Source organism: Streptomyces sp. 184 (genome assembly GCF_045781775.1).
In the GTDB taxonomy this organism is placed as follows: Bacteria; Actinomycetota; Actinomycetes; order Streptomycetales; family Streptomycetaceae; genus Streptomyces.
Genome location: NZ_CP123230.1, coordinates 7052453 through 7110123, shown reverse-complemented (window position 1 = coordinate 7110123; position 57671 = coordinate 7052453). Strand labels below are relative to the sequence as shown.

49 protein-coding genes and 1 tRNA gene (2 of these 50 running past the window's edge) are annotated in these 57671 nt (G+C 73.4%); 23 read left to right on the top strand and 27 right to left on the bottom strand.

Annotated elements, in window-relative coordinates:
- A protein-coding gene (locus QBL21_RS30165) for an MOSC domain-containing protein (RefSeq protein ID WP_407565393.1) crosses the window boundary here: on the top strand, window positions 1-77 show its end. Its footprint begins 670 nt before the window's first position; only the last 77 of its 747 coding nucleotides appear in the window; the start codon falls outside the window, past its left edge; the stop codon is at window positions 75-77.
- 28 nt (window positions 78-105) lie between these two features.
- On the opposite strand, the gene QBL21_RS30160 is transcribed toward QBL21_RS30165, so the two are convergent.
- From QBL21_RS30160 to QBL21_RS30140, 5 genes are all read right to left on the bottom strand, one after another.
- Window positions 106-1281 (bottom strand): hypothetical protein, encoded by a 1176-nt coding sequence (locus QBL21_RS30160; protein ID WP_407565392.1) that lies wholly within the window; start codon window positions 1279-1281, stop codon window positions 106-108.
- A gap of 116 nt (window positions 1282-1397) precedes the next feature.
- On the bottom strand, window positions 1398-2249 hold the full coding sequence (locus QBL21_RS30155; RefSeq protein WP_407565391.1) for an EamA family transporter: 852 nt from the start codon (window positions 2247-2249) through the stop codon (window positions 1398-1400).
- A complete protein-coding gene (locus tag QBL21_RS30150; protein ID WP_407565390.1) occupies window positions 2246-2740 on the bottom strand; it encodes a YbaK/EbsC family protein in 495 nt (164 codons plus the stop codon). Before QBL21_RS30150 ends, QBL21_RS30155 begins: the two co-directional genes overlap by 4 nt.
- 141 nt (window positions 2741-2881) lie before the next feature.
- Window positions 2882-4624, bottom strand: a complete 1743-nt coding sequence (locus QBL21_RS30145; protein ID WP_407565389.1) for a penicillin-binding transpeptidase domain-containing protein — start codon at window positions 4622-4624, stop codon at window positions 2882-2884.
- 96 nt (window positions 4625-4720) lie between these two features.
- Window positions 4721-6469, bottom strand: coding sequence for a dolichyl-phosphate-mannose--protein mannosyltransferase (locus QBL21_RS30140; protein ID WP_407565388.1), 1749 nt, complete (start codon window positions 6467-6469; stop codon window positions 4721-4723).
- 107 nt (window positions 6470-6576) lie between these two features.
- On the opposite strand from QBL21_RS30140, the gene rsmI reads away from it, so the two are divergent.
- The 7 genes from rsmI to QBL21_RS30105 all read left to right on the top strand — a co-directional run bounded on the left by rsmI (window position 6577) and on the right by QBL21_RS30105 (window position 14676).
- Window positions 6577-7431 (top strand): 16S rRNA (cytidine(1402)-2'-O)-methyltransferase, encoded by an 855-nt coding sequence (gene rsmI, locus QBL21_RS30135; protein WP_407565387.1) that lies wholly within the window; start codon window positions 6577-6579, stop codon window positions 7429-7431.
- A 121-nt stretch (window positions 7432-7552) separates the two neighbouring features.
- On the top strand, window positions 7553-7816 hold the full coding sequence (locus QBL21_RS30130) for a hypothetical protein (RefSeq protein WP_027773623.1): 264 nt from the start codon (window positions 7553-7555) through the stop codon (window positions 7814-7816).
- 112 nt (window positions 7817-7928) lie between these two features.
- Window positions 7929-8855, top strand: coding sequence for a TatD family hydrolase (locus QBL21_RS30125; RefSeq protein ID WP_407565386.1), 927 nt, complete (start codon window positions 7929-7931; stop codon window positions 8853-8855).
- A complete protein-coding gene (gene rsmA, locus QBL21_RS30120) occupies window positions 8852-9745 on the top strand; it encodes a 16S rRNA (adenine(1518)-N(6)/adenine(1519)-N(6))-dimethyltransferase RsmA (RefSeq protein WP_407565385.1) in 894 nt (297 codons plus the stop codon). Before QBL21_RS30125 ends, rsmA begins: the two co-directional genes overlap by 4 nt.
- Window positions 9742-10692, top strand: coding sequence for a 4-(cytidine 5'-diphospho)-2-C-methyl-D-erythritol kinase (locus QBL21_RS30115; RefSeq protein WP_407565384.1), 951 nt, complete (start codon window positions 9742-9744; stop codon window positions 10690-10692). Before rsmA ends, QBL21_RS30115 begins: the two co-directional genes overlap by 4 nt.
- 218 nt (window positions 10693-10910) lie before the next feature.
- On the top strand, window positions 10911-12782 hold the full coding sequence (locus QBL21_RS30110) for an ABC-F family ATP-binding cassette domain-containing protein (protein WP_407565383.1): 1872 nt from the start codon (window positions 10911-10913) through the stop codon (window positions 12780-12782).
- A 163-nt stretch (window positions 12783-12945) separates the two neighbouring features.
- Window positions 12946-14676 carry a PQQ-binding-like beta-propeller repeat protein gene (locus tag QBL21_RS30105; RefSeq protein WP_407565382.1) on the top strand — a complete coding sequence of 577 codons (1731 nt, stop codon included), beginning with the start codon at window positions 12946-12948 and terminating at the stop codon, window positions 14674-14676.
- Between the two features lie 40 nt (window positions 14677-14716).
- Here the strand turns inward: QBL21_RS30105 and QBL21_RS30100 are convergent, their stop codons facing one another.
- Entirely contained in the window at window positions 14717-15064 is a 348-nt protein-coding gene (locus QBL21_RS30100) for an ATP-binding protein (RefSeq protein WP_407565381.1), read from the bottom strand.
- Between the two features lie 139 nt (window positions 15065-15203).
- Here QBL21_RS30100 and QBL21_RS30095 point away from each other — a divergent pair, with 139 nt between their 5' ends.
- Window positions 15204-16091 (top strand): helix-turn-helix domain-containing protein, encoded by an 888-nt coding sequence (locus QBL21_RS30095; protein ID WP_407566611.1) that lies wholly within the window; start codon window positions 15204-15206, stop codon window positions 16089-16091.
- Complete coding sequence (locus tag QBL21_RS30090; protein WP_407565380.1) at window positions 16078-16287, top strand: DUF397 domain-containing protein; 210 nt, start codon at window positions 16078-16080, stop codon at window positions 16285-16287. The genes QBL21_RS30095 and QBL21_RS30090 overlap by 14 nt, the downstream gene beginning before the upstream one ends.
- 56 nt (window positions 16288-16343) lie before the next feature.
- Here QBL21_RS30090 and galK read toward each other — a convergent pair whose 3' ends face one another.
- The 3 genes from galK to galT all read right to left on the bottom strand — a co-directional run bounded on the left by galK (window position 16344) and on the right by galT (window position 19722).
- A complete protein-coding gene (galK, locus tag QBL21_RS30085) occupies window positions 16344-17576 on the bottom strand; it encodes a galactokinase (protein ID WP_407565379.1) in 1233 nt (410 codons plus the stop codon).
- Window positions 17573-18562 carry a UDP-glucose 4-epimerase GalE gene (galE, locus tag QBL21_RS30080; RefSeq protein WP_407566610.1) on the bottom strand — a complete coding sequence of 330 codons (990 nt, stop codon included), beginning with the start codon at window positions 18560-18562 and terminating at the stop codon, window positions 17573-17575. Before galE ends, galK begins: the two co-directional genes overlap by 4 nt.
- 71 nt (window positions 18563-18633) lie before the next feature.
- Window positions 18634-19722 (bottom strand): galactose-1-phosphate uridylyltransferase, encoded by a 1089-nt coding sequence (galT, locus tag QBL21_RS30075; protein WP_407565378.1) that lies wholly within the window; start codon window positions 19720-19722, stop codon window positions 18634-18636.
- A 263-nt stretch (window positions 19723-19985) separates the two neighbouring features.
- On the opposite strand from galT, the gene QBL21_RS30070 reads away from it, so the two are divergent.
- Both QBL21_RS30070 and QBL21_RS30065 read left to right on the top strand, forming a co-directional pair.
- Window positions 19986-21656, top strand: coding sequence for a sodium:solute symporter family protein (locus tag QBL21_RS30070; RefSeq protein ID WP_407565377.1), 1671 nt, complete (start codon window positions 19986-19988; stop codon window positions 21654-21656).
- Between the two features lie 9 nt (window positions 21657-21665).
- Window positions 21666-22106 carry a hypothetical protein gene (locus QBL21_RS30065; protein WP_407565376.1) on the top strand — a complete coding sequence of 147 codons (441 nt, stop codon included), beginning with the start codon at window positions 21666-21668 and terminating at the stop codon, window positions 22104-22106.
- 61 nt (window positions 22107-22167) lie between these two features.
- On the opposite strand, the gene QBL21_RS30060 is transcribed toward QBL21_RS30065, so the two are convergent.
- Window positions 22168-22863, bottom strand: coding sequence for a response regulator transcription factor (locus QBL21_RS30060; RefSeq protein WP_407565375.1), 696 nt, complete (start codon window positions 22861-22863; stop codon window positions 22168-22170).
- A 365-nt stretch (window positions 22864-23228) separates the two neighbouring features.
- On the opposite strand from QBL21_RS30060, the gene QBL21_RS30055 reads away from it, so the two are divergent.
- Window positions 23229-23996, top strand: a complete 768-nt coding sequence (locus QBL21_RS30055) for a LuxR C-terminal-related transcriptional regulator (protein ID WP_407565374.1) — start codon at window positions 23229-23231, stop codon at window positions 23994-23996.
- Between the two features lie 346 nt (window positions 23997-24342).
- Here the strand turns inward: QBL21_RS30055 and QBL21_RS30050 are convergent, their stop codons facing one another.
- Complete coding sequence (locus QBL21_RS30050; protein ID WP_018838420.1) at window positions 24343-24837, bottom strand: MarR family winged helix-turn-helix transcriptional regulator; 495 nt, start codon at window positions 24835-24837, stop codon at window positions 24343-24345.
- A 71-nt stretch (window positions 24838-24908) separates the two neighbouring features.
- Here QBL21_RS30050 and QBL21_RS30045 point away from each other — a divergent pair, with 71 nt between their 5' ends.
- Window positions 24909-25706, top strand: a complete 798-nt coding sequence (locus QBL21_RS30045) for a trans-aconitate 2-methyltransferase (RefSeq protein WP_407565373.1) — start codon at window positions 24909-24911, stop codon at window positions 25704-25706.
- Window positions 25703-26062, top strand: coding sequence for a VOC family protein (locus tag QBL21_RS30040; RefSeq protein ID WP_407565372.1), 360 nt, complete (start codon window positions 25703-25705; stop codon window positions 26060-26062). The genes QBL21_RS30045 and QBL21_RS30040 overlap by 4 nt, the downstream gene beginning before the upstream one ends.
- A gap of 167 nt (window positions 26063-26229) precedes the next feature.
- On the opposite strand, the gene QBL21_RS30035 is transcribed toward QBL21_RS30040, so the two are convergent.
- Together QBL21_RS30035 and QBL21_RS30030 are read right to left on the bottom strand one after the other, a co-directional pair.
- The gene (locus QBL21_RS30035; protein WP_407565371.1) at window positions 26230-26913 is read right to left on the bottom strand and encodes a TetR family transcriptional regulator; all 684 of its coding nucleotides are present in this window, start codon (window positions 26911-26913) and stop codon (window positions 26230-26232) included.
- 7 nt (window positions 26914-26920) lie between these two features.
- The gene (locus QBL21_RS30030) at window positions 26921-27964 is read right to left on the bottom strand and encodes an acyl-CoA desaturase (protein ID WP_407565370.1); all 1044 of its coding nucleotides are present in this window, start codon (window positions 27962-27964) and stop codon (window positions 26921-26923) included.
- Window positions 27965-28290: 326 nt separating this feature from the next.
- Here QBL21_RS30030 and ppc point away from each other — a divergent pair, with 326 nt between their 5' ends.
- The gene (gene ppc, locus QBL21_RS30025; protein WP_407565369.1) at window positions 28291-31083 is read left to right on the top strand and encodes a phosphoenolpyruvate carboxylase; all 2793 of its coding nucleotides are present in this window, start codon (window positions 28291-28293) and stop codon (window positions 31081-31083) included.
- Window positions 31084-31465: 382 nt separating this feature from the next.
- On the opposite strand, the gene pth is transcribed toward ppc, so the two are convergent.
- The 6 genes from pth to QBL21_RS29995 form a co-directional block, all read right to left on the bottom strand.
- Window positions 31466-32056, bottom strand: a complete 591-nt coding sequence (gene pth / locus QBL21_RS30020; RefSeq protein WP_407565368.1) for an aminoacyl-tRNA hydrolase — start codon at window positions 32054-32056, stop codon at window positions 31466-31468.
- A 78-nt stretch (window positions 32057-32134) separates the two neighbouring features.
- Window positions 32135-32749 carry a 50S ribosomal protein L25/general stress protein Ctc gene (locus tag QBL21_RS30015; RefSeq protein ID WP_407565367.1) on the bottom strand — a complete coding sequence of 205 codons (615 nt, stop codon included), beginning with the start codon at window positions 32747-32749 and terminating at the stop codon, window positions 32135-32137.
- A gap of 204 nt (window positions 32750-32953) precedes the next feature.
- The gene (locus tag QBL21_RS30010) at window positions 32954-33931 is read right to left on the bottom strand and encodes a ribose-phosphate diphosphokinase (protein ID WP_407565366.1); all 978 of its coding nucleotides are present in this window, start codon (window positions 33929-33931) and stop codon (window positions 32954-32956) included.
- Window positions 33932-34028: 97 nt separating this feature from the next.
- Window positions 34029-35507, bottom strand: coding sequence for a bifunctional UDP-N-acetylglucosamine diphosphorylase/glucosamine-1-phosphate N-acetyltransferase GlmU (gene glmU / locus QBL21_RS30005; RefSeq protein WP_407565365.1), 1479 nt, complete (start codon window positions 35505-35507; stop codon window positions 34029-34031).
- A 114-nt stretch (window positions 35508-35621) separates the two neighbouring features.
- A tRNA-Gln gene (locus QBL21_RS30000) sits at window positions 35622-35693 on the bottom strand.
- Window positions 35694-35700: 7 nt separating this feature from the next.
- Window positions 35701-36612, bottom strand: a complete 912-nt coding sequence (locus QBL21_RS29995) for a hypothetical protein (protein ID WP_407565364.1) — start codon at window positions 36610-36612, stop codon at window positions 35701-35703.
- A 157-nt stretch (window positions 36613-36769) separates the two neighbouring features.
- Here QBL21_RS29995 and QBL21_RS29990 point away from each other — a divergent pair, with 157 nt between their 5' ends.
- Window positions 36770-38410 (top strand): sensor histidine kinase, encoded by a 1641-nt coding sequence (locus tag QBL21_RS29990; RefSeq protein WP_407565363.1) that lies wholly within the window; start codon window positions 36770-36772, stop codon window positions 38408-38410.
- A 107-nt stretch (window positions 38411-38517) separates the two neighbouring features.
- Here the strand turns inward: QBL21_RS29990 and QBL21_RS29985 are convergent, their stop codons facing one another.
- Both QBL21_RS29985 and QBL21_RS29980 read right to left on the bottom strand, forming a co-directional pair.
- Window positions 38518-39048 carry an SUKH-3 domain-containing protein gene (locus QBL21_RS29985; protein WP_407565362.1) on the bottom strand — a complete coding sequence of 177 codons (531 nt, stop codon included), beginning with the start codon at window positions 39046-39048 and terminating at the stop codon, window positions 38518-38520.
- Between the two features lie 3 nt (window positions 39049-39051).
- Window positions 39052-39555, bottom strand: coding sequence for a YwqJ-related putative deaminase (locus QBL21_RS29980; RefSeq protein ID WP_407566609.1), 504 nt, complete (start codon window positions 39553-39555; stop codon window positions 39052-39054).
- A 365-nt stretch (window positions 39556-39920) separates the two neighbouring features.
- Between QBL21_RS29980 and QBL21_RS29975 the strand changes: the two genes are divergently transcribed.
- The 3 genes from QBL21_RS29975 (at window position 39921) to QBL21_RS29965 (ending at window position 44926) form a co-directional block, all read left to right on the top strand.
- Window positions 39921-40904 (top strand): SMI1/KNR4 family protein, encoded by a 984-nt coding sequence (locus QBL21_RS29975; protein WP_407565361.1) that lies wholly within the window; start codon window positions 39921-39923, stop codon window positions 40902-40904.
- Window positions 40905-40912: 8 nt separating this feature from the next.
- Complete coding sequence (locus QBL21_RS29970) at window positions 40913-43813, top strand: SUKH-4 family immunity protein (protein ID WP_407565360.1); 2901 nt, start codon at window positions 40913-40915, stop codon at window positions 43811-43813.
- A gap of 174 nt (window positions 43814-43987) precedes the next feature.
- On the top strand, window positions 43988-44926 hold the full coding sequence (locus QBL21_RS29965) for a hypothetical protein (protein ID WP_407565359.1): 939 nt from the start codon (window positions 43988-43990) through the stop codon (window positions 44924-44926).
- On the opposite strand, the gene QBL21_RS29960 is transcribed toward QBL21_RS29965, so the two are convergent.
- Window positions 44923-45876 (bottom strand): putative RNA methyltransferase, encoded by a 954-nt coding sequence (locus QBL21_RS29960; RefSeq protein WP_407565358.1) that lies wholly within the window; start codon window positions 45874-45876, stop codon window positions 44923-44925. The two genes, QBL21_RS29965 and QBL21_RS29960, sit on opposite strands and share 4 nt — an antisense overlap.
- Window positions 45877-46147: 271 nt before the next feature.
- Window positions 46148-47179, bottom strand: coding sequence for an AraC family transcriptional regulator (locus tag QBL21_RS29955; RefSeq protein ID WP_407565357.1), 1032 nt, complete (start codon window positions 47177-47179; stop codon window positions 46148-46150).
- A gap of 285 nt (window positions 47180-47464) precedes the next feature.
- On the opposite strand from QBL21_RS29955, the gene QBL21_RS29950 reads away from it, so the two are divergent.
- On the top strand, window positions 47465-48118 hold the full coding sequence (locus QBL21_RS29950) for a hypothetical protein (protein WP_407565356.1): 654 nt from the start codon (window positions 47465-47467) through the stop codon (window positions 48116-48118).
- 110 nt (window positions 48119-48228) lie between these two features.
- On the opposite strand, the gene QBL21_RS29945 is transcribed toward QBL21_RS29950, so the two are convergent.
- The gene (locus QBL21_RS29945; protein ID WP_407565355.1) at window positions 48229-50814 is read right to left on the bottom strand and encodes an ABC transporter permease; all 2586 of its coding nucleotides are present in this window, start codon (window positions 50812-50814) and stop codon (window positions 48229-48231) included.
- 1 nt (window position 50815) lies between these two features.
- Window positions 50816-51613: an ABC transporter ATP-binding protein gene (locus tag QBL21_RS29940; RefSeq protein WP_407565354.1), complete on the bottom strand. Its 798-nt coding sequence runs from the start codon at window positions 51611-51613 to the stop codon at window positions 50816-50818.
- Window positions 51614-52180: 567 nt separating this feature from the next.
- On the opposite strand from QBL21_RS29940, the gene mfd reads away from it, so the two are divergent.
- The gene (gene mfd / locus QBL21_RS29935) at window positions 52181-55768 is read left to right on the top strand and encodes a transcription-repair coupling factor (RefSeq protein WP_407565353.1); all 3588 of its coding nucleotides are present in this window, start codon (window positions 52181-52183) and stop codon (window positions 55766-55768) included.
- Between the two features lie 8 nt (window positions 55769-55776).
- On the opposite strand, the gene QBL21_RS29930 is transcribed toward mfd, so the two are convergent.
- Both QBL21_RS29930 and QBL21_RS29925 read right to left on the bottom strand, forming a co-directional pair.
- Entirely contained in the window at window positions 55777-56061 is a 285-nt protein-coding gene (locus tag QBL21_RS29930; RefSeq protein ID WP_407565352.1) for a putative quinol monooxygenase, read from the bottom strand.
- Between the two features lie 86 nt (window positions 56062-56147).
- A complete protein-coding gene (locus QBL21_RS29925) occupies window positions 56148-56711 on the bottom strand; it encodes a TetR/AcrR family transcriptional regulator (RefSeq protein WP_407565351.1) in 564 nt (187 codons plus the stop codon).
- A gap of 103 nt (window positions 56712-56814) precedes the next feature.
- Between QBL21_RS29925 and QBL21_RS29920 the strand changes: the two genes are divergently transcribed.
- On the top strand, window positions 56815-57671 hold the 5' portion of the coding sequence (locus QBL21_RS29920; RefSeq protein WP_407565350.1) for an SCO6745 family protein. The gene runs 34 nt beyond the window's last position; the window shows 857 of its 891 coding nt (coding positions 1-857); its start codon is at window positions 56815-56817; the stop codon falls past the right edge of the window.

Sequence of the window (57671 nt, the reverse complement as noted above, 5' to 3'; positions counted from 1 at the left end):
GGATGTGCATCGGCATCGGCGCCGACGTCCTGGTCCCCGGCACCGTACGTCTCGGCGACACCGTTCGCCCGGTCTGACCGGCCGCCCGGCCGCCCGGCCGCCCGGTCAGCCCGCGGGCGGCGGCCCGGCCGGGGGCGGCGGTGCGGCCCCGGCCGGCGGCTGCGGCACCGCGTCGTACCTCGGCTGCCCCGCGGGCTGCCCCCCGGGCGCTCCCGCCGGCTGCGGCGGCAGGTAACCGCCCGCCACCGGCGGCGCGTACGCCCCGGCCGCCGCCTCCGGCGCGCGCAGCATCAGCGCGATCACCGCGACGGCTATCAGCGAGCCGCCCACGTAGGTGGCCAGGGTGAGCCAGCCTTCCGTGTCCTCGGTGTAGGCGTCCCAGCCGAGCACCGGGATGCGCCGCCCCTCGGGCAACTCCTCCGGGTAGTCGGTGATCGTCATGCCGATCATCTGGCGGACGTAGATGTAGAGGAAGACCCCGAGGAGGGCGATCGACGCGCCCCGCACCACCGGCCGGCGCAGCAGTGCCAGCACGCCCAGCACGAGCAGCGCGACGGGGAAGACCGCCGACCAGTACTCCGCGGAGCCGGCGAGCACCGGGTAGGACGACTCCCCGGCGTCCACCAGCCCCTTGAAGTACGCACCCTTGTCGACGCCGTCCCGGGTCAGCATGCGCACGATCCAGCCGATGAGCGCCAGGCCGAGCACCACCATCAGCCCACCGGCGACCACGAAGACCTGCGACCCCCGCGCCGGCACCCCGGCCGCCCCCGCGGCCGGCCGCTCGCCCGCCCGCAGCATCAGCACGACGACGGTCCCCGAGAACAGCAGCACGAGCACCCAACTGCTGATGATCGCGAATTCGAGGTCGTTCCCCCCGATGTACCACTGGCGGAACTGATCGCTCGTCGCCAGGCCGACCAGCTCGCGCGCGGCGGTCGCGAACATCACGAACCCGCACAGCAGCGCGGCCCCCCGCCCCGCCCGCCGGTTCAGCGCCGCGACCAGCCCCGTCACCAGCAGCGCCACCGTGAACGCCCAGACGTACGGGCTGAACAGCTCGGGCTCCAGCATCACGCCCGGGTCGTACAGCGCGGTGAGGAAGTCGTCGGGCCCGCTGCTCACGTAGTCGAAGTCGTAGTAGAGCCAGACGATCACCGTGCGGCCCAGAGCCGTGAGCAGCACCGCCGCCGTCAGATACGCGCCCAGGTGGCGCCGCGGCGCATGCCGGTCCGACGCCGGCTCGGAGTGCGGTTTCGGCCCTTGGTCGAGCACTGCCATGGTGATCCCCCGGTGGTCTGTGGTGCGGAGATTCCATCCTGAAGGTGAACGGCCGCGGAAAAAACCCCTGTGGATAACACCTGTTGCGCACCTGTCACGCCCCCGGAACCGTCCGGCTACGCAGGGAGCAGGACCAGCGCAATCCCCGCCAGCATCAGACAAGCCCCCACAATCCGCGGGCCGCCGAACCGCTCCTTGAGGAACACCGCCCCGATCGCCGCCCCCACCACGATGCTCGACTCGCGCAGCGCCGCTATCGGCGCGAGCGGCGCCCGGGTCTGCGCCCAGAGCACCAGCCCGTACGCGGTGATGGAGATCGCCCCGCCCAGCAGCCCGCGCACCGCCACCGGCCGCAGTTCGCGCACCATCCCCGGCCCGCGCAGCACCAGCGCCGCCAGCGGGATCCACGGGCCCATCAGCAGCACCAGCCACGCCGTGTAGCCCATCGAGCTGCCGGAGGCGCGCACGCCGACGCCGTCGACGATCGTGTACGCCGCGATGGACAGCCCCGTCGCGAACGCCGCGGCCAGCGCCGCCCAGTGGGGCCGGGTGTCCGCGCCGCGCAGGCCCCACAGCGCGATGCCGCTCAGCCCCGCGCACGCCACCGCGACGCCCGCCGTCTGCCACAGGCCGAGCCGCTCGTCGAGGAAGAGGTGCGCGACGGCCGCGACGACCAGCGGGGCCGTGCCCCGCGCGATCGGGTAGACCTGCCCGAAGTCGCCCAGCCGGAACGACCGCATGAGCAGCACCATGTACACGAGGTGGATGGCGACCGAGGCCAGCAGCCACGGCCAGGCGCCGGCCGCCGGGACCGGCACGAAGAACACCGCGGTCCCCGCGATCAGCACGTCGCCCACGCCGATGAGCGCGAAGACGACCAACTGGTCCTTGACCCCGTGGGCGATGGCGTTCCACGACGCGTGCATCACGGCGGCCGCGAGGACCGCCGCGGCTATGAGGGGGGTCACACCCCCTGCTCGCGCACCTCGGACACGTCGACGATCCGTCCGCCCGCGTGCGCGACGAGGTCCTTGGGCGCGAGGGGGAACACGGTGTGCGGGTCGCCGGCGGCGGCCCACACCTCGTCGTGGTCGAGGAGCCCGCGGTCGGCGAGCACCGTCATCCGCGTCACGTGGCCGAAGGGCGGTACGCCGCCGATGGCGTACCCCGTGGCCTCGCGTACGACCGCCGCGTCCGCCCGGCGCACGGCCGCCGCGCCCAACTCGGCGCGTACCCGCTCGGTGTCCACCCGCGAGGCGCCGTCCATCAGGACGAGCACCGGCGCGCCGTCCGCCGTGAAGACCAGGGACTTGACGATCTGGCTCAGCTCGCAGCCGATGGCCTCCGCCGCCTGCGCCGCGGTGCGCGTGGCGTCGGGGAAGCGGCGTACCGGGACGCTCAGGCCGAGTTCGGCGAGGGCGGCGGCGAAGAGCGGGTGTGCGGCGTCGGCTGTCGTCATGCAGGCGACGTTAATGCCAGGTGTACGGGCCACGCGAACACATTCCGGCCACCGGGACCCGCGCCCCGCCGACCCCGCGGAGCGTACGTTCCGGCTTCCGGGGCGTACGCCCCCGGCGCCAGCCCGGGCCCCGGGCCGGCGTCAGCCGCCGTGTGCCGCCAGCACGTCCTTCACCAGCGGCCCGGCGAACTCCCCGCCGTGCCCGATGTTCGGCACGGTGGCCGCCGCCGCCAGGTCCCCGCGGTAGGCGGTGAACCAGGCGTCGGTCTCCTCCTGCCCGCCCACCTCGGCGGAGCCGGTCTTCGCGCCGACCTGCCCGGTCAGCCCGCTCATCGCCTCCGCCGCCGTCCCGTACGACGCCGTCGCCTCCATCAGCTCCCGCAGCGACTGCGCGGTCGCGGGCTCCATCGTCCGCGGCGCGGTCGCGAACTGCCGCCCGTCCAGCTCCTGCGGCACCAGGTACGGCTGCTTGAAGACGCCGGCCTTCGCGGTCGCCGACACCGACGCCATCGTCAGCGGGTTCATCCGCACGCCGCCCTGGCCGATCAGTGACAGCGCCATCTCCACGCCGGACTGCACCGGCACCGCGCCGTCGAACGTGCTCACGCCCGTCTGCCAGTTGAGCCCGATGCCGAAGACGTCCCGGGCCTGCTTCGTCAGGTCGTCGTTCTCCAGCTTCTCGGCCATCGAGATGAAGGCGGTGTTGCAGGAGGCGGTGAAGGACTCGGCGAAGGTGCCGCCCTGGATCGTGAACGAGTTGTCGCCGACGTTCTCGAACTTCCAGCCGCCGTAGTCCTTGTAACGGGGGCACGGGTGCGCCTTGCCCGGCGCCGCCAGGCCCTTGTCCATGAGCATCGAGGCCGTGATGACCTTCATCGTGGAGCCGGGCGCCAGCGAGCCCTGGAGCGCGGTGTTGAAGCCGTTGCCGGTCTGGTTGGCGACCGCGAGGATCTCGCCGGTGCTGGGCTTCATCGCCACCAGCGCCGCGCCGCCCTGCTTGGCGACGGCCGCCTCGGCGGTCTTCTGCACCCGCGCGTCCAGCGTCGTCCTGAGCGTGCCGGGTTTGCCCTCGGTGAGCACCAGAAGCGTCTCGGGCGTGCCCGCCTTGTCGTCGTCCTTCTTCCTCCTGCCGCCCTCGTCGTGCGCGTCGGCCGGCTCGGCGCTCTCCGTCCATACCTTGACGCCCGCGGTGCCGCCGGCCTTCGCGCCGTAGCGTTCGCGCATGCCGGCGATGACGGGGGTGAGCGACGGGTACTTCTCGGGGTCGAGCTTGACGCCGTTGCGGTCCACCGCCTTGATCGGCGGGGCCTCCCGCGGGCCGGTGCGCAGCCGTTCGCCCTCGGCGAGCTTGGGGTGCATGACGGACGGCTCCCAGGCGATCTCGACGTCGCCCGTCTTCTCGTCCCGTACGACCTCAAGGGCGGAGTTGTACGTCCAGGGTTTGACGTAGTCCTTGAAGGACACCTCGGCGTCGACGCTGAACGGCACCTTCGTACCCTTCGGCGGGCCGGGGGTCAGCTTGACCGTCCCGACGCCCGCGTCCTCGCGGTACGAGGTGAGGTCGGCGAGCGCCGCCTTCCTGTCGTCGGTCATCCCGGCCGCGATCTCGGTCCTGCCGCCCGCCCAGGCGGTCAGGAAGTCCCCGGCGGCCCTGGCGGCCTCCTTGGGGCCGGGGGGCCCGGTCTTCACCGGATCGGATGAGGCCGGAGCCGACAGCGCGTTGCCGCCGCTCTCGGCCTCGTCGTCCCCCAGGAGGCTGTACGCGCCGAATCCCGCCGCCCCGACGACCGCCGCGCCCACTCCGACGATCACTGCGATCCGGGTGCGCGTCGCCCGCGTGGACGCACTCGATCCGGCGTGTCTGCGCCGGTGGCTGCCCGCCATCTGCCGTGCTCCCTTTGCGCGCCCCGAGACCATTTCGACCCTGCGTCAAGCACATTAAGCCACCTGCCGCAGCGGCGCCCACTCGTGTGGTCGCGCTCAGACCCAACTCCCCAGCCACATGCGCGCCTCCCAGGCGTCGCGGGTGATCGTCTCGCCGGTGTAGATCGGCCAGAAATAGATGAAGTTCCAGAGCACCAGCAGCACGAGCACCCCGGCCGCGACGACGCCCGCGGCTCTGCGCCATTCGGTGGCCGGAGCAAGTCCCGGGCCGTCCGCGGACGTACCCGTGCCCGCGAGGGCCGCGGTGCCGGCGCGGGCCATCGCGCCGAGCATCATCGTCACCGCCAGGCAGAGGTACGGGACGAAGACGACGGCGTAGAAGAGGAAGATCGTGCGCTCCTGGTAGAGGAGCCACGGCAGCCAGCCGGCCGCCACCCCGCACAGGATCGCGCCCGCGCGCCAGTCGCGGCGCAGGCCCCAGCGGTAGAGCGCGTAGACCACGGCCGCGATCCCCAGCCACCACAGCAGCGGGGTGCCCAGCGCCAGGACCTCGCGGGCGCAGTTCTCCGTCGCGTCGGCGGGGCAGCCGTCCTGGCCGGGCGGCGGGTCCTCCCAGAAGTACGACACGGGCCGGCCGACGACGGGCCAGCTCCACGGGTTGGAGTCGTAGGTGTGGCCGGAGTCGAGGTTGACGTGGAACCTGTAGACCACCGCGTGGTAGTGCCACAGGCTGCGCACCGCGTCGGGGATGAACGGGAACGCGGTGTCGCGGTCCTCGGCCCAGCCGCGGAAGTAGCCGTTGCCGGAGGCGAACCAGCCGGTCCAGGAGGCGACGTAGACCGCCGCCGCTACCGGCACCGTGGAGAAGAACGCCGGCACGACGTCGAGGCGCAGTGCGCGCGCGTACGGGCGGCGCGATCCGGCCGTACGGCGTGTGCCCGCGTCCCACAGCACCGTCAGCAGTCCGAACGCGGCGAGGATGAACAGCGCGTTCCACTTGGTGCCCAGCGCCAGCCCCATGCACACGCCCGCTGCCAGCCGCCACGGCCGCGCCCCCAGCCGCAGCCCGGAGGCCACGGCGTCGTCGGGACGCCCCGCCGGCAGCGCGCCGGCCAGCCGTTCTCGGGTGCGGTCCCGGTCGACGAGCAGGCAGCCGAAGGCCGCCAGCACCCAGAACATCAGCACCAGGTCGAGCAGCGCGGTGCGGCTCATCACGAAGTGCAGCCCGTCCACCGCCATCAGCAGCCCCGCCAGACAGCCGAGCAGCGTGGAGCGGAACAGCCGGCGGCCGATGCGGCACAGCATGAGCACCGACAGAGTGCCGAGCAGGGCGACGACGAAGCGCCAGCCGAAGGGGTCGAGGCCGAACGCCCACTCGCCGAGCGCGATCATCCACTTGCCGACGGGCGGGTGGACGACGTAGCCGGGGTCGTCGCTGAGCGGGATGACCTGCGGGTCGGCCAGGAGCTTGTCGTTGGCGTCCTTGGGCCAACTGCCCTCGTAGCCGAGCTGGAGCAGCGACCAGGCGTCCTTCGCGTAGTACGTCTCGTCGAATATCACCGCACGCGGGCTGCTCAGGTTCACGAACCGCAGCACGCCGGCGAAGAGCGCCACCAGCAGCGGCCCGCCCCACGCGCCGAGGCGCGCCACCCGCGCCGCCGTCGCCGCGGGCACGCCGGCCACCTGGAGCAGCCGCGCGCCGGAGCGCCGGTACGGCGGCACCAGCCGCTCCGTGACGCCGGGTTCGCGCCGGGGCACGTAGCCGAACGCGCGGAGCCGCCGCTGCCACGCGGGTGCGGGCGCGGACCGGCTCTGCGCGGGCTGCGTCGCGGTGTCACTGCTCACGGGGGCCCATCCTAGGCGCGCCCGCCCCCGGCACAGGCGGGGTGATCCGGACCGGCCCGGCGCCCCGTCCTCGCGGCCTGTCGGTGCCATCAGACAGGATGGGGGACGTGAGCGGACTCCTCGTACTGGCAGGCACCCCCATCGGCGACCCCGCGGACGCCCCGCCGCGGCTGGCGACCGAGCTGGCCGCCGCCGACGTCATCGCCGCCGAGGACACCCGCCGGCTGCGCCGCCTCACGCAGGCGCTCGGCGTGCAGCCGACCGCGCGCGTCGTGTCGTACTTCGAGGGCAACGAGGCCGCCCGCACCCCCGACCTCGTCGAGGAGCTGGCCGGCGGCGCGCGCGTGCTGCTGGTCACCGACGCCGGCATGCCCTCCGTCTCCGACCCCGGCTACCGCCTCGTCGCCGCCGCCGTGCGGCGCGGCATCACCGTCACCGCCGCGCCCGGCCCGTCCGCGGTGCTCGCTGCGCTCGCCGTCTCGGCGCTGCCGGTGGACCGGTTCTGCTTCGAGGGGTTCCTGCCGCGCAAGCCGGGGGAGCGGCTGGCGCGGCTGCGCGAGGCGGCGGCGGAGCGGCGCACCCTGGTGTACTTCGAGGCCCCGCACCGGCTCGCCGACAGCCTCGCGGCGATGGCCGGCGTCTTCGGCGAGGACCGCAGGGCCGCCGTGTGCCGGGAGCTGACCAAGACGTACGAGGAGGTCAGGCGCGGCCCGCTGAAGGAGCTGGCGGACTGGGCGACCGAGGGGGTGCGCGGCGAGGTCACGGTGGTGGTGGAGGGCGCGCCGGCGGACCGCGAGCGGCCCGACGCCACGGAGCTGGCCCGCCGGGTCACCGTCCGTGAGGAGGCGGGGGAGGCGCGCAAGGAGGCCATCGCGGCGGTTGCCCGGGATGTCGGTGTACCCAAGCGCGAGGTCTTCGATGCCGTGGTGGCCGCGAAAAACTCGGCAAACAACTCAGAGTAGTCGCGCCAAAACTCCTTCAATTGATGGTATTGACGGCTGCGGGCCGTGCCGAATGGGTGTCCACTGGAATAGGGGATGCCTTCCGGCGACTTGTCCCTCACATGGACAAGAGGAGCTGCCAATGTCCGAGCCCGAGCCAGTGATCGAGTCGTACGCCTTTGCCTGCATGATGTGCGGACACGGCTGGGAGCAGACCTACGAGATCCACCACCACGTCGATTCGAAGGGCCGGCCCTTCGTCACGTACCACACCGGCGGGGAACGGGTGCCGTCGCCGCTCACCCGGCCCACGTGCCTGAACTGCGGCGAGCACGTCGTACGGATCATGCGCGCCGGCCAGGTCCGGTCCGTCGAGTCGGTGCGCCAGCGCTCGCGCCGCGACTGACCGCGGCAGACCCGGCAGACCCGCCAGGCCCGGGCAGATCCGGTGGCGACCCCCGGGCCCGCGGCCACCGCCCCGCACGGCGTTGTCGTACGGGCCCAGTAGAGTCCCCGGCATGGCTCAGCACACCTCGGGCGGCGCGGACGCGAAGTCCGCGCCGCCGCTGCCCGGCCCGCTCGGGCACCCCGTGGCGGACTCGCACACCCACCTCGACATGCAGGACGGCACGGTCGCCGACGCGGTGGCCGAGGCCGCCCGGGTGGGCGTCACCACCCTGATCCAGGTGGGCTGCGACCTGGAGCGCTCGCGCTGGTCCGCGGAGACCGCCGCCGCGCACGACGCCGTGTGGGCGACGGTCGCCCTGCACCCCAACGAGGCCCCGCGGCTCGGCGCGGAACTGGGCGCCGCCCTGGACGAGATCGACGCGCTCGCCGCGCTGCCGCAGGTCGTCGGCGTCGGCGAGACCGGCCTCGACTATTACCGGACGGGCCCCGAGGGCGTCGCCGCGCAGCAGTACTCGTTCCGCCGTCATATCGACATGGCAAAACGCCGGGGAAAAGCCCTGGTCATTCACGACCGGGAAGCGCACGACGACGTGCTGCGCATTCTTGATGAAGAAGGGGCGCCGGAGCGCGTGGTATTCCACTGCTATTCCGGTGACGCGGCGATGGCCGAAACCTGCGCGGAAAACGGTTACTTCATGTCCTTCGCAGGAAACGTGACCTTCAAGAACGCGGCGCAGTTGCGCGAGGCGGTCGCCGTCGCGCCCGCGGACCTGCTGCTGGTCGAGACGGACGCGCCGTTCCTGACGCCGATGCCGTACCGGGGCCGCCCCAACGCCCCGTATCTGATCCCGGTCACGCTGCGCGCGATGGCCGCGACCCGCGGCGCGGACCCCGACGAGCTGGCCGCGGCGATCGCCGCGAACACCGCGCGCGCCTTCGGCTACGCCCCGGCCGCCCCCACGGGCTCCGCGGCCCCGGCCGCCCCCATCGCCTCCCCAGGAGGCCGCCAAGACCGAGGGCATAACCTGGACCGGTGAGCGCCACCACCGGCGAGCCGGACCCGCTGCTCGGCCCCGCGGACGTCCGCGAGCTTGCGGCGGCCCTCGGCGTACGCCCCACCAAGCAGCGCGGCCAGAACTTCGTCATCGACCCCAACACCGTCCGCCGCATCGTGCGCGCCGCCGGCGTGCGCCCGGACGACGTCGTCGTCGAGATCGGCCCCGGCCTCGGCTCGCTCACCCTGGCGCTGCTCCAGGCGGCGTCCCACGTCACGGCCGTCGAGATCGACGACGCGCTCGCCGCCGCCCTCCCCGCGACCGTACGGGCCCGACTGCCGCGGCGCGCGGAGCACTTCGCGCTCGTGCACGCCGACGCGCTGCGGATCACCGAGCTGCCGGGCCCGCCGCCGACGGCGCTGGTGGCCAACCTTCCGTACAACGTCGCCGTGCCCGTGCTGCTGCACATGCTGGCCACCTTCCCCGGCGTCGAGCGCAGCCTGGTCATGGTGCAGGCCGAGGTCGCCGACCGGCTCGCCGCCGCCCCCGGGTCGAAGGTCTACGGGGTGCCGTCGCTGAAGGCCGCCTGGTACGCGGACGTCAAGCGGGCCGGCGCCATCGGCCGCACCGTCTTCTGGCCCGCGCCGAACGTCGACTCCGGGCTCGTCTCGCTCACCCGCCGCGAGCCGCCCGTGACCGGCGCCACGCGGACCGAGGTCTTCGCGGCCGTCGACGCCGCCTTCGCCCAGCGCCGCAAGACCCTGCGCGCCGCGCTCACCGGCTGGGCCGGCTCGGCGCCGGCCGCCGAGGCCGCGCTGCGCGCCGCGGGCGTCTCGCCGCAGGCCCGCGGCGAGGCGCTGACCATCGAGGACTTCGCGCGGATCGCGGAGTCCCGGCACCGGACCGCCACCACGAGGAGCAGCACGCCGTGACATCCGGATCGACCCCGCCCGCGTCCGCCGCCGTGCGGAGCGTCACCGTCCGCGTACCCGCGAAGGTCAACGTGCAGCTCGCCGTCGGCCCGCCGCGCCCCGACGGCTTCCACGACCTGGCGAACGTCTTCCTCGCCGTCGGCCTCTACGACGACGTCACCGCCACCGAGGCCGACGGCCTGCGCGTCACCGTCTCGGGAGCCGACGCCGCCGCCGTGCCCACGGACACCTCCAACCTCGCCGCCCGCGCCGCGCAGTTGCTCGCCGCCCGCCACGGGCGCGAGCCGAACGTCCACCTGCACATCGCCAAGGACATCCCCGTCGCCGGCGGCATGGCCGGCGGCAGCGCGGACGGCGCCGGCGCGCTGCTGGCCTGCGACGAGCTGTGGGGCACCCGGACCGACCCGGAGGAACTGCTCGGGATCTGCGCCGAGCTGGGCAGCGACGTGCCGTTCAGCCTGGTCGGCGGGGCGGCGCTCGGGCGCGGGCGCGGCGAGCGGCTGACGACGCTGTCCGTGAAGGGCCCGCTGTACTGGGTCTTCGCGGTGGCCGACGGCGGGCTCTCGACGCCCGAGGTCTACGGGGAGTTCGACCGCCTGGCGGCGGGCCGGACCGTACCGGAGCCGGACCCGTCCCCGGCCGTCCTGGACGCGCTGGGCTCCGGCGACCCGGCGGACCTGGCCGCGGCGCTGGGCGCCATCGACGGCGGCAACGACCTCCAGCCCGCGGCGCTCTCCCTGCGCCCGGCCCTGGCCGCCACGCTCGCGGCCGGCACCGCGGCGGGCGCCCTGGCGGCCCTGGTCTCCGGATCGGGCCCGACGTGCGCGTTCCTGGCGGCGGACGAGTCGGCGGCGGCGGACATCGCCGCGGCCCTGGCGGCCTCGGGTACGTGCCGCAAGGCCCGTGTCGCCCAGGCCCCGGCGCCGGGCGCGGCGGTGGTGGGCTGACGGCGGGGCCCGGGGGCGGAGCCCCCGGTTCCGGGCCAGGGCGGCGCGGGGGCAGCCGCAGGGGCAGAGCGCGAGAACCGATGCGAGGGCCGACCGCGGGAACGGCCGCGGGGGCGGTGCGGGGAAAGCCGCCGGTCGCGTAGGGCTGCGCGCGAACTACCCTGGAAGCCGCCCGCCGAGGCCCCCCGTCCCGACCCCCCGAGGAGCACCGCACCGCCATGGCCGCCGCCAACCTGGTCAACCTGGAAGCCGTCGACAAGGTCTACGGCACCCGCGCCCTCCTCGACGGCATCTCCCTCGGCGTCGCCGAAGGCGACCGCATCGGGGTCGTCGGCCGCAACGGCGACGGCAAGACCACCCTCGTCCGCCTCCTCGCCAAGCTCGAAGAACCCGACGCCGGCCGCGTCACCCACACCGGCGGCCTCACCCTCGGCGTCCTCACCCAGGGCGACAGCCTCGACCCCGCCGCCACCGTCCGGCACGAGGTCGTCGGCGACATGGCCGACCACGAGTGGGCCGGTGACGCCCGCGTCCGCGACGTGCTCACCGGCCTCTTCGGCGGCCTCGACCTGCCCGGCTTCGAGCAGGGCCTGGACACCGTCATCGGCCCGCTCTCCGGCGGCGAGCGCCGCCGCATCGCGCTGGCCAAGCTGCTCATCGGCACCCCCGGCCTCGTCGTCCTGGACGAGCCGACGAACCACCTCGACGTCGAGGGCATCGCCTGGCTCGCCGAGCACCTGCGCAACCGCCGCGCCGCGCTCGTCGTCGTCACCCACGACCGCTGGTTCCTCGACCAGGTCTGCACCCGCATGTGGGACGTCCAGCGCGGCGCCGTCCACGAGTACGACGGCGGCTACTCCGACTACGTCTTCGCCCGCGCCGAGCGCTCCCGCATCGCCGCCACCGAGGAGGCCAAGCGGCAGAACCTCATGCGCAAGGAGCTGGCCTGGCTGCGCCGCGGCGCCCCGGCCCGTACCAGCAAGCCCCGCTTCCGCATCGAGGCCGCCAACGCGCTCATCGCCGACGTGCCGCCGCCGCGCGACTCCGCGGAGCTGATGAAGTTCGCCAACTCCCGCCTCGGCAAGACCGTCTTCGACCTGGAGGACGTCACCGTACGGGCCGGGGGCGGCCCCGAAGGCAGGGTGCTGCTCAAGGGGCTGACCTGGCAGCTCGGCCCCGGCGACCGCGTCGGGCTCCTCGGCGTCAACGGCGCCGGCAAGACCTCCCTGCTGCGCACCCTCGCCGACGCCGCGGGCTCCGGCGGCGAGCGGCAGCCGGCCGCCGGGCGGATCGTCGCCGGCCGGACCGTGCGGCTCGCGTACCTCTCGCAGGAGGTCACGGAGCTGGACCCGCGGTGGCGGCTGCTGGAGGCGGTCGAGCGGGTACGCCAGCGGGTGGACCTGGGCAAGGGGCGGGAGATGACCGCCTCGCAGTTGTGCGAGCAGTTCGGCTTCGGGCGCGAGAAGCAGTGGACGCCGGTGGGCGACCTGTCCGGCGGCGAGCGGCGGCGGCTGCAACTGCTGCGGCTGCTGATGGACGAGCCGAACGTGCTCTTCCTCGACGAGCCCACCAACGACCTGGACATCGAGACCCTCACGCAGCTCGAAGACCTGCTGGACGGCTGGCCGGGCACGCTGGTGGTCATCAGCCACGACCGGTACTTCATCGAGCGCACGACGGACACGGTGCACGCCCTGCTGGGCGACGGCACGCTGCGGATGCTGCCGGGCGGCATCGAGGAGTACCTGCGCCGCCGGTCCCGTATCCGCGAGGCGCAGACGGCCCAGCCGGCGCAGCCGGCGCAGGCGGCGCAGACGTCCCGGTCCGGGCCGCAGGCGGCGCCCTCCGGGGCGGCCGAGTCGATGTCCGCGGCGGACGCGCGGGCGGCGAAGAAGGAGTTGCAGCGCATCGAGCGGCAGTTGGACCGCATCGGCGGCAAGGAGGGCGAGCTGCACGCCTCGATCGCCGAGCACGCGACGGACTTCGCGCGGGTGGCGGAGCTGGACGCGAAGCTGCGCGAGCTGGCGGCCGAGCGCGAGGAGTTGGAGCTGCGCTGGCTGGAGCTGGCGGAGGCGGCCGAGGCGGGCTGAGCCCGCGGCGGCCAGGGCGGTCGGCGGGGGCGGTCGGCGGCGGTCGGCCGGGGCGGTCGGTCCAGCGGCCCGTACGAGGGCGGCGGCGGCTGTCGGCGGCGGGTGGTAGAAATGAGCCACGCGACCGCAGCTCGAACGCACAGCCTTCCGGGGGGACAGGGACATGTCGCAGCCGCCACCGCCGGGCCAGCCGCCGTCCGGCGGCTTCGGACCGCCGCCGGCCGAGGACCCGCAGCAGCCCGCCTACGGATATCCGCAGACCCCGCCGCCGCCTCCGCCCGGCGGCGGCTTCGGCGCGCCGCTGGAGCCCCCGCCGCAGGAGGGGCAGCAGCCCGCGCAGCAGCCCCAGTACGGCTATCCGCCGGCGCAGCCCTCGGGCCCGCCGCAGCATCCCCAGCAGCCGCCGCAGGAGCCGTACAGCTACCCGCAGCCGGTCCCGCCGCACTCCGGCGGCTATCCCCAGGCGCAGGTCCCGGGCATGCCCGCCAAGCCGGCGGCGCAGAAGGTCGTCCCGGTCTGGGCGGTCATCGCGGCGGTGGTCGCGATTCTCCTGGCCGCCGGCGGTACGGGCTGGTACCTCACCGGCGACGACGACGACGCGCAGGCCGGCGGCGGGGGCGGTGGCGGCGGTCCCAAGAAGTCCGTCAGCCAGAGCAAACCCGCCAGCGCCGACGGCGAGTTGCTCTTCGGCGTCCCGTACCCGGACGTCGAGGAGGGCGCGACGTGGCCCGCCTCGGGCCAGTGGGCGACCGAGAAGGTCTACGCCAAGGGCGAGCTGAACGCCGTGAAGGGGTACGACACCAAGACCGGCAAGGAGGTCTGGGAGCTGCCCACCGAGGGCCTGGTCTGCGGCGGCTCGCGCGCGGTCACCGAGGACGGCAAGGCGGCCATGCTGGTGCAGGACGGCAAGGTCTCCGACCCCGACGACGCGTACGCGCCGTGCTCCGAGGTCGTGCTCTTCGACGTCGAGTCCGGCAAGGAGCTGTGGCGGCAGCACGTGCCGAGCGCCGACGAGAACGTGAAGTTCGAGCACGTGACCATCGCCGGTGACCGGGTGATCGCCTCCGGGCTCTCCGGCTCCGCCGCGTTCCCGCTCGCCGGCGGCGACCCCGCCTGGCAGACCAAGCCGACCACCGAGTGCAAGGACCACGACTACGCCAGCGACGGGACGAACCTGCTCGGCCTGGTCTTCTGCGGCTCGCTCAACGAGGACATGAAGGTCCAGAAGGTCGACCCGGCCACCGGCGGGATCTACTGGTCGTACGACGTGCCGGACGGGGTGCAGAGCGTGCAGGTGCTCTCCGTCGAGCCGCCGGTGATCACGATCGGCGCGGGCAAGACCACGGAGACCGACATCTTCGCCCTGGACGAGGGCGAGTTGCGCTCCAAGATCTCGCTGGGTACGGAGACGGAGGGCCCGCGCTACAAGCCCGGCTGCGACTACTCCGGCGGCGCCGAGTCCTGCACGACGGTGGCGGTGGACGGTGACACGATGTACCTGCCGTCGCGTGAGCACCAGGGCAAGAGCGAGTACGGCGACACGAACGAGATCGTCGCCTTCGACCTCGACACGGGCGAGGCGACGAAGAAGTACGACGCCGGTGAGAAGCGGACGATGGTCCCGCTGCGGATGGACGGCGGCAAGATCATCGCGTACCGGAAGGGGACGTACGACGCCGGCGGCGAGATCGTCGCGATCGACCCGCGCTCCGCCAAGGAGGAGGTCTGGCTGGAGCTGCCGAACGACACGGCGGAGTCCGAGACGACGCTGACGTACAGCGACCGGGTCCCGTACATATTCGAGCACGGCCGCTTCTACCTGGCCCAGGACCTCGTCAGCGACCGCGACGACGTGGAATACCTCGCCCTCGCCTTCGGCAGCAAGGACGGCTGACGGTCCGGCCGGCCCGTAGACCTCATCCGGCATCGGCCGTTCAGCAGCCCGGGACGTCGAACTCGGCGTATACGAGCTTGCCGATCCCGTTCCGTGGACGCACGCCCCAGCGGTCGGAGAGAGCGGCGACGACCAGCAGGCCGCGGCCGGACTCGTCGCATTCCGCGGCGCTGCGCGGTTGCGGCGCGGCGGAGCCGGCGTCGTGGACCTCGACGACCAGAGCGGTCTCGGACAGCGACAGGCGCAGCAGGAGAAGGCGCCCCGGCCGGCCGCCGTGCAGCAGGGCGTTGGTGCACCTCTCGGAGACGCAGGTGCGGACGTCGTCTGCGTCCACGGGCGCGGACCAGTCGGTGAGGGCCCGGCCGGCGAACAGTCGGGCCCGCCTCACCGAGGCCCTGCAAGACTTCGCGAAGAAACCCACTCGCGTGAGACGTCGAACATATGACTTGTCTTGTGTGGCGGGGACCACGTTGCTTTCATCGCGGGTATGAGAGTCCGTCAGACAGGGCTCGGAACTGGGGGAGACGATTAGGGAGAAGGTCACCGGTTCGACCGTTCCGCGCCGCCAACTCGGCCGCTATCTGCGGGACTTACGGAACCAGGCGCGGCTGACCGTGCGTGCCGCCGCGCGCGAGATGGAGTGGTCCGAAGCCAAGATGTGGCGCATCGAGACCGGACAGGGCCCGATGCGCAGCCTGGACGTGCAGGCGATGTGCTTGGTCTACGGCGCTCCGCAGGAGATGACCGAGGCCCTGATGGGCCTGGCCAAGGAGACCAAGGCACGCGGCTGGTGGCACGCCTACGGCGACGTGATCCCGGAAGGGTTCGACGTATACGTGGGCTTGGAGGACGCGGCGTGGAAGGCGTCGGCTTACGGGAGCGATGTCTTGCCGGGACTGCTCCAGACCGCGGGATACGCGAGTGCCATCACTCGGACACACCTGCCGGATATCAGTGAAGACGACTTCGACGGCCGGGTGCGGTTGCGTATCGACCGGCAGGCGCTGCTGACTCGGGCCACGAGGCCGCTGGAGTTCGACGTGGTCCTGAGCGAGGTGGTCCTGCGCCGACCGGTGGGCGGGCGTGAAGTTATGGCAGAACAGCTCGCGCATCTGGTCTATGTCGCCGAGCGGCCGAACGTCACCATCCGGGTCGTACCGTTTGCCGCGGGCATGCATCCCGGGGTTCTCACCGGGGCGTTCGTACTGCTGCGCTTCCCGCTCAACGGCGACGGCAGCGAGTCGGAGCCACCCACGGTCTACGCTGACGGCTACACGGGGGGTCTGTATCTCGACAAGTCGCACGAGATCGAACAGTACGACAGGGCGTTCCGGGGAATCTGGGAAGTAGCACACGATGAGCAGGCGTCGAAGCGGCTGCTGGCCGAAGTGGCAGGGAGTTATGAGAAAGGGTGAGCTGCACAGCGCAGCGTGGTTCAAGTCCAGCTACAGCAACGGGAACGGCAACTGTGTCGAGGTGGCGTTCCGCCACGGCGCGGTGGCCATGCGGGACAGCAAGCAGCAGGGCACCGGTCCCGTCCTGACCGCGACCCCTGAGGCGTGGCGGGCGTTCGTCGCGGCCGTAGCCCGCGGGGAGTTCCACAAGCCGTAAGAGAGCTGTCCACGCCGTCCCCGCCCGCCGCTCACCGACGGGCGGGGACGGCCGTGTCACAGCAGCCGGCGGGCGCCCGCGCCGGGGACGGCGGTGAAGATGCGCGGTGGGCGGAAGTCCGCGGCGGCGAAGGCCGATTCGACGGCCTTGCCGACCGTGTCCGCCGCGTCCGTCTCGGCCAGCACGATCGCCGAGCCGCCGAAGCCGCCGCCGGTCATGCGCGCGCCGAGCGCGCCCGCGGCGACCGACGACTCCACGACCACGTCGAGTTCGCGGCAGGAGACGCGGAAGTCGTCGCGCAGCGAGGCGTGCCCGGCGAGGAGCACGGGCCCGATGTCGCGGGTGCGGCCGGCGTCGAGCAGCCCGATGCACTCCTCGACGCGCCGGTCCTCGGTGACGACGTGCCGTACGAGCGGGCGCACCGCGGGGTCCGACAGCCGGGTCAGCGCGGCGTCCAGCTCCGCGTACGGCACGTCCCGCAGCGCCGGTACGCCCAGCGCCCGCGCCGCCGCCTCACAGCCGGCGCGCCGCTCGGCGTACTCGCCGTCGCCCAGGGCGTGTTTGACCTGGGTGTCGACCACGAGCAGCGTGAGCCCCTCGGCGGCGAGGTCGAAGGGCACGGCGCGCTGCGCGAGGTCGCGGGTGTCGAGGTGGAGCACGTGGCCCGCGGTGCAGCACGCGGACGCCATCTGGTCCATGATCCCGCTGGGTACGCCGACGAAGTCGTTCTCGGCGTGCTGGCCGACCTTCGCCAGCCGTACGGGGTCGAGGCCCAGGTCGTACAGGTCGCTGAGGGCGAGCGCCGTGGAGACCTCCAGGGCCGCCGACGAGGACAGCCCGGCGCCCGTGGGGACGGTGCTCTCGTAGTGGATGTCGGCGCCGGAGAAGTCCGCGAAGCCGTCGACGGTGCGGCGCAGGGCCCACACCACGCCCGCCGGGTACGCGGCCCAGCCGCCGCGGTCGCCGCCGACGGTCAGGGGGTCGATGCGGTCGACGTCCAGCTCGACCAGGCGGGAGCCGTCGTCGCCCGAGTGCAGCCGCAGCACGCCGTCGTCGCGGCGCCGGGCGGCGGCGAGGGTGGTGTGCGGCAGGGCGAGCGGCATGACGTAGCCGTCGTTGTAGTCGGTGTGCTCGCCGATGAGGTTGACGCGCCCGGGCGCCGCCCACACGCCGGCGGGCCGCGCCCCGTACAGCTCGGCGAAGGCCGCGGCCGTCGCCTCCGCACCGGCGGCGTCCGCGCCGTCCGCGGCGTCCGCGGCCCGTGCCCCCGTCGTCTCTCCTGCCGTCATCTGTCCCCTCCGCCTTCCCCCGCGCCCGCGACCCGCCGTGCGAAGTCCCAGGCGTCCGACACGATCCCCGCCAGCTCCGTACGTGACGGCCGCCAGCCCAACTGCTCCTTCGCCGCCTCCGCCGACGCCACCAGCACCGCCGGATCCCCGGCCCGCCGCGGTGCGACCACCTCGGGCACGGGGTGCCCGGTCACCCGGCGGACGGTCTCGACGACCTCGCGTACGGAGAAGCCCGCGCCGTTGCCGAGGTTGCAGATGCGGTGCTCGCCGGGGCGTACGGCGTCGAGCGCGAGCAGGTGCGCCTCGGCGAGGTCCGCGACGTGGATGTAGTCGCGGACGCAGGTGCCGTCCGGGGTGGGGTAGTCGTCGCCGAAGACGGAGATCGACTCGCGCCGGCCCAGGGCCACCTGGAGCACCAGCGGGATGAGGTGGGACTCGGGGTCGTGGCGCTCGCCGTACGGGCCGCCGCCGTGCTCCGGCAGCCAGGCGCCCGCGACGTTGAAGTAGCGCAGCGACGCGGCGGCCAGGCCGTGGGCGTGGCACTCGGCGCCGATCATGTGGTCGACGGCGAGCTTGGAGGCCCCGTACGGGTTGGTCGGCGCGGTGACGGCGTCCTCGGTGATCGGCACGGACTCCGGCTCGCCGTAGGTGGCGGCGGTGGAGGAGAACACCAGGCGCCGCACGCCCGCCTCGCGCATCGCGGCCAGCAGCTCCAGCGTGCCGCCGACGTTGTTCCGCCAGTACTTCTCGGGGTGCGTGACGGACTCGCCGACCTGCGAGGAGGCGGCGAAGTGCAGCACGCCGTCGTACGAGGGGTCCAGCCACTTCGCGGCGTGCTGGATCCGGTCCTCGACGAACTCGGCGCCCTCCGGCACCCCGTCGCGGAACCCGGTCGACAGGTCGTCGACGACCGTCACCGCGTGCCCGGCCGCCAGCAGGTGCGCCGCGACGACGCTCCCCACGTATCCGGCACCGCCGGTCACCAGGTACTTCCGCCCACCGGCCGCCTCGTCCCCGGCCCTTCCGGCCCCTCCGGCACCTCCGCCTGCGCTGTGACTCACGTGCTCGCTACCTCTCGCAGTCGCTCCGCCGCCCGCTCCGGCGGCACATCGGTGACAAAGGCGTCCATCGCGGACTCCGAGCCCGCCAGGTACTTCAGCTTGCCCGGGCTGCGCCGGATGGTGAACAGCTCCAGATGCAGAGCGTAGTCATCGCGGCCCGCCGCCCGCACCGGCGCCTGGTGCCACGCCGAGATGTACGGCGTCGGCGGCTCGCCGGGGCCGAAGATCCGGTCGAATCTGCGCAGGAGTTCGAGGTAGACCGCGGGGAACTCCGCCCGTGCCGCGTCGTCCAGCGCCGGCAGGTCGGGTACGCGGCGCCGCGGGTAGAGGTGGACCTCGTACGGCCAGTGCGCGGCGTACGGCACGAACGCCACCCAGTGCGCCGTCTCCAGCACGACCCGCGTACCGGCCGCGGTCTCCGCGGCGACGACGGTGTCGAAGAGGTTGTGGCCCGTCGCCGCCCGGTGCTGCTCGACGCACCGCATCATCTGCGCCGTACGCGGCGTGACATACGGGTAGGCGTAGATCTGGCCGTGCGGGTGGCCGAGGGTGACGCCGATCTCCTCGCCGCGGTTCTCGAAGCAGAAGACCTGCTCGACGCCGGGGAGTTCGGCCAGCTCCAGCGAGCGGTCGGTCCAGGCGTCCAGCACCAGCGCGGCCTGGCCGGGGGAGAGGTCGGCGAACGAGGCGTCGTGGTCGGAGGTGAAGCAGACGACCTCGCAGCGCCCCGCGCCCGGGGCGCTGACGAACGGCGGCTCGCCGGTCTCCGGGCCGGGCTCGCCGGTCAGCGAGGGGAAGCGGTTCTCGAAGACGGCGACCTCGTAGTCGTCGGCGGGGATCTCGCTGAGCCGCCCGTCCCTGGAGGGGCACAGCGGGCACGCGTCGGCGGGGGGCCGGTACGTACGCCCCTGGCGGTGTGAGGCGATGACCACCCACTCCCCGCGCAGCGGGTCGAAGCGCGCCTCCGAGGCGGTGCGCGTCGGCTCCAGAGGGCGGCGGTCGGCCGCGTCCCGGACGGCGTCGTCACGCGCGTCGAAGTAGATCAGCTCGCGCCCGTCCGCGAGCCGCGTGTGCGTCTTCTTCACTGGAGCCTCTTCCTCGGCCCTGTGGCCTGCCCTGCCGCCGGTCGTCATGGTGGGGTTCCCCAACACAATCGAACACAATGAACCACAAGCCAACAGGCGAGTCAACGCCGGAGCGTCGCTTACCCCAAATTATCCCTTATCAGACATTCTGGGTGCCAGATCCAACAGACAAGCAAACAGTCCCAACAGAAGCTTTCGGAATCCAACGCCATCCGTCTGGCTTCGTCTTCTGAACGCATCACGCAATGAAGCGGACCTGAATCATGCACCCACTAGCGGCAGAGCTGCGGCTCGACACCAACGTCCTCGACTACGTGATCATGGCCATGTACTTCGCCGTCGTGCTCGGCATCGGGTTCCTGGCCCGGCGAAGCGTCAGGACCAGTCTCGACTTCTTCCTCTCCGGGCGCTCCATGCCCGCCTGGATCACCGGCCTGGCGTTCATCTCCGCCAACCTCGGCGCCACCGAGATCCTCGGCATGGCCGCCAACAGCGCCCAGTACGGCGTCTACACCACGCACTGGTACTGGATCGGCGCCATCCCGGCCATGGTCTTCCTGGGCCTGGTGATGATGCCCTTCTACTACGGCTCGAAGGTCCGGTCGGTGCCGGAGTTCCTGCTGCACCGCTACGACCGCAGCGCCCACCTGCTCAGCTCGGTGCTCTTCTCCTTCGCCGCCGTGCTCATCGCCGGCGTCAACCTCTACGCCATGGCCATCGTCGTCGAGGCGCTGCTCGGCTGGCCCGAGTGGGTCGCGATCGTCATCTCCGCGGCCGTCGTGCTCGCGTACATCACGCTCGGCGGGCTGTCGTCGGCGGTCTACAACGAGGTCCTCCAGTTCTTCGTCATCATCGCCGCGCTGCTGCCGCTGACGATCCTCGCGCTCAAGCGCGTCGGCGGCTGGGACGGCCTCAGCGACACCCTCACCGAGTCCCGTGGCAGCGACTTCATGACCTCCTGGGGCGGCACCGGCATCGGCAGCGACAACCCGCTGGGCGCCAACTGGCTGACTATCGTCCTCGGCCTGGGCTTCGTCCTCAGCTTCGGCTACTGGACGACCAACTTCGCCGAGGTGCAGCGCGCGCTGTCCGCCAAGAACCTCTCCGCCGCCCAGCGCACGCCGCTCATCGGCGCGTACCCGAAGGTCTTCATCGTCTTCCTGGTGATGATCCCCGGGCTGGCCGCGGCGGCCCTGGTGCCCGAGATCGGCACGTCCGGCTCGGACCTGACGTACAACGACTCGATCCCGTACCTCATGGAGCAACTGCTGCCCAACGGCGTGCTGGGCATCGCCATCACCGGCCTGCTGGCGGCGTTCATGGCGGGCATGGCGGCGAACGTCTCGTCGTTCAACACCGTCTTCACGACCGACATCTGGGAGCCGTACGTCAAGAAGGGCCGGTCGGACGCGTACTACCTGCGCTTCGGGCGGATCATCACCGTCATCGGGGTGGCGGCCAGCGTCGGCACGGCGTTCATCGCGTCCAGCTTCAGCAACATCATGGCGTACCTCCAGACGCTGTTCTCCTTCTTCAACGTGCCGATGTTCGTGGTCTTCATCATCGGCATGTTCTGGAAGCGCACGTCGGTCAAGGCCGGCTTCTGGGGCCTGCTCGTCGGCACGGTCGCCGCGATGCTCAACTACTTCTGGATCTACAAGCAGGGCGTCATCAGCATCCCCACCGACCAGGGCGCCAACTTCGTCTCCGCGATCGTCGGCTTCGTCGCCGGCGCGGTCGCGATGCTGGTCGTCACGCCGTTCACCCGGCCCAAGTCCCCCGAGCAGCTCGCCGGCCTCGTCTACGGCACCCGCTCCCCGGGCATGTCGGAGCCGCCCGCCAAGGGAGACGACGCCTGGTACCGCCGGCCGGCCCTGCTGGGCTGGGGCGCGATCATCCTGGCCGCCCTGTGCTACATCCCCTTCTCCTTCTAGGAGCGCACCATGAGCGACACCAACGAGCGTCCGGGCGGCCCGGACCGCGGCAAGCCGGACACCGAGGAACTGGCGCACCAGATCGAGGAGCTGGAGCGCAAGTCGGCGACGGCCAGCAGGCTGTTCGACGTACGGCGGCTGATCGGCGGCCTGTTCGTCGTGTACGGCGTGATCCTCGTGATCGTCGGCGCCTTCGACTCCGACGCGGAGATCGCCAAGGCGGAGGACGTGCGCATCAACCTGTGGACGGGGCTGGGGATGCTGGCGCTCGGGCTGTTCTTCGTCGCCTGGCAGTTCCTGCGGCCGGTGCCGCCGCCGTCGGCGGAGGAACTGGCGGAGGCGATGGAGGACAACCCGGGAAACGCGGGAAGCCAGGGAAGCGCGGGAAGCCCGGGAGACCAGGGCGGGCGCGGAGGTCCGGGGCGGCAGGACCGCCCGGACGGCCACTGAATCGTCCCCCTGCCGCCCCCTGCCGGTACGCCCGCGCCCGTACGAGACTGTCCGAAAACCTCTACGCCTCCGCGCCGCCGTCCGCCCCCGGGCGGGCGGCGGCGCGGTCCAGCAGGCCCGTACGGGCCGCCAGCGCCGCCGCTTCAAGCCGTGAACCCACCCCGAGCTTCATCAGCACCCGCTGCACATGCGTACGGGCCGTGCTCGCGGCTATTCGCATGCCCTCCGCGATCAGCCGCGTGTCCTCGCCCTCCGCGACCCGCACCAGGACCTCGACCTCCCGCGGGGTCAGCAACTGAAGCAGCCGGGCGCCCTCGTCGTCCGGCTCCGCCGCCGGGTTGAGCAGCTCGGTGAACGCGCTCTGCAACAACTGAGGAGCCACCGCCGCCTCCCCCGCCCGTGCCTTGACCAGCGCACGTTCCACACCCTCGATGCGCTCGTCGTGCCGTACGTACCCGGAGGCACCCGCGGCGAACGCCGCCGCGATGCCGCGCGGGTTCGGCACGGGGCCGAGCACCACCACGGCGATCTGCGGACGCTCCCGCTTTATCCGCAGGACAGGGTCGAACGCCCCGGGTGCCGCCGGGGTCGCCGTGCCCAGCAGGCACACCTCAGGTCCTCTGCTCACCACCAGCTCCGCGGCGCCCGCCGTGGGCGCGGCCGCGGCCAGCACCCGGTGTCCGCGCAGCTTCAGCGCGGACGCGAGAGCTTCGGCGAGCAGGCGGTGCTCGTCGACCACGATCAGCCGAACGGCCATCACGCCCTCCCCCCGGGGGTCTACTGCCCCGGCAACGTACAGCCTTACCGCTCCCGGGCCCGCCGGAACTCCGGAATCGATCCCCAACGGGGCCGTATCCGGCCGGTTTCTACTCCCCGTGGTGAACTCGCCACGGAAAGTTGGCCGTTGGGCTTCCCTTGTCGGTCCCGCGCCCTACGCTGTGGGGCAGCACCGGTGGGGGCCGGTGCTCGTTCAGGGGGCGAGACCGTGGGTACGGCGCACGGGGCGGGGTAGCTATGGGAGGCGGCGGCGGCCGCAGCTCAGGCAGGCGCGCCACGCTCCATGCGCCGTGTTCCTTATTCCTTACTCCGTGAGTTCTGGTTGTCCGCGACATGGGGGTGTCCGTGGTTCGGATCCGGGTCCTGGTGGCCGATGCCCACCGCGTGTTCGCCGAGTCGCTGGCCGCGGCGCTGGCAGCAGAGCCGGATGTCGACGTGCTGCCGGCCGGCAGCGGTCACGCCGCGCTGCGCTCGCTGGAGCGGGCCGCGGCGGAGGGCCGCCGGTTCGACGTGTTCCTGGTCGACGCCGACCTCGACCGCGACATGCCCGCGGGGACCCCGGTGCCCGCGCAGGCCGTCTCGGGCAGCAACGGCTCGTCGGCCGGCGCCCTGGGCGGGATCTCGCTGACGGCGCGCGTCCGCTCGGCCCACCCGCAGACGCGCACAGTGGTCCTCGCGGCCCGCGACGACCCGGCGCGGGCGGCGGCGGCGCTCCAGGCCGGGGCGTTCGGCTGGGTCGCCAAGGACAGCTCGCTGTCCCGGCTGCTGGCGGTGATCCGGGGGGTGCTGCGCGGCGAGACGCATCTGCCGCCCGCGCTGCTCACGGGCGTGCTGCGGGAGCTGACGGCGGCCCGGGAGCACCGCACGGAAAGCGAGCAGCTCGTCGAGTCGCTGACGCCGCGGGAGCACGAGGTGCTGCGCTGCATGGTCGCGGGCCTGGGCCGCAAGGCGGTCGCCGAGCGGCTGTACCTGTCGCCGCACACGGTCCGTACGCACATGCAGAACGTCCTGGGCAAGCTCGGGGTGCACTCGACGCTGGCCGCGGTCGCGCTGGCGCGCCGCGCGGGCGTCGGCCCGGTGGACCTGGGCGAGCCGGCCCGCGTCAGCGGCTAGCGCCGCGGCGGCGGGCACGGGGGGAAGTCCGGGGGAGCGGGGTCGCGCGGCGGCGGTACGAGCGGGTGGTCCACCGCGCCGGGCACGCCGCGGCTTCGGCTGTACGGACCGGCCCGGAGGGCTGCGCCGTACGGGGCCGGTCAGGTCGAGCGGGGCGCTGAGCCGTCACCGCGAGCCGGGGCCGCGCCGCCGCGCCCGAGCCCCGCCGGGCACCGGCCCCCACGCCTGACCCGTGCACGCGCTTCCCGCGTTGCCGCGCCCGAGGCAAGGGCCCGCCGGGCACCGGCCTCGCGCCCGGCCCGTGCGCGCGGGTCCCGCCCCGCCGCCCGCAGGCGCCGCCGCGGGGCTACGGGACGTTGTCGAACGGGGCCGTCAGTTGCCGCAGCAGGTCTGCCAGCTCGCGGCGCCGCTCCGGGGGCAGCTCCGCGAGGATCGCCCGCTCCTGCGCCAGCAGCGCCGCCAGCGCCGCGTCCGCGCGCTCGCGGCCCTCGGCGGTGAGCCGCACCAGCACCCCGCGCCGGTCGCTGGGGTCCGGCAGCCGCTCGACGAGGTCCTTCTTCGCCAGCCGGTCGATGCGGTTGGTCATCGTGCCGGAGGTGACCAGGGTCTGGGTGAGGAGCTGGCCGGGGGAGAGCTGGTACGGCTCGCCGGCCCGGCGCAGGGCGGTCAGGACGTCGAACTCCCAGCCCTCCAGGCCGTGTTCGGCGAAGGCAAGCCGCCGTGCGCGGTCCAGGTGGCGGGCGAGCCGGCTCACCCGGCTCAGCACCTCCAGCGGCTCCACGTCGAGGTCGGGGCGCTCCCTGCGCCACGCCGCGACCAGCCGGTCCACCTCGTCCCGCATGCGATCAGTGTAGTCGGTCTGTCGACATGAAGTCTCTTGACATCGAGATACATGGGCGGAACGCTGGAGGCATGACCTCACCCTCCTGGGATCCGCAGCAGTACCTGCGCCACGAGGGGCCCCGCACCCGCCCCCTCGCGGACCTCCTCGCCCGCGTAGGCGAGCTGCCCCGCCGCCCGGCGCGGATCGCCGACATCGGCTGCGGCACCGGCAACGGCACCGCGCTGCTGGCCGCCCGCTGGCCCGGCGCCCACATCACGGGCTACGACAACTCGCCCGACATGCTCCGCACCGCCGCCGCGCACGCCGGCCGCACGCCCGGCGGCGGCCGGATCGACTTCGCCCACGCCGACCTCACCGACTGGACGCCGGAGCCCGGCGCGTACGACCTGATCCTCGGCAACGCCGTGCTCCAGTGGGTGCCCGGCCACTGGGAGCACTTCCCCCGCTGGCTCGCCGGCCTCACCTCCGGAGGCACCTTCGCCTTCCAGGTCCCCGGCAACTACGACGCCCCCAGCCACGCCCTGATGCGTCACCTCACCCGCGAGCCGCGCTGGCGGGAGCGGCTGCACGGCGTCCTGCGCGACCAGCCGGTGCTCCAGCCCGTCGCGTACCTGGAGCTGCTGTTCGACCTCGGCTGCGCCGGCGACGCCTGGGAGACCACGTACGCCCATCTCCTGCACGGCCCCGACCCGGTGCTGGACTGGGTCCGCGGCACCGGCCTGCGCCCCGTGCTCGACGCCCTCGGCGACGAGGCCGACGCCTACGTCACCGCCTACGCGGCCCTGCTGCGCACCGCCTACCCGCCCGGCCCGCACGGCACCCCGTTCCCGTTCCGCCGCATCTTCGCGCTGGGAGTCACGCCATGATCACCGGAATCGACCACGTCCAGCTCGCCGTCCCCGCCGGCGGCGAGGAGGTGCTGCGCATCTTCTACGGCGACGTGCTCGGCATGACCGAGGTGCCCAAGCCCGCGGTGCTCGCCGCCCGCGGCGGCTGCTGGTTCACCTCCGGCGCCGTCGTGCTCCACCTCGGCGTCGAGCAGGACTTCCGGCCCGCCCGCAAGGCGCACCCCGCGCTCGTCGTCACCGACCTCGACGCGCTGGCCCGCCGGCTGGCCGCCCGCGGCCACGACGTGACCTGGGCGGACGACGAGATCCCGGGCGTACGGCGCTTCCACACCGCCGACCCGTTCGGCAACCGGCTGGAGTTCCAGGCCGCGTAAGGGCTCCGCCGGGACCGGATGCCGACAGGACTCCGGGGGACCCGGGGACCCGGGGACCCGGGGACCCGGGGAATCGGGGAATCGGGGACCGGTGGCGGCCCGGCCGGCCGGACCGGCACCCCAGGGGCGCCGCGGCCACGTGCGCCGCAGGCCGTGCGCCCCGCGCGCTACGCGCGGCGGTGGCCTATCAGGCGCGGCCTGGCCTCCAGGTCGCCCAGCCCGTGCCAGGCGAGGTTCACCAGGTGCGCCGCGACCTCGGCCTTCTTCGGCTTGCGCACGTCCAGCCACCACTGCCCGGTCAGCGCCACCATCCCCACCAGCGCCTGCGCGTACAGCGGCGCGAGCTTCGGATCAAAGCCACGGGACTTGAACTCCAGCCCCAGGATGTCCTCCACCTGGGTGGCGATATCGCTGATCAGCGAGGCGAACGAGCCGTGCGACTGGGCCACGGGGGAGTCCCGCACCATGATGCGGAAGCCGTCTGTGTACTCGTCGATGTAGTCCAGCAGCGCGAACGCCGCCTGCTCCAGCAACTCCCGCGGATGCCCCGCGGTCAGCGCACTCGCCACCATGTCGAGGAGCCGCCGCATCTCCCGGTCCACGACGACCGCGTACAGCCCTTCCTTGCCCCCGAAGTGCTCGTACACCACCGGCTTGGACACGCCCGCCTTGGAGGCGATCTCCTCCACCGACGTCGCCTCGAAGCCGCGCGCCGCGAAGAGCGTGCGCCCCACGTCGACAAGCTGCTCGCGGCGTTCCTTGCCCGTCATACGCCGCCGGGTCCGGCGCGGCGGCTTCGCCTCGCCGCCGTCGCCGCTGTTGCCCGTGCCGCTCTTACCGCCGGTAGCCACGGCTCCATCATGCCGCGTCGGCGGCGGCCTCCTCACGCCGGGCCGACCCGGCGGCCGCGCCCTTGCCCGCACCCTTGCCCGCGTCGCCGTCCTTGTTGCGCTTGGACTCGATACGGGACTCGCTCGGCCAGCGCACGTCGTAGGCCCAGCCGAGCTTCTCGAACCAGCGGATGACCCGGGCGCTGGAGTCGATCTGGCCCTTCATCACGCCGTGCCGGGCGGAGGTCGGGTCCGCGTGGTGCAGGTTGTGCCACGACTCGCCGCCGGACAGGACCGCCAGCCACCACACGTTCCCCGAGCGGTCCCGGGACTTGAACGGGCGCTTGCCGACCGCGTGGCAGATCGAGTTGATCGACCAGGTGACGTGGTGCAGCAGCGCCACCCGCACCAGCGAGGCCCAGAAGAACGCCGAGAGCGCACCCTGCCACGACCAGGTGACCAGCCCGCCGACCAGCGGCGGGAACAGCAGCGAGACCGCCGTCCACAGCACGAACTGGCGCGACACCCGGCGGATCGCCGAGTCCTTGATCAGGTCCGGCGCGTACTTGTTCTGCGGCGTCTGCTCCTCGTCGAAGAGCCAGCCGATGTGCGCCCACCACAGGCCCTTCATCAGCGCCGGGACCGTGTCGCCGAAGCGCCACGGGGAGTGCGGGTCGCCCTCGGCGTCGGAGAACTTGTGGTGCCTGCGGTGGTCCGCGACCCAGCGCACGACCGGGCCCTCCACCGCCATCGACCCCGCGATCGCCAGCGCCACCCGCAGCGGCTTCTTCGCCTTGAACGAGCCGTGCGTGAAGTACCGGTGGAACCCGATGGTCACGCCGTGCAGGCCGAGGAAGTACATGAACGTCATCAGTCCGAGGTCGAGCCAGCTCACCCCCCAGCCCCAGGCCAGCGGGATCGCCCCCACCAGCGCGACGAACGGCAGCACGATGAACGCCAGCAGCGTGATCTGCTCGACCGACCTCTTGCTCTCACCGCCGAGCGTCGCGGACTCGGCGGTGACCGTGGCCGAGCGGGTCTGCTCGTCGGTCACTTCGGACGTGGGCGGCATAAGCATCCCTCGGAGGCTGGGGAACATGGACCAGCGAGGCTACGGTCCCGTAACCTACGTTGGCGTAAGTATGGCATGCCTCAGTTCAGGGCTGAAAGAGGCACGGTCCCAACGGGCGTACATACGCGCCCGTGTGGAAGGAACACCTCTTGAGTGCCCGCACAGGCCGGTTCCCATGCCGCGAACCCGGCGGGCTTCGCCCACCCGGCCAGCGACCAGGGCCGACTAGTCTGGGGGCGTCGGACAGCGCGGTCCGCACCCCTGCCCGCCGCGCGCCGCCGCGCACGGGCGGAAACACCAGCGCCGCACGCCAAGGAGCCGCACCAGTGACCAGTGCCGACACCCACGCGCACCGCCCCGCCGGAGCCGCAGGCCCCGACCCGGGCGCCGCGGCCGCCGGCAACGCCGAGCTGCGCGCCGACATCCGGCGCCTCGGAGACCTGCTCGGCGAGACACTCGTCCGCCAGGACGGCCCGGACCTGCTGGACCTCGTCGAGCGCGTACGCGCCCTGACGCGCAGCGACGGCGACGCCGCCGCCGAACTGCTGCGCAGCATCGACCTGGAGACCGCCGCAAGGCTGGTGCGCGCCTTCTCCACCTACTTCCACCTCGCCAACGTCACCGAGCAGGTGCACCGCGGCCGGGAGTTCCGCGCCCGCCGCGCCGCCGACGGCGGCAGCCTCGCCCGTACCGCCGACATGCTGAAGGACGCCGACCCCGAGCACCTGCGCGAGACCATCGCCAGCCTCGGCGTACGCCCCGTCTTCACCGCCCACCCCACCGAGGCCGCCCGCCGCTCCGTGCTGACCAAGCTGCGCGACGTGGCCCGGCTGCTGGAGGCCGACGAGGGCACGTCGGCCGCCGACCGCCGCCGCTGCGACCGCCGGCTCGCCGAGGACATCGACCTCATCTGGCAGACCGACGAACTGCGCGTCGTCCGCCCCGAGCCCGCCGACGAGGCCCGCAACGCCATCTACTACCTCGACGAACTCAACCGCGGCGCCGTCGGCGACGTCCTCGAAGACCTCGCCGCCGAACTGGAGCGCGTCGGCGTCGAGCAGTCCGCCGTCCTGCCGCCCGGCACCCGCCCGCTGACCTTCGGCACCTGGATCGGCGGCGACCGCGACGGCAACCCCAACGTCACCCCCCAGGTCACCTGGGACGTGCTCCTCCTCCAGCACGAACACGGCATCACCGAGGCCATCGGCCACGTGGACGAGCTGCGCTCCGCCCTGTCCAACTCCATCCGCAACGGCGGCGCCACCGAAGAACTCCTGCGCTCCGTCCAGGAGGACCTGGACGTCCTGCCCGAGATCAGCCCCCGCTACAAGCGGCTCAACGCCGAGGAGCCCTACCGGCTCAAGGCCACCTGCATCCGGCAGAAGCTCCTCAACACCCGCCGCCGCCTCGCCGACGGCAGCGCCCACGTGCCCGGCCGCGACTACCTCGGCACGTCGCAGCTCATCGAGGAACTCACCCTCGTGCAGACCTCGCTGCGCGAGCACCGCGGCTCCCTCGTCGCCGACGGCCGGCTGGAACGCACCATCCGCACCATCGCCGCCTTCGGCCTCCAGCTCGCCACCATGGACGTACGCGAACACGCCGACGCCCACCACCACGCCCTCGGCCAGCTCTTCGACCGGCTCGGCGAGGAGTCCTGGCGCTACCTCGACATGCCCCGCGACTACCGCCGCGGCCTGCTCGCCAGGGAGCTGCGCTCCCGCCGCCCCCTCGCGCCCACCCCCGCGCCGCTGGACGACGCCGGCACCAAGACCCTCGGCGTCTTCGACACCGTGCGCAAGGCCATCGACGCCTTCGGGCCCGAGGTCATCGAGTCGTACATCATCTCCATGTGCCAGGGCGCCGACGACGTGTTCGCCGCCGCCGTCCTCGCCCGCGAGGCCGGACTGGTCGACCTGCACGCCGGCTGGGCGAAGATCGGCATCGTGCCGCTGCTGGAGACCACCGACGAGCTGAAGATCGCCGACGACCTGCTCGACGCCATGCTCTCCGACCCCTCCTACCGGCGGCTGGTCTCCCTGCGCGGCGACATCCAGGAGGTCATGCTCGGCTACTCCGACTCCTCCAAGTTCGGCGGCATCACCACCTCCCAGTGGGAGATCCACCGCGCCCAGCGCCGGCTGCGCGACGTCGCCCACCGGCACGGCGTACGGCTGCGCCTCTTCCACGGCCGCGGCGGCACCGTCGGCCGCGGCGGCGGCCCCACCCACGACGCGATCCTCGCCCAGCCCTGGGGCACCCTCGAAGGCGAGATCAAGGTCACCGAGCAGGGCGAGGTCATCTCCGACAAGTACCTCGTGCCGTCCCTGGCCCGGGAGAACCTGGAGCTGACCGTCGCCGCCACCCTCCAGGCGTCCGCCCTGCACACCGCGCCGCGGCAGTCCGTCGAGGCGCTCACCCGCTGGGACGCCGCCATGGACGTCGTCTCCGACGCCGCCAACGCCGCCTACCGCAGGCTCGTCGACGACCCCGACCTGCCCGCCTACTTCTTCGCCTCCACCCCCGTCGACCAGCTCGCCGAGCTGCACCTCGGCTCCCGGCCCTCCCGCCGCCCCGACACCGGCGCCGGGCTCGACGGGCTGCGCGCCATCCCCTGGGTCTTCGGCTGGACCCAGTCCCGGCAGATCGTGCCCGGCTGGTTCGGCGTCGGCTCCGGCCTGCGCGCCGCCCGCGAGGCCGGACTCGACGGCGTCCTCGACGAGGCGTACGAACACTGGCACTTCTTCCGCAACTTCCTCGCCAACGTCGAGATGACGCTCGCCAAGACCGACCTGCGCATCGCCCGGCACTACGTCGACACCCTCGTGCCCGACGAGCTGAAGCACATCTTCGCCACCATCGAGGCCGAGCACGAACTGACGGTCAGCGAGGTGCTGCGCATCACCGGCGAGAGCGAACTGCTGGAGGCCAACCCGGTGCTCCAGCAGACGTTCCGCATCCGCGACGCCTACCTCGACCCCATCTCCTACCTCCAGGTCACGCTCCTCGGCAGGCAGCGCGAAGCCGCCGAACGCGGCCAGGAACCCGACCCGCTGCTCAGCCGGGCGCTGCTGCTGACGGTCAACGGAGTGGCGGCGGGGCTGCGCAACACCGGGTGACCTCCGGCCGGGGCGGCGGCGCGGGCGATGCGCCAGGCGGTGCGGCGGCGCGGGCGGTGCGGCGGGGCGGGCGGTGTCCGCCGCGTGCGCCGCGCCGCCCGCCGCCCCCGGCAGCGTAGGCCGCCCGCCTGCGACCGTGCTCCGCGCCGCGGGCGGCTTCGTACGTGGGGTGGCGACCCGGGTGCGGGACCGCGGGGCCGGCCACGGGACCGCGCTCCCCGTCCGGGCGGGAGCCGTTCACGGCCGGCCCGCGCCGGACCACGCCGGACCACGCCGGACGTGGCCGCGACCGCGCCGGACCGTGGCGCGACCGCGTCGGTCGCCGACACCCGGAATCCCGGAACGGTCCCCGGCCCGCGAAGGCCGCCGCTACGCGCCCGGGTCAGCCGTTGAACGCGTTCTGGGCCCGCTCCAGACCCTCCGTGACCAGCGCCTCGACGGCGTCCGCCGCACGGTCCACGAAGTAGTCCAGATCCTTGCGCTCGACGGCGGAGAAGTCCTTCAGCACGTAGTCCGCCACCTCCATCCGCCCCGGCGGCCGGCCCACGCCGAAACGCACCCGCAGATACTCCCGGCCCAGCGACTTCGACAGCGACTTCAGCCCGTTGTGCCCGTTGTCGCCGCCGCCGAGCTTCAGCCGCAGCGTGCCGTAGTCGAGATCCAGCTCGTCATGGACCACGACCAGCCGGTCGAGCGGCACCTTGTAGAAGCCGGCGAGCGCCGAGACCGGGCCGCCGGACACGTTCATGTACGACATCGGCTTCGCCAGCACGATCCGGCGGCTCAGCGGCCCCGGCGGACCCAGCCGCGCCTCCACGACCTGCGCACGCGACTTGTGCGACTTGAACCGGCCGCCCGCGCGCTCCGCCAGCAGATCCGCGACCATGAACCCCACGTTGTGCCGGTTGCCCGCGTACCCCGGGCCCGGATTGCCCAGGCCCACGACGAGCCACGGCTGCGCTGCGTCCGACATCTGCCGGCCCTCCCCGGGTGCGTGTACGTGCTCGTACGAAGACGGGGGGCGGGCCCGTACGACCCGCCCCCGCCGGGATCACTCCTCCGACTTGCCCTCGTCGCCCGCGGCCTCGCCCTCGGCGGCCTCGCCCTCCGCCGCCGGCTCCTCCGCCTGCGGCGCGACGACGTGCAGCACCGGGTCCTCGCCGTCCACCGTGAGCGTCACACCCGCCGGCAGCTTGATGTCCTTCGCCAGGACCGTCGCGCCCTCCTCCAGACCCTCGACGCTGACCGTCACCGACTCCGGGATGTTCGTCGCCTCGGCCTCCACCGGCAGCGCGTGGAGCGTGTGCTCCAGCAGGTTGCCGCCCGGCGCCAGGTCGCCCTCCACCTGGATCGGAATCTCGACGGTGACCTTCTCGCCGCGCTTCACGACCAGCAGGTCCACGTGCTTCAGCACACCGGTGCGCAGCGCGTCCCGCTGCACGTCCTTCGGGATGACCAGCTCGGACTTGCCGTCCATCTCCAGGCTGATCAGCACGTTCGAGGTCTTCAGCGCCATCAGCAGGTCGTAGCTCGGCAGCGACACGTGCCGGGGGTCGGCGCCGTGGCCGTAGATGACGCCGGGGACCTTGTCCTGGCGGCGCAGCCGGCGGGCCGCGCCCTTGCCGGTCTCGGTCCGCGGCTCCGCGGCGATCTTGTACTCGGCCATGACTGCACTCCTCGCAGTAGGTGAAGCTGACGTGACGGTCACCCGGCCGCAATCGGCCTGCTACGAAGAGCGCGTCGATAACGGAGTACCGAAGCGGACCCGTACGGCACACGAAACACCGTACGAACCGGCAGCGGCCTCCCTCGCCGAGCAACTCAGGGAGTCTACCCGGCGGCGGGAGGCCGCCCCAAGTCGATCTTCCGGCTACGCGTGCTCCTCGAAGAGGCTGGTCACCGACCCGTCCTCGAACACCTCGCGCACCGCCCGCGCGATCACCGGCGCCATCGACAGCACCGTGATCTTGTCCAGCTCCAACTCGCCCGGCGTCGGCAGCGTGTTCGTGAAGATGAACTCGCTGACCTGCGACCCCTTCAACCGGTCACCCGCCGGACCCGACAGCACGCCGTGCGTCGCCGCCACGATCACGTCCTCCGCGCCGTTCGCGAACAGCGCATCCGCCGCCGCGCAGATCGTGCCCCCCGTGTCCACCATGTCGTCCACCAGCACGCACACCCGGCCCTTCACGTGCCCGACGACCTCGTGCACCGTCACCCGGTGCGCCACATCCGGATCCCGGCGCTTGTGCACGATCGCCAGCGGCGCACCCAGCCGGTCGCCCCACCGGTCCGCCACCCGCACCCGCCCCGCGTCCGGCGAGACCACCGTCAGCTTCGACCGGTCCGTCTTCGACGCCACGTAGTCCGCCAGCACCGGCAGCGCGAACAGGTGGTCCACCGGGCCGTCGAAGAAACCCTGGATCTGGTCCGTGTGCAGATCCACGGTCAGAATGCGGTCCGCACCCGCCGTCTTCAGCAGATCGGCGATCAGCCGCGCCGAAATCGGCTCCCGGCCGCGGTGCTTCTTGTCCTGGCGGGCGTAGCCGTAGAAGGGGACGATCGCGGTGATGCTGCGCGCCGACGCACGCTTCAGCGCATCCACCATGATCATCTGTTCCATGATCCACTGGTTGATGGGGGTCGTGTGACTCTGCATCACAAAACAGTCGGCACCCCGCGCCGACTCCTGGAAACGGACGTAGATCTCACCGTTGGCGAAGTCGAACGCCTTGGTCGGAACGAGGCCCACACCCAACTGGTGCGCGACCTCCTCGGCAAGCTGCGGGTAGCCACGGCCGGTGAAAAGCATCAGCTTCTTCTGGCCGGTCGTCTTGATCCCGGTCACAGCACGTTCTCCTCGGTGTCGGGGCAGGCGGCCGGGCGGGCGGCCGGTCGGATGTCCTACTCACCGTACGCCCCGAAGCCCGCCACCCCGCACGCCGTCACCCCTCCTGACCGGCACCCTCGTCCACGTCCCCACCCTCCCGACGCGCCGCCTCCGCCGCCTGCGCCGCAGCACTCCCCGGCCGCTTACGGGCCACCCAGCCCTCGATGTTGCGCTGCTGGCCCCGCGCCACGGCCAGCGAACCGGGCGGCACGTCCTTCGTGATGACCGACCCCGCCGCCGTATACGCGCCGTCCCCGATTGTGACCGGCGCAACAAGCATGTTGTCCGCGCCCGTACGGCAATGGCTCCCGATCGTCGTGTGGTGCTTCGCCACCCCGTCGTAGTTGACGAACACACTCGCGGCACCGATGTTCGTGTACTCGCCGATCGTCGCGTCCCCCACGTACGACAGATGCGGCACCTTCGTACCCGCACCCACCACCGCGTTCTTCATCTCCACATACGTCCCCGCCTTGGCCCCCACACCCAGCCGCGTCCCCGGCCGCAGATACGTGTACGGACCCACACTCGCCTCCGGCCCGATCTCCGCCCCGTCCGCCACCGTGTGCAGCACCCGCGCCCCCGCGCCCACCGACGTGTCCGTCAACGTGCACCCCGGCCCCACCTCCGCACCCGCACCCACATGCGAAGCCCCCAGCAACTGCGTCTGCGGCTGCACCACCGCATCCGGCTCGTACGTCACCGCCACGTCGAACCACGTCGACGCCGGATCCACCACCGTCACCCCGGCCAGCATCGCCTCATGCAGCAACCGGTCGTTCAGCAGCCGGCGCGCCGCGGCCAACTGCACCCGGTTGTTGATACCCAGGATCTCCCGGTGATCGGCGGCGAGCGAGGCACCCACCCGGTGCCCGGCAGCCCGCAGGATCCCCAGCACATCCGTCAGATACTCCTCGCCCTGGCTGTTGTCCCGCCGCACCTGCGTCAGCGCCGACGCCAGCAGCTTCGCGTCGAACGCGAACACCCCGGAATTGATCTCCCGGATCTCCCGCTGCGCCGCGGAGGCGTCCTTGTGCTCCACGATCCCGGTCACGGCCCCGGTCGCGTCCTCCCGCACGATCCGCCCGTACCCGGTCGCGTCCGGCACCTCGGCGGTCAGCACCGTCACCGCGTTCCCGTCCGCGGCGTGCGCCCCGGCCAGCCGGCTCAGGGTCTCCCCGGCCAGCAGCGGCGTGTCACCGCACACCACCACCACGGTCCCGTCCAGCGCCACCCCGCCCCCGGCCAGCTCCTCCAACGCGATCCGCACCGCGTGCCCGGTCCCGTTCTGCTCCCGCTGCACCACGGCCCGCGCCTGCGGCGCGATCTCCCCGAGATGCGCGGTAACGGCCTCCCGGCCGTGCCCGACGACGACGACGAGATGTTCGGGTCCCAGCTCCCCGGCGGCGGCGACGACGTGCCCGACGAGCGAGCGACCACAGATGCGGTGCAGGACCTTGGGGGTCGCGGACTTCATTCGGGTGCCTTCGCCCGCGGCGAGTACGACGACGGCTGCGGGGCGGTTCGCGGTCACGTGAGGTCCTTACGCAGGCGGTATCGGGGATACGGGCAGGATACCGACGGCGTACGCGGGGGTAACGCAAACGGGCCCCGGCGGCTGCCGGGGCCCTGGATATCGGGATGTGGGCTCCCCTGCCTGGACTCGAACCAGGAACAAATCGTCCAAAGCGACCCGTGTTGCCCATTACACCACAGGGGATAGCAAGCTAGGCAAAAACGGACATTTCTTCAATCCGCTGCCCAGCGCTCACTACTATGCCGTACCACCACCCCTCGATGCGACGGTAGAGATCCGCGCCGTCCCGGACCGTTACCCGAAGGCAGCCGTGATAGCCCTCGCCGGTGTTCGTCCGGTTGGTTCGGGGGTTGTGCTTCTTGAGTGAGGTTTTGAGCAGATGCCCGCGGTCCACGCCTACGTGACCTGCCCAGAACTCCTCGGCGGCCGCCGCATCAGCCGTCTCGTGGATCTGCACACTGAACCTCAGTCGGTCTTTGTCCACCTCGAGTAGGCGGAGCCAGGCCAGGAATGCCGTGATCATTCCGGGGTCGCTGTTCACGAAGATGACCCTCTCGCGCCGGCGAGAACCCTTGCTCTTGGCGCCCTCCGACCAGTAGAGCCCCACCCCGACGAGGAACAGCTCCCGGTCCGTGAGCCGTGCGATCTCGCGCGCCGCGTCGAGCTTCGTCTGCTGCCGGTCGGCCTCTCTCCTGCGGAGGGTCGCCTCCCAGCCGCGTTTGGCGATGGCCGACGCCTCCTCCGGGGTTCTGGGCGGCGGCTTGGGCAGGTCGCGTACCCATAGCGAGATCGAACTCTTCGAGCAGCCGAGTTCCACCTGGATCTGGTCGTACGTCCTGCCCTGCTTGCGTAACTCGCGGGCCCTTGCCCGCAGGTCGTCCTTCGCCCGCGGGCGCTTCGTCCACTCCGGGGGCGGTTCGCCTTCCAGGAGGCGGTTGAGCAGGTCGTTGTTGGCGACTTTCAGCCGGTCGCGGATCTGTCTGCGGCTCAGGCCCTCCCGGCGGAGGGCCACCACCCGGTCGCGGAGTTCCTCGAAGGTGGCCGTGCCTTTGAGCAGGCCGCCCGTGCCGTCGCCGGGGCGGGAATGTTTCGTGTGGGGCATGGCGAACAGCCTGGGTGGGGGGCGTGTTCGGGGAGGCGAATATGCGGTCGATTCACTAGTTCGGTGCTTACCCGGTGGTTTCGTGTTCGTTCGAATCCGTTGCGTGCTGCTGAACCCGAAGCCGTTCCCCGCGGGATCGGCCTTTACGCTGGTTGGTATGACCACGTCGGGGGAAGCCGTGATCGAGGTCTCCGGGGGGCGGAGGCCGCCCTGGTGGTGGGCGCGGCGCCGGTCGATGGTGCTCGACGTGGTGCTGGCGGTGGCGTCGGCGGCGGAGTGTGCGGCGCAGGGGGTGCCGTTTTCGCGGGATGCCGGGCTGCCCGTGGGGTTCGGGATCGTGCTGGGCGTCGTCGCGGGGAGCACGCTGGTGCTGCGGCGGAAGTGGCCGATCGCCCCGGTGCTGGTGGGCATGGCCGTCGCGCCCGCGGAGATGGGCTTCCTGCTGACGATCGTCGGCCTCTACACCCTGGCCGCCTCCGACATTCCGCGGCGCATCACCGCGGCGCTGGCCGCGATGTCGGTCTCCGCCGTGATCATCGTCACGTTCGTGCAGATGTACCAGACCTTCGAGGAGCACGACCGGGATTCGCCCTTCGTCCTGGCCGCGCTCGTCGCGCTGCTGATGTCCGTCGGCGTGACGGTGCCGCCGCTGCTGCTGGGGCTGTACGTCGGTGCGCGGCGCCGGCTCGTGGAGAGCCTGCGGGAGCGGGCGGACGGGCTGGAGCGGGAGTTGTCGCTGCTCGCGGAGCGGGCGGAGGAGCGTGCGGTGTGGGCGCGGCGTGAGGAGCGCACGCGGATCGCGCGGGAGATGCACGACGTGGTGGCGCACCGGGTGAGTCTGATGGTGGTGCATGCGGCTGCGTTGGAGCGGGTGGCGCTGAACGATCCGGAGAAGGCGGCGCGGAACGCGGCGCTGGTCGGGGACATGGGGCGGCAGGCGCTGACGGAGCTGCGGGAGATGCTGGGCGTGCTGCGGATGCCGGCGGGGTCGGTGACGTCGGGGAGTGGGGTGCCGGGCGGGGTTTCCGGTGGTGCGGGCGGTGGTGTGGGCGGTGGGGCGGCCGGTGGGGCTTCGGGCGGTGCGGGGGCTTCGGACGGTGCTGTCGTCGGGGCTGCCGGTGCCGCTGGGGCCGCCGGGGCGGCTTCGGGTGCCGGGGCTGCCGGTGTGCGGGTTGCGGGGGGCGGGGCGGAGGCCGGTGCCGCCGGGGCCGCCGGGGCCGCCGGGGCCGCCGTGGTCGCGGACTCCCGGGGGCCGTCGCTGGGCGGCCCCGGTGCGGTGGGCCGGGCTCCGGTGGAGGCGGGTGCCGCCGCGCACAACGGGTCTGCTCCCGGCGGTGCCGGGGGCGCGGGGCGGGATGCGTACCGTCGTGGGGGAGCGGGTGACGCCGACGCCGGTGGCGGCCCGGGGCCCTCGCTGGACGACGTGGAGTCGCTGGTCGGCGAGTCCCGTGTCGCGGGCATGGCCGTGGACTTCGCGGTGGAGGGCGACCCCGGTCCGTACGCCGCCGAGGTGGAGCAGACGGTCTACCGCGTCGTGCAGGAGGCGCTGACCAACGTCCACAAGCACGCCCCCGGTGCCAAGACCCGGGTTCTGCTCGTGCACCGTGTCGCCGAGGTGGCGGTGCTTGTGGTCAACGGTCCGTCCGACGCCGCTTCGCAGAGCGCCGGGCTGCCCAGCGGCGGCAACGGTCTGGTGGGCATGCGTGAGCGGGTCACGGGCCTGGGGGGCGGCTTCGTCTCGGGCGTGACGGAGGCCGGCGGCTTCCGGGTCTCCGCGGTTCTGCCCAGCGGGAAGTAGGCGCCGGGTTCGCGCCGGCCCTGCCTGTACGCACCGCCCTACCCATACGCCGCGGTCCATACGCCGCGGTCCGTACGCCGCGCCCGTACGACCCGTGCCGCCTGCCCCTACCCCGCCTCCGGCGTGAGCCGCTGCGGTTCCAGTCCCGTCACCAGCGTCACCAGCGCCTCGTCCACGGTCCGGCCCAGGAACCAGTCCCCGGTGTGGTCCAGCGCGTATCCCCGGCCCTCCGCGTCGACCGCCAGCACCGCCTGCGCCGTGCTGCCGTCGGGGGCCAGCTCCGCGCCGAGCGGGCACAGCTCGGTCCGGAGCGCGCGGCCGAGGTCGGCGAGTGTCCGGGTGAGGTGGAGGCCGTGCATGGGGTCGACGTGCAGGTCGGCCGGGCCCAACTGGCGGCCGGGGCCCTCGCCGACGATGCGCAGGCCGCCGAACTCCGCCCATGCCTCGACGGCCGCCGGGAACACCGCGTGCACGTGTCCGCCGGGCGACACGTGGGCCCGTAGCGCGTCGGCCCAGTTCTCCGCCTGTCTTATGTCCCACCGGCCCGGCTCCCAGCCGGCCACGCGCAGCGCGCTGTCGACGTCGACAGGGAAGCGGGTGTGGTGCGCGGCCAGGTCGCGGGGGTCCGTGGGGACCACGGCTCAGCCCTCGGCGTGCGCGTCGCCGACCGTGCGCACGCCGAAGTGGGTGAGGAGCGCGGCGCAGGAGCGGCAGGGCGGCGCGTACCGCCCGTGCAGCGGGTCGCCGTCCTCGCGGATGTGCCGGGCGGTGATCTTCGCGTGCTTCAGGGACCGCCGCGCCTCGCCGGGCGACAGCGGTTTGCGTGCGGCCCGCTTGCCGCGGCCGGCCTCGACGGCGGCGAGGTGCCGCGACAGCAGTACGGCTTCGGGGCAGCGGCCCGTGAAGCGCTCGCGGTGCCCGCTGGTGAGGGTGTCGAGGAAGTCCTGGACGAGTGGGTGGAGCAGGGGGCCCTGTTCGGCGCGGCCGGCCGTGCAGGTCAGGGTCTGGCCGCGGACCGAGAGCGCGGCGCCGACGGCCGGCAGGACGCCGTCCCGCCGGCTGGTCAGGCGTGGTGCGCCGTCGCCGGGCGCCGTGTCGCGCCAGTCTGTGCGGGGGTCGGCCGCCGGGCCGATCCCCGTCCCCATGTCCGTTTTCATGTCTCCGTACGGAGTGTCCAGCTCGCCGAACGGGCTTCCCGTACCGCCGTACGGGTCGCCGCCGGTGAGCGGATCTGCTGTGTCTGAGCGTGCGTGCATAGCGGTAAGAGCCTCCCCCGTGAAACTCCGCTGTCTCGCGTCGTCCAGCTTGCCACATACGTACGACACGACACCCGAGGTGCCTTCCGTACCGGCGTGTGCACCCCCGTGGGCCGGGCCGGTGCTGGGCAAGTCCGTCATTGCGGAGCAGATCACGCCGCTTGCCGGGGCGCTGTCTGACCAGGGAACGACCGTCGGCCGCGGCACCCCATAGGCTGTGTTTTGACGGAGACCAACGGCAGGGGGCACACGCGATGACGTCAGGTCGGCGAGGAACGACCGTCGCACCGCCGAACGCGGCATACGCCGGGCAGGTCGTGAACTTCCCGGACCCGGTCCGGGCTGCCAGACACCCCCGGGGCGTCCGTGTCGATGCCGACGGTTACCCGGACTTCTCCGGTTACGCGCGCGCGGCGGCGGAGATCGCCGAGCCCCCGGAGGGCTTCGGCATCGACGAGCTGCGGCTGACGGACTACGTGTCGGCGAACGCGGCGCTGCGCGCGCAGGGCCACGAGCTGTGGTCGACGCTGCCGCCCTCCGCGACTCCGCACGGCTGGACGTGGCACCACGTGGCCGGGACCCGGCGGATGGAGCTGGTGCCCGCCGACGTGAAGGCGCTGCTGCGGCATCACGGCGGGCTGGCCACCGCGGCGGTCGACCAGGACAAGCGCGGTACGCGCCCGTTGCAGGAGACGCGGCCGGTGCACTTCACGCTGCCGCGCGACGGTGCGGCGGTCACCGAGGAGCAGGTGCTCGGCATCGAGGAGGATCTGGGTTACGGGCTGCCGGGCGCGTACCGCGACTTCCTCAAGGCGGCGGGCGGCTGCGCGCCGGTCGGCGCGGCGCTGGATCCGGATCTGGGGCTGCTGGTGGACCAGCCGTTCTTCACGGTGCGCGACGAGGCGGCGGTCAACGATCTGGTCTACGTCAACAAGTGCCTGCGCGACCATCTGACCAAGGACTATCTGGGCATCGCGTTCCTCCAGGGCGGGGTGCTGGCGCTGAAGACGAAGGGCCGCAGGCGCGGCAGCGTGTGGTTCTGCCCGTACGACGACGCCCGCGACCAGGGCGATTCGGGGTGGACGGTGGCGGAGCGGGTGGAGCGGCTGCTGCTGTTCTGCGGGGAGGATTTCGACGCCTTCCTCGACCGGCTCGTCGGCGGCCCGCCGGAGCTGGAGACCGTGGCGAATCTGATGGTGGACGGCGGCTTCGCGCGCGCCGTGCCGGTGGAGGGGTGAAGGCGGTAATGGTCACCTTCGCACAGGCGCAGGAGCGCGCCGACTCGTGGATCAACGGCGGGGTGCCGCAGCAGCGGCGCCGCGAGGTCAAGGTGCGGGAGTTCGAGCTGGGCTTCGTGGCCTGGGCCGAGATCCCGGCCGGCGGTGAGGTGCCGGAGGGTTCGGGTGCGCGGCTGGTCATCGCCCGCGACTCGGGCGACACGACGCTGTGGCCGGCGCTGCCGGTCGGCGAGGTGATCCGGCGCTACGAGGAGGAGTACGGCGGCGAGGAGCCGGCGGCTCCGCGGGGGGCGCAGCCGGGGGAGCGTGTGGACCTGGGGGCGACGTCGTTCCTGCTGACGCCGCCGGAGTGGCTCCAGGAGGCGGCGGACCAGATCGGCATTCCGCGGCGCGGCGGCTCGGGGTCTTCGGGCTCGTCGGGCCGGCATGCGGGTGGGTCGTCGGACTCCGGCTCGCCTTCGGGCGCACCGGCACCCGCACCCGCGCCTTCGCCTTCGGCGGCGTCGTCCGGGTCCGGTGCGCCGTACGGGCAGGGGAGTTCCGGTACGCCGTCGGCGCCGGGCGCTCCCGCTTCGCCGTACGCGGCCGGGGGTGCCGGTGCGGCGGGTGTCTCCGGGTCGGTGGGTCCGCGGGTGGACCCCACGGCGCCCGCGGCGGCGGCGCCGACTCCGTGGAACGACACCAACTCCCGCGGCGACGACGACGCGGCGTCCGTACCTCTGCCGGAGACGGTCCTCTCGTCTCAGCTTCCCGACACCCCGCCGCCGAGCGGCCCGTACCCGCCCCCGCCCGGCGGCGGCGGCTACCCCGGCCCGCCGGCCCCCGGCGGCCCGCACTCCGGCGCGGGTGCTCCGGCCGCGCCCGGTTCCGGCAGCCACTCCGGCGCCCCCGGCGCTCCGCCCGCTCCGGGCGGCCCCGCGCCGGGCTCCGGCGTCCCGGCGCCGCCGGCGGCCCCCGGTGCTCCGCCGCCCCCGGGCGGTACGCCGCCCCCGGGCCCCGGCGCCCCGCCGGCCCCCGGTTCCGGCAGCTACCCCGGCGCCCCGGGCATTCCGGGCACCCCGCCCGGCGCCCCCGCACCGCCGGGAGCCCCGGGAACACCGGGCCCCCCGAACGCCCCCGGCACCCCGCTCGGAACACCGGGCCCCCCGAACGCCCCCGGCACCCCGCTCGGAACCCCGGGCCCCCCGAGCGCCCCCGGCGCCCCGCTGGGAACCCCCGGCGCCCCGGGCGCCCCGGGCGCACCGTCGGCCCCGGGCACCCCTGGCGCGCCCAGCGCCCCCAACACCCCGCCCTCCGGCTCCGGCCCCGGTTCCGGCGGCGGTGCCGCCGACATCGCCGAGCAGGCCACCAGCAAGGCCACCGCGCTCCCGCCCCCGCTCAAGGGCAAGCGGGCCCCCGGCGGCCAGGGCGTACCGCCGCCCCCCGGCGCCCCCGGCACGCCCGGGGCCGGCCGCGGCTCGGGGTCCTCGGCGCCGCCCCCGCCGTCCGCTCCGGGCACTCCCGGCGGCGGTAACGCGTACATCCCGACCCAGCTCGTGTCGCAGGTCGACCCGGGCGCCTCCTCCGGCGGCGCGCCCCCCGGCCCGCCCTCGCCCCCCGGAGCCCCGAGCGCCCCCGGTGCCCCACCCGCACCCAACGCCCCCGGCGCACCCCCGCCCCCCGCGCCAGGCCAGCCGGCCCCGCCCCCCGGCGGCGCCCCCTTCGCGCCCGGCGCTCCGGGCGCCCCCGGCGCGCCTCCCGGGGCCCCCGCGCCTCCCGGGGCCCACGCGCCCCCCGGCTCCGCCCCCTTCCCCCCGGGCGCCCCCGCCGGACCCGCCCCCGGCGCGCCCGGCATGCCGCCGCCCGGCGGGCCCGGCATGCCTCCGCCCGTACCCGGCGGTCAGCACCCGCCGAACCCCGGCTACGGCTATCCGCCCCCCGGCGTGCCCACCGTCGGCCCCGGCTACCTCGCCGTGCTGCGCTACCGCGCCCAGGACGGCTCCGAGCAGCAGGTCATGCGCCGCTCCGCGCCCGGCACCCCGCACCCCGAGTGGCAGATCCTGCACGAGCTGCGCGGCATGGGCGTACCCCCGCAGCAGGTCCTTGAGCTGCACACCGAGCTGGAGCCCTGCGACCTGCCCGGCGGCTACTGCTCGCGCATGATCCGCGAGACCTGGCCGCAGGTGCGCCTGAGCCACACCGCCTCCTACGGCCGCGACCACGCCTCCCGGCAACTGGGCATGCAGCAGCTCATCGAGCACCAGGGGGAGCTGCACCAGGTCGCCGACGGCCCGGCCCGGCCGCGTCCGCAGCGCGTGCCGCTGCCGCCGCCCGGGCAGGTCCCGGTGATGCCGCCGCTGCCGCCGGAGGCGCTGGGGCACGAGCTGTACCAGGCGTTCGGCCCGCAGGGCGTGTTCCGCTACGACCAGCGGGCCGTGGCCCGCCAGGGCGTGCCGGACATCGTGGCGCAGACGCTCGTGTGGGCGGGGCTGCCGATGGACTTCGGCCCGTTCTTCTGGGGTCAGGCGCAGCCGGGCCGGCCGGTGCCGACGCTGGCGGAGCTGGCGGCGGAGCGGGGTGTGCAGCCGGCGTCGGACGCCGGTTCGTACCTCGTGATGGGCAACGACTTCGGCCGGCAGCTCTGCGTGCAGTACGGCACGGCCCACATCGTCGCCGTGCCGCTGGAGGCGGCGCCCGGCGGCGGCAGCGCGCCGCCGCAGTTCGTGAACACGGGGCTGCCGGAGTTCGTGCGCTGCCTGGCGATGCTCGGCCACATGTGGCGGCTGCGCTTCGGGCTCACGCCGGACCAGGCGGGGCGCTGGACGGTCGACTTCCAGTCCCAGCTCGTGGCGATCGACCCCGCGGCGCTGGAGGGCCCCGACCACTGGTGGTCGGTCGTCCTGGAACAGCTCTGGGACGGCCTGTTGTAGTACCCGCCCGCAGGCGACGCGCGAACGGCCCCACCGGCTTCCGGTGGGGCCGTTTCGTATGTTCTTCAACCGATGACCACCTGAAAGGAGTGGGTGTCAGGTTATGACCGATTCGCACGAGTCCTGAAGGATGAGCGCCGACAGTCGACCGGGGACGAGAGGGAGCTCGATCACATGGGTGCCGTGAAGACGTCGGCTCGGAGCTTCGACACCGTACGCGGTGGCCGCGGCTACCACCCCGACCAGGTGGACACCGCGGTGACCCGCGTGGGTGAGGAGCGTGACTCCGCCTGGGAGCGGGCCGCGCGCCTGACCGTCCTGGAGCGCGAGCTGAGCCAGGAGCTGGAGCGGCTCACCGGCGAGCTGGCGCAGGTCAAGGAGCAGACCTACGAGGAACTGGGCGTCCGCGCGCAGGAGATCCTGCACCTCGCCCAGGAGCAGGCCGCCGAACTCCGCGGCACCGCCGCGGAGGAGCTGCACCGCGCGCGGGACGAGAGGCGCCGGTACGTCGAGGAGACCACCGCCGAGACCCGCCGCGCGGCCCAGGCGATGTGCGAGGAGGCCGAGGCCCGGCTGCGCAGCGCGCTGGGCGCGGCCGAGCAGGAGGCCGCCGACCTCATGGCCGCCGCGCACGCGGCCGTCGAGGACAGCGCGGGCGAGGCGGCGGCGGCGCTGGCGGAGATGAAGCACCGCACGGCGGCGATGCTCGACGAGGCCCACCACGAACGCATGGCCGCGGAGCGGCGGCTGGACGAGGAGGTACGGGAGCGCCGGCAGGCCGTCGACGCCGACCTCGCCACCCGTACCCGCAGCGCGGAGACGCACCTCGCCGAGCAGCGGGCGGCCCACGCCGAGGCCGAGGCGTACGCCCGCCGCTGCCGCGACGAGGCGGAGGCCGAGGGCGCGGAGCTGGTGGCGGAGGCGGTGGCGCAGGCGGAGCAGATCGAACGCGACACGCAGCGCGTGCTGCGCGAGGCGGACGTCCGCCGCGAGGAGCTGTCGGCGCACATGGAGCACGTACGTGCCACGCTCACGGCGATGACCGGCCGGGCCCCGGACCCGGACCCGGCCACCGGCACGGTCCCGGGGCCCTCGCCCCACGGCGACGACTAGGGCGCCGTCCTCCCCGGCCGGGGCCGGTAGGCGGTGGCCAGCACCGAGACGGTGACCCGGCCGGGCAGGCGGGCGTCGTCGTCGGTACGGCCCACGTGGCGCGCGCTGGGCGTCATCGCCACCAGGTCCGCGGCCTCCGGCCCGGTCAGCGTCGCGGAGTACTCGGCCCGTTCGGTGGCGGCGGCCTCGAAGAAGGGGCCGAGCGCGCGCCGCAGCCGCTCTTCCTTGGCCGGGTCGACGGTGACCATCCCGGGCCACCGGTCGCGCAGTTCGGCCAGGTGGCGCCCGGTGGGGCGGACCACGATCAGGCGGCCGGCGGGGTGCAGGACGCGGTGGAACTCGGCCGGGTTGCGGGGGGCGAAGACGTTCAGCACGATGTCGGCCGTGCCGCCGGCCAGCGGGAGGGGGCGGAAGACGTCCCCGGCCACCGCGGCGGCGCGGTCGTGGGCGCGGGCCGCCGCGCGCAGGGCGCGTACGGAGGTGTCCAGCCCCACGCCGCGGGCGCCGGCCAGCCGGTCGAGGACGCCGGCGAGGTAGTAGCCCGTACCGCACCCCGCGTCCACCACCGTGACCGGCCGCGCGGACGAGCCGGAACCCCCGGATGCCCCGGGCGCCGCCCCGGAGCCCACGGACGCCCCGGCTGTCCCGGCTGTCCCGGACGATCCGGACACCCCGTCTGCCGCCAGTCCGGCCGCGATCTCGCGGAGGGGCGCGTACGCGCCCGTGGACAGGAACCGGCTCCGGGCCCGGACCATGGCCGCGTCGTCGCCGCTGGTGGCCCCGGCGCCCGTCAGCAGGCTGACGTAGCCCTGGCGGGCGATGTCGAAGGTGTGGCCGGCCGGGCAGCGCAGGGCGCGGCGGTCGGGGTGCAGGCGGCGGGTGCGGCGGCAGGTGGGGCAGCGCAGCACGTCGAGGGAGTGGGCGAGGGCGGCGGGAAGGGGGACGGACACGGGGCGCTCCTGGCGGCGGTGGCGGGAAGGGACCGTGCCTGCGGGCGCGCGCCCGGGGGCGGCACCTCCGCGGGAGCCTCCACGGGAAACCTTCGCGGGAAGGAGCCCGGGAGGGGACGGGGCGGGGTCGGGAACGCGGGTCACGCCGCAGGCATACCGAGGCGGGCGACGCCGGCCGGCGCCGCCCTCAGGACCTTCCGCTCACAGGAAGCAGTGGTGCGGGACGCTCGTGAATGCCACGTCACGAGTCTACGAGTCTCCCGCCGGGTGTTTAAGGCCGAGGTTCGTCAGAAGGCGCCGGGCCCTCGTGCCGGTACTCCCGGGGGGTCGTCCCGTACGCCGCGCGGAAGCTGCGGGTGAACGCCGCCGCGTGGGTGTAGCCCCAGCGGGCCGCGATGCGGTGCACCGGGACCGCGGCGAGTGCGGGGTCGGCGAGGTCGCGGCGGGCGTGCTCCAGGCGGTGGCGGCGGATCCAGCCGGCGACCGTCTCGCGGCCCCCGGTGTGCGCGCGGAAGATCCGGTGCAGGTAGCTGACCGACACGTGGTGGGCGTCCGCGACCGACTGCGGGGTCAGCTCCGGGTCCTCCAGGTGGTGGCGCATGAAGTCGACCACGCGCACCAGCAGGGCGTGCCGGCGGTGCTCCGGCGCCAGCGACGGCTGCGCCGTCCGCGACTCCAACTGGTGCGCCAGGTGCGCGTGCACGAGGTCCAGTACGGCGGTGCCCAGCCGGGCGGTGTCGGTGGGGCGGTAGGCGCCGGCGCCGGCGAGCACCTGGCTGACGACGCCGGTCAGCAGCGCGCCGGGCCCCTCGTCGCCGGGGAGTTCCTGCCCGACGAGCCGCGCGAGGCTCCCGGGCGGGAGCGTGATGCGGTCCGCGGGGATGTCGACGGTCAGCACGTGGAAGTGGCCCGGGCCGTCCGGGGCGCGCAGGCCGAGAGAGTTGAGCCGGGTCCCGTCGTGGAAGTACATGGTGCCCGGGCGGGAGACGGCGGCGCGGCCGTCCCAGTCGGTGAGCAGCGCGCCCTGGACGGGCAGCAGGATCTGGTAGCCGCCCTTGTCGGCGTCGTCGCGCTTGCGGCGGATGTCCACGGACGAGAGCCTGCGGGACGCGACTCCCAGCCCGCCGAGGCTGATCTCCAGTTCCTCGGCGAGGAAAACGGAGTCGGCCCGGTCCGCCGTTCCCGCCGCCGGCTCCGCCCGCGCGATGCGGAATCCCGACATCCGCCCGCACATCCGGTGCTGCCAGTACGCGAACCGCTCGGACGCCGGCACGTCGTCGCTGCGGAACTCGTCCCCGATCACGCTTCCACCCCATCTGCCCCCCGAGGCAGGCACCGAGCCTAGAGCACGCGTTTACCCGCTCTTTACCCGGACCGGGCCCCCCGGTCGCGGCCCCGGCGCCGTGGACGCATCGTCAAGTAAGTGTCCTCAGAGCGTCAATGACCTCCCGGCCGCCCGGCTGCCACCGTGGGTCGCGACACGAATCTGCGCGTGCGGTACCCGCTCGTGTCCCTCCTGCATACCGCTCATGCACGACCAGCCGAGAGACCGCGCGCGCCACCGCGCATTTTCGAAAGGCAACTCCCAGTGAACCGAACTCGCATGACCGTGCTGGCGATGGTCAGTGCCGCCGCGCTCGCCCTCACGGGCTGCTCGGACGACGACGACTCCGGCTCCTCCGCGGCGGACCAGGAGTCCGGGTCCTCGCAGGAGTCCGCGCCGGAGCCCGAGGCGGAGCCGGACGCCGCCGCGGAGGAGAGCCCGGCCGCCGCGCCCGAGGAGGTGGAGGTGACGCCGCCGGGTACGGAGCTGAAGATCGGCGACCGCGCCGTCGTGCCGTACGACAGGGCGGGTGCCACCGGCCACATCGGGATCACCGTGACCGGGGTCTCCGACGTGGACAAGGCGGCCTTCGACGCCGCCCTCGGCGAGAGCGGCGACGCGGACATCACGCCGTTCTGCGTCGAGTTCACGGTCGAGAACGCCGACGGCAGCGACCTCGGCGGCTCCTACCCGCCGGACCTGACGGGCGTCACCGCGGACGGCGGCGACCCGGGCGCCACGGTCTTCGGCGCGGACGTCGAGGGCTGTGAGGAGGGTGTGGCGCCGGACGAGTTCGCCGAGGCCGGGGCCACGTACGAGACGAAGCGGCTCCAGGGCGCCGGGCCGGGCGCCAGCGTCGCCGGCGCCTCGTACGAGGAGGACGACTACGCGGACGAGCCGATCGTCTGGACCCCGTAGCCGCACCTCCCCGCACACCGCCCGTGACCGGCACCCCCGTACCGGGAACGGGCAACGGGGCCCGGCGGCGCCCACCAAGGTCCGCCGGGCCCCTCCACCGCGTACCGCCGCTACTCGGTCGCGATGGCGTTCAGGACGTTCATCCGGCCCGCCCGGAACGCCGGCACCAGCGCCGCGAACAGCCCGACGACCGCCGAGCCCGCGAACACGATCCCGATCGTCGGCCAGGGGATGTCGAGCACCTTCAGCCCCTCCAGCGCCAGCAGTTGCTGCGCCGCCGCGCCCCACGCCATGCCGAGCCCGAGTCCGAGCAGCGCGCCGAAGAGGGCGATCACCACCGACTCCAGCCGGATCATGCGGCGCAGTTGCCTGCGCGACAGCCCGATCGCGCGCACCAGCCCGATCTCGCGGGTCCGCTCGATCACCGACAGGGCCAGGGTGTTGACGACGCCGAGGATGGCCACGATGATCGCCAGCGCCAGCAGCCCGTTGACGAGGTTGAGCATCTGGCCCACCTGGTCCTTGAGGGTCTGCTTGAAGTCGGTCTGGTCGCGGACCTTGTACTGCGGGTACGGGTCCATCGCCTTCTTCAGCGCCGCGTACGCGGCCTCCTCCTGGCCGTCCTTCGCCTTGCCGAACATGATGTCGTTGCGCGGCATGTCGCCGGCCTTGATGTAGTCGCTCGCGGTGCCCAGGCTCAGGTAGGCCGCGCCCGAGTCGAGCGTGGTGTCGGAGGAGGTGATCGCGCGCAGCGTCAGCTCCGCCGTGCCGCCGTCCTCGAAGTCGACGCCGAGGGTGTCGCCGATCTTCAGCCCGTGGTCCTTCGCGAAGTCCTCGCCGACCGACATGCTGTTCTTCTGGTAGGCGTCGGCCAGTTCGCCGTGCACGGTCTCGGACCTGAGGTCCTGCGCGTAGGTCTTCTCGGCGGCGGTCAGGCTGTAGTCCTCGACCGTCTTGCCGTCCGGCACGGTGAGGTCCGCGTCGAGCGACTTGTAGTGCGTGACGTGCTCCATGTGCGGGGCGTCGTCGAGGACCTGCGCGGCCTCCGGCACGATCGGCTGGCCCATGTCGGACTGGATGATGAAGTCCGCGCCCACCGACTTGTCCAGTTCCTCGGTCGCCGAGGCGACCATGGAGGATCCGACCACCGACAGGCACGCGACGAGCGCCAGGCCGATCATCAGCGCCGAGGCGGTCGCGCCGGTACGGCGCGGGTTGCGCAGCGCGTTGCGCTCGGCCATGCGGCCCACCGGGCCGAAGATCCGCAGCACGCCGGCCGCGAGGGCCCGTACCAGCAGCCCGGCCAGCACCGGCGCGAAGACGATGAAGCCCAGCAGGGACAGCAGCACGCCGCCCGCGAGGTACATCGCGCCGTCGGACGCCTCGTCCACGCGGGTGGTCAGGAACAGCAGCCCGCCGCCGGCGGCGGTGAGGACCACGCCCAGCACGGTCCGTACGACACCGGCCCTGCGGTCGCCCGGCGTGCCGGCCTCGCGCAGCGCGGCCATCGGCGAGACCTTGCCCGCGCGGCGGGCCGGCAGCCACGCCGCGAGCACGGTGACGACGACGCCGAGGACGATGCCGACGACGGGGGTGGTGGCGTTGATGGTGAGGTCGGCGGTGTTCAGCTCCATGCCGACCGCGCCCATGAGCTTCATCAGCCCCACGGCGATGCCGATGCCCGCGCCGACACCGAGGACCGAGCCGATGACGCCGAGGAGCAGTGCCTCGACCAGCACGGAGCGGTTGACCTGGCGGCGGCCGGCGCCGATGGCGCGGAGCAGCCCCAGCTCGCGGGTGCGCTGGGCGACGAGCATGGAGAAGGTGTTGACGATGAGGAAGATGCCGACGAGGACGGCGATGCCGGCGAAGCCGAGCATGGCGTACTTCATGACGTCCAGGAAGCCGCCGAGGTCGTCCTTGTTCTCCTCGACGACCTCCGCCTTCGTCTGCACCTTGACCGGGTCGGCGAGGTCGCCCGCGACCTTCTTGACGTCGGCCTTCAGCGCCTCGTGGGAGACGCCGGCGGCGGCGGTGACGTTGATCGAGGAGTAGACGTCGGGCTTGCCGAGGAGCTTTGCCTGCGCGGTCGCGGTGTCGAAGTAGACGATCGTCGCGCCCGGGTTGGTCATCTTGAAGGTGGCGATGCCGACGACCTCGGAGGTGAACGAGCCGGGGTCGGCGATCGTACGGATCTTGTCGCCGATCTCCACGCCGTGCTTGTCGGCGGCGTCGGCGTCGATGACGACCTCGGTGGGCCCGCGCGGCTCGTGGCCCGAGGTGATCTCGGCGGACTTCTGCTCCAGCCGGTCCCAGTTGGTGCCGATGGTGGGGGCGCCGGTGTCGGAGCCGAGGTTGTCGTTGTCGGCGTCCGCGACGGTGATGGCGTCGTTGGACACCTCGCCGTCGACGGCCTTGACGCCGTCGACCTTCTCCACGCGCGCCAGGTCCGCGGCCGGCATCGTCGGCTGCGGCTTGCGGCCCCAGTCGCCGTCGTCGCCGCCGGCGGCCTTGGGGCTGACGCGGACGTCGGAGGCGGTGGCCTTGAAGAGCCGGTCGAAGGTGGTGGTCATGGTGTCGGAGAAGACGAGCGTGCCGCACACGAACGCCACCGACAGCAGGACGGCGACGGCGGAGAGCGCCATGCGTCCCTTGTGGGAGAAGAAGTTGCGCAGCGATGTCTTGACGACGGTCATCTCAGGCCACCGAGCCCTGCTGCGCGTCGAAGGCGGGGGTCCGGGGGCTTCCCCCGGTGAAGAGGCGCATGCGGTCGAGGACCTGCTCGGAGGTGGGGTCCCACATCTCGTCCACGATGCGGCCGTCGGCGAGGTAGAGGACGCGGTCGGCGTAGCCGGCGGCGACCGGGTCGTGGGTGACCATCACGATGGTCTGGCCCAGCTCGTCCACGGAGCGGCGCAGGAAGCCGAGGACTTCGGCGCCGGCGCGGGAGTCGAGGTTGCCGGTCGGCTCGTCGCCGAAGATGATCTCCGGCCGGGAGGCGAGCGCCCGCGCCACGGCCACGCGCTGCTGCTGGCCGCCGGAGAGCTGGCTCGGGCGGTGCTTGAGCCGGTCGGCCAGGCCCACGGTCTCCACCACGCGCCGCAGCCACTCGCGGTCCGGCTTGCGGCCCGCGATGTCCATGGGCAGCGTGATGTTCTCCAGGGCGTTGAGGGTGGGCAGGAGGTTGAACGCCTGGAAGATGAAGCCCACGCGGTCGCGCCGCAACTGGGTCAGCTTCTTGTCCTTCAGCCCGGTGATCTCCGTCTCGTCGATCCAGATGCGGCCCGCCGTGACCGTGTCGAGGCCGGCGAGGCAGTGCATGAGGGTCGACTTGCCCGAGCCCGAGGGACCCATGATCGCGGTGAACTGGCCCCTGGCGATGTCCACATCGACGTTGTCGAGAGCGAGGACCCGCGTCTCCCCCGAGCCGTACGCCTTGGTCACCTGTCGCGCTCGTGCGGCGACGGCCGTGCGCGCCGCTACAGCCGTAGTCACTGTCGTGTCTCCTTCGTCTGCGGTACCGCCCTGCGGTATCGCGCTGCGGAACCTGTCCTTCGGCCTTTCGGCTGCGCCCCCGGGCCGGTCTGCGCCGCTGTCGCGGCGCTCTGCGTCGTGCCTATGAGTCTCGTGAGCGGCGGCCGGAAAATCCCTGGTGCCTGGCGCCGTATCCGCTGTGGGGATATCCCCACCCCCGTACTGGGGACGGACCCCCCGCCGACCGCCGGATCACCGCCGGCGACCGTCCTGACCAGGCTAGAAAGCGCGGCGCCCGGGCCCCTCGGCCGGACGGAGGACCCGGCCCCTGCTTTGTGACGGGGGCGGGCCCTTAGGGGTGTGCGGGGGCGGTACGGGCCCGGGGTCGGGGTTCCGCGTCCGTAGCTGCGGGTTCCCGCTCGGGGCGCGGGGTGTCGGCGGGGCGTCGTACGCTGGAGACCCCCGGGGCGCTCGCCGCCTCGGGCTGTTCGCGTTGCCCACGGCGCGAGCCGCAGCCCACCACCCGGTCATCAAGCCACCCGGTCACTCAGCCATCCAGCCACACAGCCACTCGGAGCGGATGCCCCCATGAGCCTGCACGGCCTGCTCGACGCCGTCGTCCGCGATCCCGCGCTCGCCGAGGCGGTGACGGCCGCCGAAGGCGGCGCCCGGCCGCACGTCGACCTCGTCGGCCCGCCGGCCGCCCGCCCCTTCGCGCTCGCGGCGCTGGCGGCCCGTACCCGGCGCCCGGTGCTCGCGGTCACCGCCACCGGCCGCGAGGCCGAGGACCTGGCCGCCGCCCTGCGCTCGCTGATGCCGCCCGGCCGCGAGGACTCCGTCGTGGAGTACCCGGCGTGGGAGACCCTGCCGCACGAGCGGCTCTCGCCCCGCTCCGACACCGTCGGCCGCCGCCTGGCCGTGCTCCGCCGGCTGGCGCACCCGGACCCCGCCGACCCGGCGACCGGCCCGGTCTCCGTCGTCGTCGCGCCCGTACGCTCCGTGCTCCAGCCGCAGGTCAAGGGGCTCGGCGACCTCAAGCCGGTGGCGTTGCGCAGCGGCGGGTCCGCCGATCTCGAAGAGACGGTGCAGGCGCTGGCCGCCGCCGCGTACAGCCGCGTGGAGCTGGTGGAGAAGCGCGGCGAGTTCGCGGTGCGCGGCGGCATCCTCGACGTGTTCCCGCCCACCGAGGAGCACCCCCTGCGGGTGGAGTTCTGGGGCGACGACATCGAGGAGATCCGCTACTTCAAGATCGCCGACCAGCGCTCCCTGGAGGTCGCCGAGCACGGCCTGTGGGCCCCGCCCTGCCGCGAGCTGCTGCTGACCGCGTCCGTACGGGCCCGGGCCGCCGACCTCGCCGTCCGGCACCCGCAGCTCGGCGAGCTGCTCGGCAAGATCGCCGAGGGGATCGCGGTGGAGGGCATGGAGTCCCTGGCGCCCGTCCTCGTGGACGACATGGAGCTGCTGCTCGACGTGCTGCCGGCCGGCAGCATGGCGGTGTCCTGCGACCCCGAGCGGGTGCGCACCCGCGCCGCGGACCTGGTGGCCACGTCGCAGGAGTTCCTTCAGGCGTCGTGGGCCGCCTCCGCGGGAGGCGGGGAGGCGCCGATCGACCTGGAGCTGCTGGGCCGGGCGTCGCTGTGGGGCATCGCCGACGTCCGCGACCACGCGCGCGAGCTGGGCATGATGTGGTGGTCGGTCAGCCCCTTCTCCGCGGACGCGGAGCTGGAGGACGAGTCCCCTGGGCCCTGGGGGCCCGGGGAGGCCCCATCCCTGGAGCTGGGCCTGAACGCCCCCGAGGTGTACCGCGGGGACACCGCCCGCGCGCTCGCCGACACCAAGGGCTGGCTCGCCGACGGCTGGCGCGTGGTCTACCTCACCGAGGGCCACGGCCCCGCGCAGCGCACCGCCGAGGTGCTGGGCGGCGAGGGCATCGCCGCCCGCCTCGACGCGGACCTCGGCCCCGACGCGCTCGCGCCGTCCGTCGTGCACGTCTCGTGCGGCGAGCTGGAGCACGGCTTCGTCGCCCCGGAGCTGAAGCTCGCGGTGCTCACCGAGACCGACCTGTCCGGGCAGAAGTCCGCCGCCCGCGACGGCGCGCGGATGCCCGCGCGGCGGCGCAAGCAGATCGACCCGCTGACGCTCCAGGCCGGCGACTACATCGTGCACGAGCAGCACGGCGTCGGCCGCTACCTGGAGATGGTCCAGCGCACGGTCCAGGGCGCCACCCGCGAGTACCTGCTGGTGGAGTACGCACCGGCCAAGCGCGGCCAGCCCGGCGACCGGCTGTACATCCCCACCGACCAGCTCGACCAGGTCACCAAGTACGTCGGCGGCGAGGCCCCCACGCTGCACCGCCTCGGCGGCTCCGACTGGGCCAAGACCAAGTCCCGCGCGAAGAAGGCCGTCAAGGAGATCGCCGCCGACCTCATCAAGCTGTACTCGGCGCGCATGGCCGCCCCCGGCCACGCCTTCGGCGCCGACACGCCCTGGCAGCGCGAGCTGGAGGACGCCTTCCCGTACATGGAGACGCCCGACCAGCTCTCCACCATCACCGAGGTGAAGGAGGACATGGAAAAGCCCGTGCCCATGGACCGCCTCGTCTGCGGCGACGTCGGGTACGGCAAGACGGAGATCGCGGTGCGGGCGGCCTTCAAGGCGGTGCAGGACGGCAAGCAGGCCGCCGTCCTCGTACCGACGACGCTGCTGGTGCAGCAGCACATGGGCACGTTCTCCGAGCGGTACGCGCAGTTCCCCGTGGTGGTGCGGGCGCTGTCGCGGTTCCAGTCCGACGCCGAGGCCAGGGCCGTGATCGACGGGCTGCGCGAGGGCTCGGTGGACATCGTCATCGGCACGCACCGGCTGTTCTCGTCCGACACCCGGTTCAAGGACCTGGGCCTGGTCATCGTGGACGAGGAGCAGCGCTTCGGCGTGGAGCACAAGGAGCAGTTGAAGAAGCTCCGCGCCAACGTCGACGTGCTGACGATGTCCGCCACCCCCATCCCCCGCACGCTGGAGATGGCGGTCACCGGCATCCGCGAGATGTCGACGATCACCACCCCGCCGGAGGAGCGGCACCCGGTGCTGACCTTCGTCGGTCCGTACGAGGAGAAGCAGATCGGCGCCGCCATCCGCCGCGAACTGCTGCGCGAGGGCCAGGTCTTCTACATCCACAACCGGGTCGAGTCCATCGACCGCGCCGCCTCCCGGCTGCGGCAGGCCGTGCCGGAGGCGCGGATCGCCACGGCGCACGGGCAGATGTCGGAGTCGTCGCTGGAGCAGGTGGTGGTCGACTTCTGGGAGAAGAAGTTCGACGTGCTGGTCTCCACGACGATCGTGGAGAACGGCATCGACATCTCCAACGCCAACACCCTCATCGTGGAGCGCGGCGACACCTTCGGCCTCTCGCAGTTGCACCAGTTGCGCGGGCGGGTGGGCCGGGGCCGCGAGCGGGGTTACGCGTACTTCCTGTACCCGCCGGAGAAGCCGCTGACGGAGACCGCCCACGAACGCCTCGCCACCATCGCGCAGCACACGGAGATGGGCGCCGGCATGTACGTGGCGATGAAGGACCTGGAGATCCGGGGCGCGGGCAACCTGCTGGGCGGCGAGCAGTCGGGGCACATCGCGGGCGTCGGCTTCGACCTGTACGTACGGATGGTCGGCGAGGCCGTCGCCGACTACCGCGCGACGCTGGAAGGCGGTGCGGAGGAGGCGCCGCCGCCGGAGGTCAAGATCGAACTGCCGGTCGACGCCCACGTCCCCCACGACTACGCCCCGGGCGAACGGCTCCGCCTCCAGGCGTACCGCTCGATCGCCTCCGCCACCACGGAGGACGACGTCCGCGCGGTCCGCGAGGAACTGACCGACCGCTACGGCCCCCTCCCCGAGCCGGTCGAGAACCTCCTGCTGGTCGCGGGCCTGCGCATGCTCGCCCGCGCCTGCGGCGTCACGGACATCACCCTCCAGGGCTCGCGCATCCGCTTCAGCCCGGTGTCGCTGCGGGAGTCGCAGGAGCTGCGCCTGAAGCGGCTGTACCCGGGCGCGGTGGTGAAGCCGGCGCTCAACCAGATCCTGGTGGACCGCCCGAAGCCGAAGCAGTTGGGCGCCCAGCCGCTGAAGGGCCGCGAACTGCTGGCGTGGGTGGGGGAGCTGCTGACGACGATCCTGGACTCGTAGCCCGTCCGCTACGGGGCCTCGACGGCGGAGATGCGGTACTTGTGCACCTCGGCGTCGAGGATCCGGGCGGTCTGGGCGGCGTCCGGGCCCGTGTCGCGGAAGCGGAGCACGTCCTCGTCCGTCTCCCACCGCTCGTACACGTTGATCCGGTCCGCCTCGACCGGGTCGGCGGAGAGCGCGAAGTCCAGGCATCCGGCGGCCTCGCGCGCCTGCGTGACGACCTGCGCGCAGCCGGCCAGGTAGTCGGCGCGCGCGGCGGCGTCGACTCGCAGCATTCCGGCGATGATGATCACGGCGTTCCTCTGTGTCTCGGCGGTACGGCCTTCCTCAAGAACAGACCACTCCGGCGCCCCGGGCTCATCGCCGCGCCGAGAAGTGCTCAGTCCGACGCGGGGTTGAACATCACGTGGGTGAGGGCGCGGAACGTCTCCGCCGGGTCCCCGCCGGGGGCCAGGCTGCCGCTGAGGACCAGGGTGGCGAAGCCGTGGGCCGCCGACCAGGCGGCCAGGCGGGCGAGTTCCGCGTCGGGGCCGCGGTCCGTCTCGGGGAGGGCGGCGATGGCGGCGCGCAGGGTGCGGTCCACGCGGTCGCGGGCCGCCGCGAGGTCCGGGGCGTCCGGGTGCAGCAGGTGGGGCTGGTACATCACCTGGAAGTGCGCCGGGTGCGCGAGCGCGAAGCGTACGTACCGTACGCCCAGGTCCTCCAGGTCCGCCGCCGCCTCCAGCGACTCCGCGAGCAGCGCGTTGCCCTCCGCCGCGACCGCGGTCAGCAGCCCGGCGCGGTCCTTGAAGTGGTGCGCCGGTGCCGCGTGCGAGACGCCCGCGCGGCGGGCCAGGTCGCGGAGGCTGACGGCGCCGGGGCCCTGGTCGGCGATGACGTCGAGGGCGGCGTCGAGGACGGCGCGGCGCAGGTTGCCGTGGTGGTAGGGGCGGTCGTCGGTCATGGAACCATCCTCCACGAAGCATCTAGCCATTGACAAGTTCACTGCGGCGAGGCAATCTAGTCAGTGTAAAGATAAGAGTCGGTACGAGACCGAGGAGGACACCATGTCGGAAGACCTGACGCCCCAGCGCGTACGACAGCTCTGGCACCTGCTGGAGCCCCTGCACGCCGTCCTCTACTACGCGCCCGAGGCCAACGACGAAGCCGCCGCCCTCGGCTACGCCACCGAGGACCGCTGGCCCTCGTACTTCGCCTGGCGCGCCGCACCCCTCGGCCCGGTCGGCGAGGCGGTCGTCAGCGCGGCGTTCTACAGCTTCGACCCCGCCATGACCGGCCGCTACGTCCCCGCCGCCTGGGACGTCGCCGACCCGGCGAAGGTGCTCGCCGCCCGCGAGCGCGCCGTCGACCGCGCGTACCGCTCGATCTTCGGCGACGACCCCCGCGACCCCGAAGGACTCGGCGCCCCCGGGCTCGCCGAAGCCGCCCGCCTCGCCCGCCGCGCCGCCGAGGCCGCCCACACCGCCGGCCGCCCCCTGGCCGCCGCCAACGCCGCCCTGCCCTGGCCCGAGCAGCCGCACCTCCAGCTCTGGCACGCCGCGACGATCCTCCGCGAGCACCGCGGCGACGGCCACCTCGCGGCGCTGCTCACGGCGGACCTGGACGCCGTCGAGTCGCTGGTGTCCTTCGCGGCCGTGGGCGCCGCGGCCGAGGAGACCTTCGCCAGCCGCGGCTGGAGCGACGCCGAGTGGGCGGCGGCCCGCACGCGGCTCGCCGCCCGCGGGCTGGTCACGGCCGACGGCACGGCCACGGACGCCGGCCGGGCGCTGCGCGCGGAGGTCGAGCGCCGTACGGACGAACTGGCGACGGCCCCGTGGCGCGCGATCGGCGCGGACGGCGCGGAGCGGCTGGCGGAGCTGCTGGGCGGGCCGTGGGTGAAGGTGCTGGGGACGGGGATGCTGCC

Coding starts and splice junctions, on each gene's coding strand:
- QBL21_RS30160 (WP_407565392.1), bottom strand. CDS start 1,281: ATGGCAGTGCTCGACCAAGGGCCGAAACCGCACTCCGAGCCGGCGTCG.
- QBL21_RS30150 (WP_407565390.1), bottom strand. CDS start 2,740: ATGACGACAGCCGACGCCGCACACCCGCTCTTCGCCGCCGCCCTCGCC.
- QBL21_RS30145 (WP_407565389.1), bottom strand. CDS start 4,624: ATGGCGGGCAGCCACCGGCGCAGACACGCCGGATCGAGTGCGTCCACG.
- QBL21_RS30130 (WP_027773623.1), top strand. CDS start 7,553: ATGTCCGAGCCCGAGCCAGTGATCGAGTCGTACGCCTTTGCCTGCATG.
- QBL21_RS30125 (WP_407565386.1), top strand. CDS start 7,929: ATGGCTCAGCACACCTCGGGCGGCGCGGACGCGAAGTCCGCGCCGCCG.
- QBL21_RS30110 (WP_407565383.1), top strand. CDS start 10,911: ATGGCCGCCGCCAACCTGGTCAACCTGGAAGCCGTCGACAAGGTCTAC.
- QBL21_RS30105 (WP_407565382.1), top strand. CDS start 12,946: ATGTCGCAGCCGCCACCGCCGGGCCAGCCGCCGTCCGGCGGCTTCGGA.
- QBL21_RS30090 (WP_407565380.1), top strand. CDS start 16,078: ATGAGAAAGGGTGAGCTGCACAGCGCAGCGTGGTTCAAGTCCAGCTAC.
- galK (WP_407565379.1), bottom strand. CDS start 17,576: ATGACGGCAGGAGAGACGACGGGGGCACGGGCCGCGGACGCCGCGGAC.
- QBL21_RS30070 (WP_407565377.1), top strand. CDS start 19,986: ATGCACCCACTAGCGGCAGAGCTGCGGCTCGACACCAACGTCCTCGAC.
- QBL21_RS30065 (WP_407565376.1), top strand. CDS start 21,666: ATGAGCGACACCAACGAGCGTCCGGGCGGCCCGGACCGCGGCAAGCCG.
- QBL21_RS30060 (WP_407565375.1), bottom strand. CDS start 22,863: ATGGCCGTTCGGCTGATCGTGGTCGACGAGCACCGCCTGCTCGCCGAA.
- QBL21_RS30050 (WP_018838420.1), bottom strand. CDS start 24,837: ATGCGGGACGAGGTGGACCGGCTGGTCGCGGCGTGGCGCAGGGAGCGC.
- QBL21_RS30045 (WP_407565373.1), top strand. CDS start 24,909: ATGACCTCACCCTCCTGGGATCCGCAGCAGTACCTGCGCCACGAGGGG.
- QBL21_RS30040 (WP_407565372.1), top strand. CDS start 25,703: ATGATCACCGGAATCGACCACGTCCAGCTCGCCGTCCCCGCCGGCGGC.
- QBL21_RS30030 (WP_407565370.1), bottom strand. CDS start 27,964: ATGCCGCCCACGTCCGAAGTGACCGACGAGCAGACCCGCTCGGCCACG.
- pth (WP_407565368.1), bottom strand. CDS start 32,056: ATGTCGGACGCAGCGCAGCCGTGGCTCGTCGTGGGCCTGGGCAATCCG.
- QBL21_RS30015 (WP_407565367.1), bottom strand. CDS start 32,749: ATGGCCGAGTACAAGATCGCCGCGGAGCCGCGGACCGAGACCGGCAAG.
- QBL21_RS29995 (WP_407565364.1), bottom strand. CDS start 36,612: ATGCCCCACACGAAACATTCCCGCCCCGGCGACGGCACGGGCGGCCTG.
- QBL21_RS29990 (WP_407565363.1), top strand. CDS start 36,770: ATGACCACGTCGGGGGAAGCCGTGATCGAGGTCTCCGGGGGGCGGAGG.
- QBL21_RS29980 (WP_407566609.1), bottom strand. CDS start 39,555: ATGGGGACGGGGATCGGCCCGGCGGCCGACCCCCGCACAGACTGGCGC.
- QBL21_RS29975 (WP_407565361.1), top strand. CDS start 39,921: ATGACGTCAGGTCGGCGAGGAACGACCGTCGCACCGCCGAACGCGGCA.
- QBL21_RS29970 (WP_407565360.1), top strand. CDS start 40,913: ATGGTCACCTTCGCACAGGCGCAGGAGCGCGCCGACTCGTGGATCAAC.
- QBL21_RS29965 (WP_407565359.1), top strand. CDS start 43,988: ATGGGTGCCGTGAAGACGTCGGCTCGGAGCTTCGACACCGTACGCGGT.
- QBL21_RS29945 (WP_407565355.1), bottom strand. CDS start 50,814: ATGACCGTCGTCAAGACATCGCTGCGCAACTTCTTCTCCCACAAGGGA.
- mfd (WP_407565353.1), top strand. CDS start 52,181: ATGAGCCTGCACGGCCTGCTCGACGCCGTCGTCCGCGATCCCGCGCTC.
- QBL21_RS29925 (WP_407565351.1), bottom strand. CDS start 56,711: ATGACCGACGACCGCCCCTACCACCACGGCAACCTGCGCCGCGCCGTC.